Raw genomic sequence first — 57,671 nt, forward strand, 5'->3', positions numbered from 1 at the left:
CGGGCGGGGGGTCGACCACGGGTGGCGCCTCCTCGGCGGGTGGTTCGGCCACGGGTGGGGCTTCCTCCACGGGTGGTTCCACCGCGGGCGGGGGGTCGACCACGGGTGGCGCCTCCTCGGCGGGTGGTTCGGCCACGGGTGGGGCTTCCTCCACGGGTGGTTCCACCGCGGGCGGGGGGTCGACCACGGGTGGCGCCTCCTCGGCGGGTGGTTCGGCCACGGGTGGGGCTTCCTCCACGGGTGGTTCCACCGCGGGCGGGGGGTCGACCACGGGTGGCGCCTCCTCGGCGGGTGGTTCGGCCACGGGTGGGGCTTCCTCCACGGGTGGTTCCACCGCGGGCGGGGGGTCGACCACGGGTGGCGCCTCCTCGGCGGGTGGCTCGGCCACGGGCGGGGCTTCCTCTACAGGCGGCTCCACCGCAGGCCCAGTCGGCTCCTCAGGCGCCGGCCCTTCAGGCGCCGGTTCCTCGGCACGCGGTTCCTCGCCCGTCGGCACGTCATATCCCGGTTCCTCGCCCCCAGGCTCCCCGCCCCCTGCTTCCTCACCCTCCGGCGATCCAGGCGCAGCCACGTCCAGCTCGCCCCCGCCCTCACCGACGCCGGCCCCTGCGCCCCCACCACCGTCGACGTCCCCGCTCCCCAGCCCCACCTCGTCCTCGTCCTCGTCCGCCCCCCGAACCGTCCGCTCCTCCACGGCCCCGCCGTCACCCTCGACCCGAGGCGAGACCACCACGTCCGTGACCGCCCCCCGGCGCTCGACGGCATCGGGGGTCGGGGCCTCGGGCCGATGCGGTGCGGGCGCCTGAGCCACCGGTACCCGCTGCGTGGGGCCCGCCCCCGAGTCGAGGGGCCCGAGAACGATGCCGGTCACGACGGCGGCGGCAGCCACGGCCGCGCCGACCGCCGCGACGGTGGGCACCTTCACCGCACCCACGCCGCTCGTCCCGCTCGCCGCCTGCCGCACGGCGGGCAGCAACTGCCCACCACCATGCCCGCCCGCCGAACCGAACACCGCGGCCGTACCGGCGGAGCCTCCCGTGAGGGCCATCAGCAACTTGCCCCCGCCGCCACCCACGACGAACACCAGCAGGGCCGGACCGACGAGCGCGGGCAGCCGGTCGTTCGTGCGCATCAGCACGGCGAGCCGCGCCCGGCAGTCGTCGCACGCGTCCACATGGCTGAGCAGTTGCTCGGACTGCCGAGCGGTCGCGGTACCGCGCACATACGCCGGCATACGCCCCCAACGCACCTGGCACGCCGGGTCGATCGGCGCCCCGGGCTGCTCGCGCAGGAACGCCTGGCGCATCCCCTCGCGCGCCCGGTGCAGCAGTACCGCCGTCGCGCCCTGCTTCGCGCCGATGCGCTGCCCGACCGCCTCCAGCGGCTGCCCCTCCGCCTCGGCCAGCCACAGTGCCCGCACCCACCGCTCGGGCAGTTGGCCGAGCACCCGTACCAACAGGTCGACGGAGGAGACCTGTTCGGCGGGGTCGGCGGCGTCGGGCACCCGGACATCGACCTCCGCGCGCTCGGGAGCCGTCGGATCAAGCGGCGTCTCCCGCGCGGCGGTGGAGCCCACCGTCGCCGCGAGATGCCGCACCGTCGTCATCAGGTACGCGGGCACGTTGTCGATCTCGTGGCCCCCGGAGAGCCGCCGCCACACACGGAAGTGGGCCTCGGCGACGAGGTCCTCGGCGGTCCAGGAGTTCCGGGTGAGGGAGCGGGCGTACGCGACGAGGCGCGGATGCTGTTCCTCGTAGATCCGGGTGTACGCGGCGGTCGCGGACCCGGACGGGCCGTCGGTCATGGCGGGAACGCTCTCCAGTCGCCTGCTGATGGGTTGGGTTGGGGTGGGAGGTGAGGTGAGGTGAGGTGAGGATGATTTTGTATGTAGAGATGACAAAAATCTCAAGTAATCACAGAAAGTGACATGCGTCACAGCGGGTAACTGTGAAAGCGGCGTAATACATGGGGGCTTGGCGCGGTCGACAGGGTGATCCGCCCGAAGAAACATCTGACGCACGCATGAACCCGCAGCATCCGAGCATCCGAAGAGCCCGAACCTCGTGAAGAAGCTCATGCGCCTGATGCACCTGATGCACCTGATGCACCTGAAGTACCGGAAGCGCCCCAACTGGAGACCGCCCATGCCCCATGCCCGGCCTACCCGCCCCACGCCGCCCGCCCTCGAACAGAGCGCCCGCGCTCGCCTGATCACCCCCTCCTACGAAGAGATCCCGGTGCGCACCACCCTGCGCTACACCCCCGACGATCCCTTCGCCGTGTACATCGACTTCCCGTCCGGTGCCTCCGCCGACGACACGGACGTGACGTGGGCGTTCGCCCGCACCCTCCTGGCGGAGGGCCTGACCGCCCCGGCCGGGATCGGCGACGTGCACCTGTGGCCCTGCGGCCCGGCGCACACCGTCGTGGAACTCCACTCGCCGCACGGCATGGCCATGATCCGTTTCGACACGTCCTCGCTCCGTCGCTTCCTGCACCGCTCGTACGCCGTCGTCGCGCTCGGCGGCGAAGACCTGGACCCGGCGCTCGACGCCGGTCTCACGTCCCTGCTGGGTGGGGTCTGAGGCGTCAGCCCGCGGCGCCCGCTATGTTCGATCCGATCGTCCGGATGTTCGGAGTGGGCATGCAGAAGACAGAGGGACCGGCCGGCCGGGCCGGGCTGGGGGCAAGACCGTGAGCGAGGCGGTGAGCAGGACAACGCACAGCACCACGAGCGGCGCCACGCACAGCACCAGCACCACGAGCGGCGCCACGCACAGCACCACGAACGGCACCACCGGCGAAGCGGCCCTCGCCGGGGCGGAAGCCGATGACTTCGACCAGCCTGGACACGCCTGGCCCCGCCACTGGCCCCTGCTGCTCCTGGTCGCGGCCGTCCTCCCCGGCGTCGTGCTGTTCGGGGTGGGACGGTGGATGGAGGAGCCGGCGGTGCAGGCGTGGCGGACCGTCTGCCTCTCCATCACCGTGCAGGCGCTGCCCTTCCTGCTGCTCGGGACGGCCCTCTCGGGTGCCATCAACGCCTTCGTCCCGGCGCGGGTGTTCACCCGGCTGCTGCCGAGCAGGCCGGCGCTCGCGGTCCCGGTCGCCGGTGCCGCCGGGGTCGTGCTGCCGGGCTGTGAGTGCGCCTCGGTGCCGGTCGCGCAGAGCCTGATCCGCCGGGGAGTCGACCCGGCCGCGGCGTTCGCGTTCCTCCTCTCCGCTCCCGCCATCAACCCGATCGTCCTGACCGCCACGGCCATCGCCTTCCCCGGCAGCCCCGCGATGGTGGCGGCCCGGCTGCTCGCCTCCCTCGTCACCGCCGCCGCGATGGGCTGGCTCTGGCTCTGGCTGGGGCGCGCGGAGTGGCTCAAGCCGGTCGCGCGGCACACGGGACACCGGCCCGGGCAGAGCCGCTGGAACGAGTTCCGGACCGGCTTCCAGCACGACTTCCTGCACGCGGGCGGCTTCCTCGTCGTCGGCGCGATGGCGGCGGCCACGTTCAACGTGCTCGTCCCGCGCACCGTGCTCGACACCTTCGCCGACTCGCCCTGGCTGTCGGTCCTGTTCCTCGCCGCGCTCGCCATCCTCCTCTCGGTGTGCTCCGAGGCGGACGCCTTCGTGGCCGCCTCCCTCACCGGGTTCTCACCCACCGCGCGGCTGACCTTCATGGTGGTCGGCCCCATGGTCGACCTGAAGCTGATCGCCCTGCAGACGGGCACCTTCGGCCGGGCCTTCGCGGTCCGCTTCTCCGCTGCGACGGTCGTCGTCGCGATCCTGTGCAGCGCGCTGATCGGAGCCGTACTCCTGTGAAACGCCCCCTGCAGGCGCTCCTGCTCCTCCTCAGCGGCCTCGGCCTCCTGCACGCCACCGTCGTCACCGACGACTACCTGAGATACGTCAAGCAGGGCATGCACCCCCTCCTCGTGGCCTCGGGCGCGCTGCTGCTCGCACTGGGCGCGATGGAGGCATGGTCACTGTGGAGACCGAGCGGAGAAGACTCCACGACGCACATCGGCACCGAACCCGAAGCCGAAGCCGAAATCGACGACCACGGGCACGACCAAGGTCATCACAACGGCCACGACCAAGGTCATGACAACGACCACGGCCATGGTCACGACCACTCCACCCCGCCCCGAGTCGCCTGGCTCCTGCTGCTCCCCGCGCTGAGCCTGCTCTTCTACGCCCCGCCGGCCATCGGCGCGTACACCGCCTCCCGGGAGGCACCCAAGGCGGTGGCGGTCACGGACCAGGACGACTTCGACCCCCTGCCGAAGACCTCACCGCTCCCGATCACCCTCACCGACTTCACCAGCCGGGTGCAGCAGGACCGCGACCGGGCCATCGACGGCCGCACCGTCGAGATGACCGGCTTCGTCACCCCTGACAAGGGGGCATCAGCCGAGGACGGCGGTGGCGACGGGAACACGGGCTGGTACCTGACCCGCGCCATCTTCAGCTGCTGCGCCGCCGACGCCCAGTTCGTAAAGGTACGCGTCCACGGCGCGCCACCCCCGCCCGCCGACACCTGGGTCACCCTCACCGGCACCTGGCACCCCTCCGGCACCCTCGGCACGAGCTCCGCCGAGGCCGCCCTCGACGCCCGCACCGTCAGGAAGGTCCCCCGCCCGCCCAACGCGTTCGCCGACGCCCTTCCCGTCACCCGCTGAGCCTCACCACCGACCCCTCACCCGGGACTCGCAGACGTATGGAAACGATCACGTACAGGTCGAACGTGCTCCAGTCCGTGCTGCCCGTCGTGCTGGGGCTCCTGGGCGGCACGGCGCTGCTGTACGCCGCCCTCGCCCTGACCTCCGACCCCATGGGGCGCGACACGCTGCGGAGTTGCGTCTCGGCGGCGCTGACCGCCGGCATCGTCGTCGCGACCCTGCGGCGGGGCGACGAGGTGACCCTGGCCGAGGACGCCCTGGTGGTGCGGGGCCTCCGGACCCGGCGCATCCCCTGGACCGGCATCCGGCACCTGGAGGTCCGCCGCGTCCTCGGCGTACGCCTGATCACCCTCCACACCACCGACGGCCGCCGCGCCACACTGCGCACCCCGACATCCTTCCTGGACAGGGAGTTCGACCTGAAGGCCGAGATCCTCACCCGGTGGTGGCACACGCGCCGCTGAGGCCCTCGCCCTTCGCCCCTCGCCTCTCGGTGTCGCGCCCACCGAACCGCTCCCGCCCCCGCCCCGCCCCCTCCCGAACCACGCGCCGGGCACCGGCCGGCCGAAGCGCGCCGTATGCCGACCGTCAGGCCACCGCCACCGCACGCCACGCCGCCGCCACCGCGCCGTGCTCCGTGCTGCCCGCCCCGTACAGGTCCCGTGCCGCGTCCAGCGTGGCCGTGCGCGCCCCGGCGTAGTCCGTGGACGAGGTCATGTAGACGGTCAGCGCCCGGTACCAGATCGCGCCCAGCTTGTCCTTGCCGATGCCGGTCACGGTCGAACCGTCGCAGGTGGGGCTGGAGTGTGTGACGCCGCCGATGGCCTTGGTGCCGCTGCCCTCCGCGAGGAGATACGCGAAGTGGTTGGCGACGCCCGAGGAGTAGTGGACGTCCAGGTTCCCCACCGTCGGGCTCCAGCAGTCCGCCGAGGCACCGTCCCTGCTGGGCCGGTCCATGAAGCGGAGCGCCGGCTTCTCGAAGCCCGAGCGGACGATCTTCTCGCCGACGAGCCAGTCCCCGGGGTCGGAGTCGTTGCCCGCGAAGAACTCGACGAGCGTGCCGAAGATGTCCGAGGTCGCCTCGTTGAGGCCGCCCGGCTCGCCCGAATACGTCAGGTTTGCCGTCGCGGAGGTGACGCCGTGGGTCATCTCATGCCCGGCCACGTCCAGCGAGACGAGCGGGCCGAGCAGGTTCCCGTCACCGTCGCCGTACGTCATGCAGAAGCAACTGTCGTCCCAGAACGCGTTGTTGTAGTCGTTGCCGTAGTGGACGCGGTTGTACGAGCCACGGCCGTCGCCGGCGATGCCGTTCCGGCCGTGGACGTCCTTGTAGTAGTCCCAGGTGGTGTCGGTGCCGTACTGCGCGTCGACGGCCGCCGTGGCGCGGTCCGTGGTCGTGCCCGTGCCCCAGTGGTTGTCGGCGTCGGTGAAGAGCGTCGCGGGGGCGCGCCGGACGCAGATGCCGAGGAGGCACAGGTCGGTCCGGTTCGCGGCGTCACCGGTGTACGTGTCGCCGCGGGTGGGATCCTTGAGCTGGTACGTCGACCCGGCGGCGGTCGTCTCCAGGGGGACCGTGCCGCCGTAGAGCGACTCGCCGTCGCCCGCGGCGCTCTCCAGCGCGTCCCAGGCGTCGATCTGCCTGCCCGTCGCGGCATCCGTGAGGACCGTGCGGGCGACCGGGTTGCCGGCCTCGTCTTGGGCGAGCGCGTCCGTCCGCCAGGCCAGCCGGGGGGTGCCGTGCAGGGCGTCGACGACCAGCCGGGGCCTGGAGGTCAACTCGCGCAGTGTCTCGCCGACGTTGGCGGCGCGGAGCGCGGCGGCGGCGATGTCGGCGGCCCGGGGCGCCTTGACCGCGGGCGTGACACCGGGGAGGTCGAGGGCACGGGTGGTCGCCCTGTTCGCACTCCGGAATTCGCCGCCGGGGGTGAGATGGACGATGAAATCGCCGCCCAGCACCGGGAGTTCGCGGTAGGTCCGGTCATAGCGGACGTGCTGCGCGCCGTCCGCGTCCACGATCACGTCCCGTACGGTGGTGTCCTGGGCAGGGCTGAGCCCGAGGCTCGTCGCGCGGTCCCGCAGGACGTCGGCGGCACGGGCGATCGCGGTGCTCCGGGTCGGTCTGTCGGCGGCCCCGGCAGTGGGGGTGAGCGTCGCGGCCAGCAGCGCGGCGGCCGCGACTGCGGCGCCGGTGGTGGCGAGGCGCGGGCGTCGAAGGTGCCGTATCCGGCTCATCTGTCTCCCAGGGACGAGGGGTGACGGTGGTGGTGGGGTGACGGTGGTCGACGGGCCGACCACGGACCTCGTCAGATTTAAGTGGGCATGACAGGTGCCGTCCAGGGCGTCGCCGGGGGGATGTGTGAGGGGTGAGAATCGTTTCTGCAAAGAGTCCCGACACCCCCTGGAGAGGAGAGACAAGAACCGTGCTCCCCTTCTTCGTCTACGGCACCCTCCGCCCCGGCGAGCCCAACCACGACCTCTTCCTGCGCGGCCGCACCGTCGCCGAGGAACCGGCCCGGATGCGCGGCATGGCGCTCTACGACGGCCCCGGTTACCCGTACGCGGTGGAGAGCCTCGGTGTCGGTGACGGTGACGGTGACGGTGACGGTGACGGTGTCGTCGGTGCCGGGGAAGGGCGCGGGGGAGCGGGCGAGGTGAGCGGCGAGATCGTCGCGGCTCGCCCCGAGACGTACGTCGAACTCCTGCGCGCGCTCGACGAGTTGGAGGAGTACGCCCCGGGGGACCCGGCGAACCTCTACGAGCGGGTGGAACGCACGGCCACCCTCGCCGACGGCACGGTGGTACGGGCCTGGGTCTACGTCGCCGCCCCGACCGTCGCGGCCGGACTACGGGCCAGGGGGAAGCTGATCGAGAGCGGGGACTGGCGACTGCGCGGTTGAGTGCCGGTGGCCGGGTGAGGGCCTGGCCGGGGTCAGCCTCAGCAACACCACCGAGGGGGCGTCCGGCAGGCTCACCCGCAACTGGGATCCGTCCCACCGCGCCGCGGCCGCCGTCGCCCTCGGATGCAGGACCTCCACCCGTACGTCCCCCGGCCCGCATCCGGTCGGCGTGAAGGACCGCTCGGCGTCTCCGCCCCGGCGCCAGACCGTCACGTACACCGGGCCCGCGCCCGCCACCGGCTGTCTCAGGCCCAGCGCGATCCAGTCGTCCGACCAGCCCGGCAGGCCCAGGGGCCAGCAGGGCAGGGCGGTGCGCAGGTCGCCCCGGATCGACTTGTACGTGTCCAAGGCGTCGCGCACCAGCGTGAGTTGGCGCTGCGTCATACGGTTCAGATGGCCGGAGAGATGGACGCGGCCGAGGAGCGCGGAACCGAGGGTGAAGGCGATCTCCTCGTCCGTGCAGGACGGTTGCGGGTAGGCCCACACGGCCCCCTGTTCCGGTGGCACGGCGGTGGGGGCGGAGGCGGCGATCGGCGGACAGCGCAGGGGATCCTGCTGGTCGGAGGTGGACTGGAGCTGGGCCACCGCGAGGGAGGCGCCGTCCATGCGCATGCCCCCCGAGGCGCAGTTCTCGATGACCAGCCCGGGGTGCCGGTCCAGGGTCGAGGACAGCCAGGAGAGCCAGGCCCGGGAGTGGGCGAGGTGGGCCGGTGCCGAGGTGGTGATGTTGTAGTCGAGTTTGAGGTAGCCGACGCCCCACTCGCCGACCAGGCGGTCCACCGTCCCGTCCAGATGGGCGCGGGCCGCCGGGTGGGTCAGGTCCAGCTGGTGGCGGCCCTGTTCGGTCACCCGGGTGCCGTCCTCGTGCCGGAGGAAGGCCTCGACGGGCAGTTCGGCGGCGAGCGGACTGCGGACCCCGACGACCTCGGGCTCCAGCCACAGCCCCGGCACCATCCCGCGCTCCCGGATCCGGTCGAGCACGACCCGGATGCCGCCGTCACCGGGGAACCGTCGGACCGAGGGCAGCCAGGCCCCGACACTGTCCCACCAGCCCCCGGGCGAGTCACCGCCCTCCCACCCGTCACCGCGCTCCCCTTCTCCGCCTCCCCCTTCTCCGCGCGCCTCTTCTCCGCCCTCCCGTTCTCCGCCCTCCCCGTCGTCGTACCACCCGGCGTCCACGCAGAAGTACTCCGCGCCCACCTCCGCCGCCGCGTCGATCAGCGGGAGCAGTTTCTCGGTGGTGGGATCGCCCATGAGGGTGTTCATGTAGTCGTTGAAGATCACCGGAAGTCGGATGTGGTCCGGGTGCGGACGGCGTACGACACGGCGGTACGCGGTCAGCGCGGCCAGGGCGCCCTCGAAGCGGTCGCCGAGGGCGAGGGCGGCCCATTCCGTGGTGAACTCGGCTCCCGGCGGCAGTACTTGGCGCCACTGGTGCTCATCGTGGGTCGGCCCGCCGAGCGCCAGATACGTCCGGCCCGCCGACTCGCCGGCCTCCCAGACCCAGCTGGACGCCGACTCGATCTGCCACAACCAGCCGCGGTCGTCCCTACGGTGCTGGAGCGCGCCCATCGCGAGGTGCCCGTCGGTGGGCCAACTGCCCCGCCCCGCGAGCCGGGCCGCCGCGTGCCCGGTGCCGCCGTGCGCCTCGGGGTTGACGTCGGGCACGGAGTCCCGCAGCGGCTCCGTGTACCAACGGCACTCCGCGAGCCAGTCGTTGCGCGCCCGGAAGACGGACAGGTCGTCGGGGGAGGGGAGGCCGCCGAGGAGCAGGCTGCCGAGGGAGCGTACGGTGACCGACTCGGAGCCGTCGTTGCGCAGCCGTACCCGGGAGCGCAGCGCGGCAATGCCGTCCGGCGAGGCGTACTCGACGAAGGCGGTCAACCCGGTCGCCGGGTCGTGGAGTTCGAAGGTCAGCCGATGCCACCGCACATGGTCGTCGGAGTCGGCGGACGAACCGGTCGTGTCCGCAGTGGTGTTGTCAGGCGTGGTGCCGCAAGTGGAGTGGTGAGCACGGTACTTCAGGCGGGCGCCGATCGCCGTGCCGGTGAAGCGGGGTCTCGACCAGCCGGTGCCCTGACCGAGCAGGACCAGGTCGACCAGGGGCAGCGAGGGGTCGGTCTTGGTCTCCTCGGGGCCGGGCTCGGGGTCGCCGGGGCGGCGGACACCCAGCAGCCGGGGAGTGTCTGCGCTCAGGTCGAAATCGGCGGTCAGCGCGGAGTGGCCCCAACGGTAGGAGAGGCTCCACGGGAACGAGTCGGTCCACTGGTGACTGTCGTGCTGCGGCATGCGATCCCCCGGGTCTGCTGTGCTCCCAAGTGTTCACGGCTGGCTGTGCGTCCGCTGTCCCCCTCCTTTGCGAAGCGTCGGGTCGACCACACAGGATCTACGTATCCGAAAGCATGAATGTTCAAGCATGCGGGGTATTCATGCAGATCATCACACCAGCACCAGCATCCGCAGCAACACCAGCACCACCACTCACGGCAACACCAGCACCGGCGCAGCGCGCACGAGGAGCCCCCCACATGAATGCCGTCGCCCTGAACGAGACAGTCCTGGAGAACGCCCGCCCCGAAGTCGAAGCGTGGCTGGCCGAGTTCGTCGAGCGACACGGTGGCCTCGTCGGTTCCGTCCATCTGTCCGAGCCCGCCCAGGAGGGCGAGATCGTGCTCGTCGCCGCGCACAACCTGCCGTCGGCCGTGGTGAACGGCGCGGCCGTCGTCGTGGTGGGCAAGGGGACGGCGGGGTCACCGCCGAGCGCCGGGAGCCGATCGGCATCAGTGACCTGCAGACCGACACGTCCGGTGTCGCCCGCCCGCCGGCCCGCGCCTCGCACGCCAAGGGGTCGCTCACATTGCCCGTCTTCGCACCGGACGACCCCACGAGGCTCGTCGCCGTCGTCGGTCTGGGCTTCGCGGAGCCCAGGGAGTTCACGGACGAGGAGCTGGCGAAGTACGGCGAGGACGCGAGAACCGTCCCGACCACCGGCTGACCCACGCCCCGACCACCAGCAGGCCCAGGCCCCGACCGACCCACGAGCCCACCCGCGACCCCACCCACGACCCGACCACCCTCGGGAGCGGGCCCCCGCCCCGTCCTCGCCGCCCTACTTCCCCACCACCTCCACCCGTACCGCGCACGTCTTGAACTCCGGCATGCGGGAGGTGGGGTCGAGGGCGGGGTTGGTGAGGGTGTTGGCGCGGCCCTCGCCCGGCCAGTGGAACGGCATGAAGACCGTGTCGGGGCGGATGGTGGTCGTGATGCGGGCGGGGGCGACGGCCCGGCCCCGGCGGGAGACCACGGCCACCGGGTCGCCCTCCGTCGCGCCGAGCCGTTCGGCCAGCCGGGGGTGCAGTTCCACGAACGGCCCCGGCGCGGCGGCGTTGAGCTCGTCGACCCGCCGGGTCTGGGCGCCCGACTGGTACTGGGCGACCACTCGCCCGGTGGTGAGCAGCACCGGGTACTCGGCATCCGGTTCCTCGGCCGCCGCCCGGTGCGAGACGGGCACGAACCGGGCCCGGCCGTCCTCCGTGGCGAAGCGGTCGAGGAAGAGACGCGGCGTGCCGGGGTGCACCTCGACGGACGGCGCGGGCCCCGCCTCGGTCGTCGGCGCGGGGCAGGGCCAGAACACCCCGTTCTCCTCGGCCAGCCGCCGGTAGGTGATGCCCGAGTAGTCGGCGGGCCCGCCCGCGCTCGCCCGGCGCAGCTCCTCGAAGACCTCCTCGGCGTCGGTCGAGAAGCCCTTCTCGACGCCCAGCCGGTCGGCCAGCTCGTGCATGACCTCCAAGTCGCTGCGGACCCCGTCGGGCGGCGTGATCGCGCGCCGCCGCAGCAGCACCCGGCCCTCCAGGTTGGTCGTCGTGCCGGTCTCCTCCGCCCACTGCGTCACCGGCAGCACCACGTCCGCCAGCTCCGCCGTCTCCGACAGCACGACATCGCACACCGCGAGGAAGTCCAGCGACCTGATCCGGTCCTCGATGTGGGCGGCGCGCGGCGCCGAGACCACCGGGTTGGAGCCCATCAACAGCAGCGACTTGATGTCACCGCCGAGCGCGTCCAGCAGCTCGTACGCGCTGCGCCCCGGCCCGGGAAGGCTGTCGGGGTCCACCCCCCAGACCTCGGCGACGTGCCGCCTCGCCTCGGGGTCGACCAGTTTGCGGTAGCCCGGCAACTGGTCGGCCTTCTGGCCGTGCTCGCGTCCGCCCTGTCCGTTGCCCTGCCCGGTGAGGCAGCCGTACCCGGACAGCGGCCGTCCGGCGCGGCCCGTCGCCAGCGTGAGGTTGATCCACGCGCCCACGGTGTCGGTGCCCTTGGACTGCTGCTCGGGCCCGCGCGCGGTGAGCACCATGGCGTGCTCGGGCTCGCAGAACAGCCGTACCGCCTCGCGGAGTTCGGGAACGGACACCCCCGTGATCCGTTCCACGTACTCCGGCCAGTGGGCCATGGCCGCCGCCCGCGCCTCCTCCCATCCGCTGGTCCGCTCGCGGATGTACTCCTCGTCCGTCCGCCCCTCGGCCACGATCAGGTGCAGCAGACCGAGGGCGAGGGCGAGATCGGTGCCGGGGCGCGGGGACAGGTGCAGGTCGGCCTGTTCGGCCGTACGGGTGCGGCGCGGATCGATGACGATCAGCTTGCCGCCGTTCTCCTTCAGCTCGGTGAGATAGCGCAGCGCCGGCGGCATGGTCTCCGCGAGGTTGGACCCGACGAGGACGACACACCCCGTCCTCGGGATGTCCTCCAACGGGAACGGCAGCCCCCGGTCCAGCCCGAACGCCTTCATCCCGGCGGCCGCCGCCGAGGACATGCAGAAACGGCCGTTGTAGTCGATCTGCGAGGTGCCGAGGACGATCCGCGCGAACTTGCCGAGCAGATACGCCTTCTCGTTCGTCAGCCCGCCGCCGCCGAACACTCCGCACGCGTCCGGGCCATGTTCCGTACGCGTGCGGGTGAGCCCCTCGGCGATCCGGTCGAGTGCCTCGTCCCAGGAGGCGGGTTCCAGGTTGCCCGCCCTTCTGACCAAGGGACTGGTCAGCCTGACCCGGGACGAGAGCACCGCCGGAGCCGTACGGCCCTTGCCGCACAGTGCTCCCCGGTTCACCGGGAAGTCCGCGCGCTCCGTGACCACTACGACCCCTTCGGTCCCGTCCGCACCGGGCGTCAGGTTCATCCCGCACTGCAGGGCGCAGTACGGGCAGTGGGTGGGCGTCGCGGAGTTCGGCATACCGCTCAGCGTGCGTCGCACGTGTTACGTGCCGGGGCGCCCCTCGTTACACGACCGGCACGGGGACCTCCCGGCGGCGTCGGGCCCGGCGTGAGGAAGCGCGCCGCCGCATGTCGCGATTCTGTCACCGTATGCGGTCGCCCCGCCGCTTTCCGTCCACCCGTTCGGGCTCCGCGTGCTAAGAACTACGGGCGCCACAGACACGGGGGTCGTGCCGCGGGCCCCGTGTGGCGTACGACCTGTCACCCGGCCCGCGCACGGGCCGTAGGGGGAAGAGGACCACCACGTGAACCGTATGCGCACCACCGCCGCCGTCCTCGGGGCCGTCGGCGCCCTGACCGCCACTCAGCTGGGCCTCGCGGGGGCCGCCTCCGCCGCGCCCCAGGCAGCCGGCTGCCCGATCGAGCTCGTCTCGCCGGGCGGCTTCACCCTGGACTCGAAGAACCGGGTGAAGGGCGGCCTCTACTTCGCTCTCAAGAACAAGAGCAAGAGCGCGAGCTTCAAGGACGTCAGCCTGACCGTCAGCAAGCCCGTCAACCTGACCTTCACCTACGCCTCCGCCACCAAGCACAGCAAGATCACCAAGAGGACCTCGAAGGTCGCCACCGTCCACACCAAGACACTGAAGAAGAAGGGCACCACCGGTCTGCGCATCAGCGCCTACATGACCAACCGCAAGAAGCCGTACGAGGTCCGCTTCACCGTCCACGGCAAGACCGCCGCCGGCAAGAAGTGGGGCTGCGCCGTGGACCAGGGCTGGTGGGGCACCATCAAGCACTAGGGGCGCAGGGGCGCAGGGGCGCTAGCGCCCTTCCGCGGGCGCCCGCCCGGCCGACGCGAGTGCCTTCTCGACCCCCGCTTCCTCCGGTCCGAGGAAGCGGGGGTCCGGCTCGAACAGGGCGTCCAGGGAGGCCTTGCCCGCCGCGAACAGCTCCCGCGTGGCCCCGTAGTACCAGGTCGCGTCGTGCCGGTCCTGCACGCCGACCCCGTACGACTCGACGCCCGCCTCCTCGCACAGCGCGACCGCCCGGCGTATGTGGAAGCCCTGGCTGATGAGCACCGCCCGGTCCACGCCGAAGATCTTCTTGGCCCGGACGCAGGAGTCCCAGGTGTCGAACCCGGCGTAGTCGCTGACGATCCGGTCGTCGGGGACGCCGTGCTCGGTGAGGTAGCCGCGCATCGCGTCCGGCTCGTCGTACTCCACGCGGCTGTTGTCCCCGGTGACCAGGACCACCTTGATCCGCCCCGAGCGGTACAGCTCGGCCGCCGCGTCCAGCCGGCGGGCCAGATACGGGGACGGCTCGCCCTGCCACAGCCCGGCGCCGAAGACCACCGCGACCTCCGTGCGCGGCGCGTCGGCCGTGGTCCGCAGCCGGTCGCCGGCCGCCGTGAACATCCAGGTCGAGGGCAGCAGCGCCAGCACGCACAGCAGCATCACCGCCTGCACGGCCCGCCGCCGCCCCGCCCGCGTACGCGGCAGCCGAACGGCGCGCGCGACCCGCCTGATACGCCTCACGGCGCCCCCGTCCCGTCGGACCCGGTCATGTGTCCTGCTTGTTTCCGACGGGCCCGTCCGCGCCCGTCCTTCCGACCAACGAAGACGTCATCCGCGGAGATCCGGTTCACCGCCCAGCGTGACAAGCTTCACTCGAAGGAGTCGAAATGCCAGGTCACGGAGGTTCACAGGCCCGTGCCGCGCACGGTGAACCGCCGGAAAACACCCGTCACCACCGTGCAACGGGAAGGCAACGTCCCCCCGGCACCATCGGTGCATGACGGCGACGACGAGCAAGTCGAACGCGGACCTCGACAGTACGGCGCACATCATGAACCTGATCAGTGACCAGCTGGCCACGCAGCTCAGCCTCGTCTCCCGCGACGGAACCCGGCGCCCCGCCCCACCGGCGCTCGTCCTGGTCGCGCACGGCAGCCGCGACCCGCGCGCCCTGGCGACCGTACGCACCCTCATGGAGCGCGTCCGCGAGCAGCGCCCCGGCCTCGCCGTGCACCTCGGCCACATCGAACTGAACGAGCCCCTGCTCCCCGACACCCTCGCCGCCCTCGGCGACCGGGAAGCGGTGCTCGTCCCCCTCCTCCTCAGCCGCGGCTACCACGTCAAGCAGGACATCCCCGAGATGGCCGCCGCCGCCGAGGCCCGCACCCGACTGGCGGCCCCCCTCGGCCCGCACCCCCTCCTCGTCGAGACCCTGCGCTCCCGCCTCGTCGAGGCCGGCTGGCGCACCCGGCCGAGCGCGGCCCGGCGCCGCGGGAGCGCGGTCGTCCTGGCCGCCGCCGGCTCCCGCGACCCCGAGGCCGCCCTGGACACCGGCCGCACGGCCCGCCTCCTCGCCGACCGCCTGGGCGTCCCGGTCCTGCCCGCCTACGCCTCGGCTGCGGCCCCCACCGTCCCCGAAGCGGTCCGCGCCCTCACCGCCGCGGGCCACACGGACATAGCCGTCGCCTCCTACTTCACGGCCCCGGGCCGTTTCGCGAGGGAATGCGCCGAGGCGGCCCCCGGCATCGCCGCGGCCCCCCTGGGCGCCCACCCGTCGATGGCGAGCCTGATCCTGCACCGCTACGACGAGGCACTGACGACCGGGACGAAGGCTCTGCCTGCGCTGGCGTCGGCCTAGGGAACCGGACACCCCGGCCGACAGGAGCGCACCTTCAGGGGCGCGGGGAACCGCGTGACCAGCCACGAACGACCCGCACCCGCCGAAGAACGGAACCCGGCGGACGAGTGGGCACCCATTTGTCACAGCCTCCCCGTACTGTCGAATCATGGAAGGCACCGCACCCCTCACCCACGGCACCCACGCCACCTACGACGCCCCGTCAGAAGAACGCTGGGCCCCGGAGCCCGACAAACGCCCCGGCCGCACCGCCTTCCAACGCGACCGCGCCCGCGTACTGCACTCCGCGGCCCTGCGCAGACTCGCCGGCAAGACCCAGGTCGTCACACCCGGCACCCGCTCCCAGGTCTGGGACGCCAGCCCCCGCACCCGCCTCACCCATTCCCTGGAGTGCGCCCAGGTGGGCCGCGAGCTGGGCGCCGCCCTCGGCTGCGACCCCGACCTCGTGGAGGCCGCCTGCCTCTCCCACGACCTCGGCCACCCCCCGTTCGGCCACAACGGCGAACAGGCACTCAACGAATTCGCCGAGGACTGCGGTGGCTTCGAGGGCAACGCCCAGTCCCTGCGCCTGCTGACCCGCATCGAGCCCAAGCGCTTCGTCCGCTCCCCCGAGTCGGGCGACCTCGTCAGCGTCGGCCTCAACCTCACCCGTGCCGCCCTGGACGCCGCCACCAAGTACCCCTGGCCGCGCGGCGGTCACCCCACCGACCCCAAGTCGCCCAAGTTCGGCGTGTACGACGACGACCGGCCCGTCTTCGACTGGGTCCGCAAGGACGCCCCCGGCACGAGCACGACCTTCGAGGCCCAGGTCATGGACTGGTCCGACGACGTGGCGTACTCCGTGCACGACGTCGAGGACGGCCTGCACGCCGGCCACATCGACCCCAACTGTCTGCACGCGGACCCCGAACGCCGCGCGGTGTTCGAGGTGGCCCGCGGCCGGTACGTACCCGCGGACACCGACCCGGCCGAACTCGCCGCCGCCCTCGACCGTCTCCTCGACCAGGAGTGGTGGCCGCACGGGTACGACGGAACGGCCGTCGCCCAGGCCCGGTTGAAGGACGCCACCAGCCAGCTCATCGGCCGCTTCTGCCTCGCCGCCGAGGGCGCCACCCGGCAGGCGTACGGCAACGGCCCCCTCACCCGGTACGCCGCCGAACTGGTCGTCCCGCGCGAGGCGCGGCTGGAGTGCGCCGTGCTGAAGGCCGTCGCCGACCGCTATGTGATGCAGCGGGCCGAGCAGGAGAGGCTCCGCGCCGACCAGCGGATCGTCGTCGCCGAACTGGCCGAGGCGCTCACCGCCCGCGCGCCGGAGGGGCTCGAACCCCAGTTCCGTGCGCTGTTCGACTCGGCTACGGACGACCGTGCCCGCAAGCGGGTGATCGTCGACCAGATCGCTTCCCTGACCGATCCCTCCGCCCGCGCGTTGCACGCGAGACTGACGGGTCGGATGTGACGCAGACGTGACCCTGCGTGGCCTGATCGGGTCACTACCTCTTCCCGCATCACGCTCCGTGCGGGACGCTCGCATGTGGACGCACCCTTAAGAGGAGGCATCAAGTGGTCGACGCGGATCAGACATTCGTCATCGTCGGAGGCGGTCTCGCCGGCGCGAAGGCGGCCGAGACGCTCCGAGCGGAGGGCTTCACCGGCCGCGTGATACTGATCTGCGACGAACGCGACCACCCCTACGAGCGCCCGCCGCTCTCCAAGGGCTATCTGCTCGGCAAGGAGGAGCGCGACAGCGTCTTCGTCCACGAGCCGTCCTGGTACGCGCGCAACGACATCGAACTCCACCTCGGCCAGACCGTCGACGCGATCGACCGCACGGCCAGGACCGTCCGCTTCGGCGACGACGGCACCCTCGTCCACTACGACAAGCTGCTGATCGCGACCGGCGCGGAGCCGCGCCGCCTGGACATCCCGGGCACCGATCTCGCGGGCGTCCACCATCTGCGCCGCCTCGCCCACGCCGAGCGCCTCAAGGGCGTCCTCGCCGCCCTCGGCCGGGACAACGGCCACCTCGTCGTCGCCGGCGCCGGCTGGATCGGCCTGGAGGTGGCGGCGGCGGCCCGCGAGTACGGCGCGGAGGTCACCGTCGTCGAGCCGGAGTCGACCCCTCTGTACGGCGTCCTCGGCCCCGAGCTGGGCAACCTCTTCGCCGAGCTGCACCGCGAGCGCGGGGTCCGCTTCCACTTCGGCGCGAAGCTCACGGAGATCGTCGGCCAGGACGGGATGGTCCTCGCCGCCCGCACGGACACGGGGGAGGAGCATCCGGCGCACGACGTCCTCGCGGCCATCGGAGCGGCCCCGCGCATCGGTCTCGCCGAGGCCGCGGGGCTGGAGATCGCCGACCGCGCCCACGGCGGGGGCATCGTGGTGGACGCCGGGCTGCGCACGTCCGACCCGGCCGTCTACGCCGCCGGTGACGTCGTCTCCTTCCCGCACGCCCTGTTCGACACCCGGCTGCGGGTGGAGCACTGGGCCAACGCGCTGAACGGCGGACCGGCCGCGGCCCGGTCGATGCTGGGGAAGGACGTCACGTACGACCGGGTGCCCTACTTCTTCTCCGACCAGTACGACCTGGGGATGGAGTACTCCGGGTGGGCCCCGCCCGGGTCCTACGACCAGGTGCTGATCCGGGGGGACGCCGGCAAGCGGGAGTTCGTCGCGTTCTGGGTGAAGGAGGGGCGGGTGCTGGCCGGGATGAACGTGAACGTGTGGGATGTCACTGAGCCGATCCAGAAGCTGATCCGGTCCCGGGCGCGGGTCGATGTGGACGCGCTCTCGAATCCTCAGGTGCCCTTGGAGAGTCTGATCGCCTGAGGGGCCACCGGCCGGGGCGGCGGCGACCGCGGCCCGTGGACGGCCGGCCGCGCCGCGCGGCGGAGCCGCGTGTCGGCACCGCCCCGCGGCCTTCTGGGCACAGCCGTGTCAGTGGGTCACCGTAGAATCGCCGCGTGGCAGGACGGATCAACGACGAGGACGTGAAGGCGGTACGGGACGCGGTCCCGATCGACGCCGTGGTGTCCGAGTACCTCCAGCTGCGCAACGCGGGCGGCGGGAACCTCAAGGGGCTCTGCCCGTTCCACGACGAGAAGTCGCCGTCCTTCCAGGTCAGCCCGAGCAAGGGGCTCTTCCACTGCTTCGGCTGCCAGGAGGGCGGCGACACCATCACGTTCGTGATGAAGGTCGACCACCTGTCCTTCTCGGAGGCCGTCGAGCGCCTCGCCGCCCAGGCCGGCATCACCCTGCGCTACGAGGAGGGCGGGTACAACCCCTCCCACCAGCGTGGCGAGCGAATCCGCCTGGTCGAGGCCCACAAGATCGCCGCCGAGTGGTACGCGGAGCAGCTCGCCACCAGCCCCGAGGCCGACACCGGCCGGATCTTCCTCGCCGAACGCGGCTTCGACCAGGCCGCCGCCCTCCACTTCGGCGTCGGCTACAGCCCCCAGGGCTGGGACCACCTCACCCGCTTCCTGCGCGGCAAGGGCTTCAGCGACAAGGAACTGCTGCTGTCCGGCCTCTCCCAGGAGGGCCGCCGGGGCCCGATCGACCGCTTCCGGGGCCGCCTGATGTGGCCCATCCGCGACATCGGCGGGGACGTGGTCGGCTTCGGCGCCCGCAAGCTCTACGAGTCGGACAACGGCCCGAAGTACCTCAACACCCCCGACACGGCGATCTACCGCAAGTCCCAGGTCCTGTACGGCATCGACCTCGCCAAGAAGGACATCGCCAAGGCCAGCCGGGCCGTCGTCGTCGAGGGCTACACGGACGTCATGGCCTGCCACCTCGCCGGCGTCACCACGGCCATCGCCACCTGCGGCACGGCCTTCGGCGGCGAGCACATCAAGATCCTCCGCCGCCTGCTGATGGACAACGGCTCGGCCCGCGTGATCTTCACCTTCGACGGCGACGCGGCCGGCCAGAAGGCGGCCCTGCGCGCCTTCGAGGACGACCAGAAGTTCGCCGCCGAGACGTACATCGCGATCGCCCCCGACGGCATGGACCCCTGCGAGCTGCGCCTCGCGAAGGGCGACGACGCGGTGGTCGAGCTGACCGAACCCCGCACCCCGCTCTTCGAGTTCGCCCTCCGCCAGATCGTCGCCCGCTACGACCTGGAGACCCCCGCCGGGCGCGCCGCGGCCCTCGACGAGGCCGCGCCGATCGTGGCCCGCATCAAGAACAGCGGCGCCCAGCACGAGGTCGCCGTGCAACTCGCCGGCATGCTCGGCATCCTCGACACCCAGTTCGTCGTCAAGCGCGTCGCCCAGCTGGCCCGCTGGGCCCGCGACCGCGGCGGCCAGGGCCCGGCCCCGGCCGCCCAGCGCGCGGCGCAGCCGTACGACACCAGCGCCCGGCCCTCGTCCGGTCCGGCCCTCACCCTCCGCAACCCGGTCTACGCCACCGAACGCGAGCTCCTCAAACTCGCCCTCCAGCGCCCCGAGTTGGTCGCCCCCGCGTTCGACGCGTACGGCGTCGACGAGTTCACCGCCCCTCCGTACGCGGCCGTCCGCGAGGCGATCATCGAGGCGGGCGGCGTGGAGTACGGCGCCGAGGACCCGCAGGAGTACCTGATCCGGGTCCGCGAGGCGGCGCCGGACGACGCGGTGCGGGCCATGGTGACCGAGCTGGCGGTCGAGGCGATCATGCGCAAGACGGTCGACGACGTCTACGCGGGCGCACAGCTGGTCACCGTGCGCCGCCGGGCCGTCGAACGCCGGGTGCGCGACGTCCAGGGCAGCCTGGCGAGGGCGGCGGCCCAGGGCGACCCCGCCCAGCTGGCCGCCGTACAGAACGAGTTGTGGGTCCTGCAGCAGTACGACCAGGCGTTGCGGGAGCGGGGCGCGGAGGCGCTCTGACGCGGTGCCGGTGCGCGCCCCCGGGTGGGCACGTCCCCGGAGCACATGCCAATCCGCGCCGGAGCCACCCCACCCCGTACGGCCTTCAAGCTGTTTGGGGTGCGCCCAGCAGCGCACTCGTGAAGCACGGTAACCGTGCGGTCACGGCCCGGACGCAAAAAGTCACCGCACGCCCCTCGTGGCGGCTGTGTGTCGTACTCCACACTGGGTTCCGGTGCCTGAGTCCTCGGAGCGCGGCCGACCCGTCCCCTACGGGTCCGAGATCCCCGCGGTTCCGCTCGATGAGTACGGGATGGACGGCGGAGAGGCCGCCCGCGCCATCCCAGACGTACCGCTGCCGTACGCCCTGGCAGCGACATTCCTGGAGGTCGCCCCCGTGCAGACCCAGACCCTCATACAGAACGACACCAGTACGGCCATCGGTACCGACGGCTCGGAACCGGCCGCGGAGACCGATGTCATCACCGCGGTGCCCGCCCAGAGCCGTGCCGCGCACCACCCCGAGGCGGCCCCGGACGGCCCGCCCGACCTGGACGAACCGCCTGCCGCGGCGGTCGAGGCCCTGGAGACCGCCGAACCCCCCGAACCCGTGGAACTGCCGCGCCACCGCGCGGACACCAGCGGCCCCTCCTCCGACCTCTTCCGCCAGTACCTGCGTGAGATCGGCCGCATCCCCCTGCTGACGGCCGCGGAGGAAGTGGAACTGGCCCGCCGCGTCGAGGCCGGCCTCTTCGCCGAGGAGCGGCTCGGCAACGCCCCCGACCTCGACACCGAGCTCGCGCTCGACCTCGACAAGCTGGTCGTCATGGGCCGCATGGCCAAGCGCCGCCTGATCGAGGCGAACCTGCGGCTCGTCGTCTCCGTGGCGAAGCGTTACGTCGGCCGTGGCCTGACCATGCTGGACCTGGTCCAGGAGGGAAACCTGGGCCTCATCCGGGCCGTCGAGAAGTTCGACTACGCGCGCGGCTACAAGTTCTCGACCTACGCCACCTGGTGGATCCGCCAGGCCATGTCCCGCGCACTCGCCGACCAGGCCCGCACGATCCGGGTCCCGGTCCACGTGGTCGAGTTGATCAACCGGGTCGTCCGGGTCCAACGCCGCATGCTCCAGGAACGAGGCTACGAACCCACCTCCGAGGAGGTCGCCGCCCAACTCGACCTGACCCCGGAACGCGTCAGCGAGGTCCTCCGCCTCGCCCAGGAACCGGTGTCGCTCCACGCGCCCGTGGGCGAGGAGGACGACGTGGCCCTCGGCGACCTCATCGAGGACGGCGACGCGGCGAGCCCCGTGGAGTCGGCGGCGTTCCTGCTGCTGCGCGAACACCTGGAGGCGGTCCTGTCGACCCTGGGGGAGCGGGAACGCAAGGTGGTCCAACTCCGCTACGGCCTCGCCGACGGCCGCCCCCGCACGCTGGAGGAGATAGGCCGCATCTTCGGCGTGACCCGGGAGCGGATACGCCAGATCGAGTCCAAGACCCTCAACAAACTCCGCGACCACGCCTTCGCGGACCAGCTGCGGGGCTACTTGGACTGAGGGGGTACGTCGTCGGGTACGGGCCGGGTGGAGCCCGAGAAGCACGGGGCGCAGCCCCTGCTTCTCAGGGGCGCGGGGAACTGCGCGCCCAGCCCCCACGCGCCCGCACCCGACAACGCACCTCTCGGCCCCCTGAGCCCCCTGAGCCCACCCCTCAGTCCACTTCCGCAACCGCCTCCGCGAACTGCGCCCTGTACAGCCGCGCATAAGCCCCACCCGAGGCCAACAACTCCTCGTGCGCCCCCTGCTCCACGATGGAACCGTTCTCCATCACCAGAATCGTGTCCGCGTCCCGGATCGTCGACAGCCGATGCGCGATCACGAACGACGTCCGACCGTGCGCCAGCTTGGCCATCGCCTTCTGGATCAGCACCTCGGTACGCGTGTCCACGGACGACGTCGCCTCGTCCAGCACCAGGATCACCGGATCCGACAGGAACGCCCGAGCGATCGTGATGAGCTGCTTCTCACCCGCGCTCACCCCGGTGCCCTCGTCGTCGATCACGGTGTCGTACCCGTGCGGCAGCGTCCGGATGAACCGGTCCGCGTGCGCGGCCCGAGCCGCCTCCTCGACCTCCCCCCGCGTGACCTTCCGCGAGGCGGACGCCCCGTACGCGATGTTCTCCGCGATGGTCCCTCCGAACAGCCATGTGTCCTGGAGCACCATCCCTATTCCGTCGCGCAGTTCGTCCCGCGACATGGCCGCGACATCGACCCCGTCGAGCGTGATCCGCCCGCCGGTGACCTCGTAGAACCGCATCAGCAGGTTCACCAGCGTGGTCTTCCCCGCGCCCGTCGGCCCCACGATCGCCACCGTCTGCCCCGGCTCGACGACCAGCGACAGATCCTCGATCAGCGGCTTGTCGGCCTCGTACCGGAAGGACACCCCCTCCAGCGCCACCCGTCCCCGCAGTTCCTCGGGCCGCACGCCGGGCACCGCGTCGGCCCCCTGCTCCTCCGCGTCGAGCAGTTCGAAGACCCGCTCGGCGGACGCGACCCCCGACTGCACGAGGTTGGCCATGGACGCCACCTGCGTCAATGGCATCGAGAACTGCCGCGAGTACTGGATGAAGGCCTGCACGTCACCGATGGACAGGGCCCCCGTGGCCACCCGCAGCCCGCCCACGACCGCGACCAGCACATAGTTGATGTTGGACACGAAGAACATCAGCGGCTGCATGATCCCGCTGTTGAACTGGGCCTTGAACCCGGCCTCGTACAGCCGCTCGTTCTCCTCGGCGAACTGCTTCGCCGACTCCTCCTGACGCCCGAACACCTTCACGAGCGTGTGCCCGGTGTACATCTCCTCGATGTGGGCGTTGAGCTTGCCCGTCACCCGCCACTGCGCGACGAAGTGCGGCTGCGACCGCTTGCCGACCCGCGTGGCCACCAGGAACGACACCGGTACGGTCACCAGCGCGACCAGCGCCAGCAGCGGCGACACCCAGAACATCATCACCAGCACCCCGATGATGGTGAGCAGCGAGTTGACGAGCTGCCCCATCGACTGCTGCAGCGTCTGACCGATGTTGTCGATGTCGTTGGTCGCCCGGCTCAGCACCTCACCGCGCTGCCGCTTGTCGAAGTACGACAGCGGCAGCCGCGACAGCTTCGCCTGGAGCTCCTCGCGCATGTGGTAGACGGTCCGGTTGATGGCCCGGTTGGACAGCCGCGTGGCCGCCGCCATCAGCAGCCCGGCGATCAGGAAGATGCCGAGGGCAACCAGCAGCACCGTGCCGACGGCCTCGAAATCGATGCCCTCGCCCGGCGTGAAGTCGGTGCCCTGCAGCATGTCGGCGACGCCGCCGTCCCCGCGCTCCCGCATGGACTCCAGGACCTCGGCCTTGGTCGCGCCCGCCGGCATCTCCCGCCCGACGACCCCCGCGAAGACCAGGTCGGTCGCCCTGCCGAGGATCCAGGGCCCCAGCACCGAGAGCCCGACACTGAGCACCGCGCACATGATCATCGCGTACATCGTGAACCGCTCGGGCCTGAACTGCGCGAGCAGCCGCTTCCCGGACCCCTTGAAGTCCATGGAGCGCTGGTCGGGACCGCCTCCGGCCCCCGCCATCCGTGCCAACGGCCCGGCCATCAGGCTGCCTCCGCTTCCGTGAGCTGGGAGAGGACGATCTCCCGGTACGTCTCGTTGTCGGCCATCAGTTCGTGGTGCCGTCCGGTGCCGACGACCCGGCCCTCGTCGAGGACGACGATCCGGTCGGCCTCCCGGATGGTCGCCACCCGCTGGGCCACGATCACCACGGTCGCGTCGGCGGTCTCCCGCGCCAGTGCCGTCCGCAGGGCGGCGTCGGTCGCGTAGTCGAGCGCGGAGAAGGAGTCGTCGAACAGATAGATCTCCGGCCGCTGCACCAGCGCCCGCGCGATCGCGAGCCGCTGCCGCTGCCCGCCCGACACGTTCGTCCCGCCCTGCGCGATGGGGGAGTCCAGCCCGTTCTCCAGCCGCTCGACGAACCCCTTGGCCTGCGCCACCTCCAGCGCGTGCCACAACTCCTCGTCGGTGGCGTCCGGATTGCCGTACCGCAGATTCGTCGCCACGGTCCCCGAGAAGAGATACGGCTTCTGCGGCACCAGCCCCACCGTCCTCGCCAGCAGCTTCGGGTCGAGCGTCCGGACGTCGACGCCGTCCACCAGCACCTCGCCCTCGGTGGCGTCGAACAGCCGGGGGACCAGCCCGAGCAGGGTCGACTTCCCGCTGCCCGTGGACCCGATGACGGCGGTCGTCTCACCGGGCCGCGCGACGACCTCGATCGACCGGAGCACCGGCTCCTCGGCACCCGGATAGCGGAAGCCCGCACCCCGGATCTCCAGGAACCCGTGCCGCCGCAGCTCCCGGACGGGCGCGACCGGCGGCACCACACTGGTGTCGGTGTCGAGCACCTCCTGGATGCGCTCGGCACACACCTCGGCGCGCGGCATCATCATGAACATGAAGGTGGCCATCATCACAGCCATGACGATCTGCATCAGATAGGCGAGGAACGCGGTGAGCGCGCCGATCTCCATGCCACCGCTGTCGATCCGATGGGCGCCGAACCACACCACCGCGATCGACGAGAGGTTGATGACCGTCATCACGATCGGGAACATCAGCGCGAGCATCCGCCCGGTTCCCAGGGACACGTCCGTCAGCTCGGCGTTCGCCTTCCGGAACCGGTCCTTCTCGTAGTCGTCCCGTACGAAGGCGCGGATCACCCGGTTGCCGGTGATCTGCTCCCGCAGCACCCGGTTCACGGTGTCCAACCGCTCCTGCATCGAGCGGAACAGGGGGCGAAGCCGGCGCACGATCAGGGTGACGCAGACACCGAGCACGGGCACGACCGCGAGGAGCACCCCCGACAGCGGCACGTCCAGCCCGAGCGCCAGCACGATGCCGCCGACGCACATGATCGGCGCCGACACCACCAGCGTGAACGTCATGAGCACCAGCATCTGCACCTGCTGCACATCGTTCGTGGTGCGCGTGATCAGAGACGGGGCCCCGAAGTGACCGACCTCACGCGCCGAGAACGACTGCACCCGGTCGAACACGGCGGCCCGGATGTCCCGGCCGACCGCCGACGCGGTGCGGGCGCCGTAGTACACGGCCCCGATGTTGCAGACGACCTGCACCAGCGAGATACCGATCATCAGCGCGCCGAAGGACAGGATGTAACCCGTGTCCCCCTCCACCACGCCCTCGTCGATGATGTCCGCGTTCAGCGTGGGCAGGTAGAGCGTGGCGCACGTCTGCGTGAACTGCAGCAGCACCAACAGGGTGATCGGTGTCCGGTAGGGACGAAGATGACTTCTCAGCAATCGTATGAGCACGCGAGATCTCTCGTGTTCGAGGACGGGGTTCGGGACGCACCACCCCCCATCGTCGAACACTCCACCCGCGTTACCTCAACCGAATTAACCCGACGGTGAGCAATCGATGGCCGAACCGCGCAGGTGAAGCCCGAGCTCTCAGGTCCGGAACGCCCCGGGATGGGTCTGTTCCCGAACCGCCACGTACTGCTGCCGGACCGCCTGCCCCACCGCCAGCTCGTCCCCCGGCTCCAGCACCTGCGCCGCCGCCCCCGGCCACATCGGAGGCGTACGCGGATCGAGCGTCCCCTGCGAGACCCCGAGCGCCCACGCGGCCTGTCGGGCCGCGCCCACCGCCGCGTAGTCCGCCGGCTGCGGCACCACCACCTGCACCCCGAACAGCGCCGGCGCCGCCGCCTGCACGGCCGGCAGCTCCGCCGCCGCACCCAGCAGGAAGATCCGCCGTACGTCCACGCCCCGCCCGCGCAGCACGTCCAGCGCGTCCGCGAGCCCGCACAGCATGCCCTCGAACGCGGCCCGCGCGAAGTGCTCCGGCTTCATCGACTCCCGCCGCAGCCCGGCCAGCGTCCCCGCCGTGTGCGGCAGGTTCGGCGTCCGCTCGCCCTCCAGATACGGCAGCATGACGAGCCCGTGGGACCCCGGCGTCGACTTCATCGCCAGGTCGGACAGCGCCTCCAGATCGGCCACGCCCAGCAGTTCGGTGGCCCCGCGCAGCGTCCGTACGGCGTTGAGCGTGGTGACGACCGGCAGATGCATGCCCGTGGCGTCGGCCAGCGAGGTGATCATCCCGGAGGAGTCGACGAGCGCCTGGGTGTGGACCGCCATCACGGACCCGGAGGCCCCCAGCGACACCACCGCGTCACCGAGGCCGATACCGAGCCCGAACGCGGCGGCCATGGTCTCGCCGGTGCCGGCGGAGATGAGGAGCCCCTCCGGCGTCGTACCGGCGGCGTCCGAGGGGCCGAGCACCTCGGGGAGCATGACCTGGTGTCCGAGGGCCATCTCGACGAGATCCGTGCGGTACTGCCCGGTGGCCGCGTTCCAGTACCCGGTCCCGGACGCACCGCCCCGGTCCGTCGTCCTTCTGACCGGCCGCCCCAGCAACTGCCAGACCAGCCAGTCGTGCGCCTGGAGCAGTACAGCCGTCCGCATCGCGGCGTCCGGTTCCGTGCGGCTCATCCAGCGCAGCTTGGTCACCGGCTGCGCGGCCCCCGGCACACAGCCGACGGCCTCCGCCCACGCGCCGCGCCCTCCGAGCGCGTCGACGAGGTCGGCGGCCGCCACCTGGGTCCGCTTGTCGCCGCCGACCATCGCCGGACGCACGGTGTTGCCCTGTGCGTCCAGCGCGATCAGCCCGTTCTGCTGGGACGAGACCCCGATGGCCTGCACGCCCTCCAGCAGCCCGCCGCCGGCCGCCTCGCCCAGGGACAGCAGCCAGGCCTGCGGATCGACGTCCGCCGGACGCCCCCCGCTCTCCGCCGACTCCAACGGGTGCGGGGCATAACCCTGCCTGAGCACTGCCCCTGTGTCCGAGTCACAGACGACAATGCGCGTAAAATCGGGCGAACTGTCCAGCCCGGCGACTATCCCCATGGCAGAAATTCTGCCGCACGGGAAGGGGTGGGAGCGCCGCGCGGGGGTCCGGTCGGCGCAATGTGACCCCTGCGACCCGCCTAGGTGTTGCTGGTGCCCCAGTCGTCCCCGGCCGAGCCGTTGGCATTGCGTTCCCGAAGCGAGCGCACCCGCTCGGCGACCAGGTCCGGCACACGGTCGCCGACCTTCTCGCTGACCACGTGGTACGCCTTGCCCGCGTAGACCCGCCCCTGCTGGGCGGCCGACTCGGCGGTGTTGCGCACGGCGGGGTTCTGCGCGACCTGCCGCGCGGACTTCTTCAACTGCTCGTAACGTTCGCGTCCGGCCTTCGTGCCGAGCACGTAGCCCAGGGCCAGTCCGGCAAAGAACGTGAGCCGATAGCGCATGGCGACCACCCTTCCCTTACGTCTGCGTCGGTCCCTTGCGTTGCCCTGCGCGGGCGACGGGCGTGGGGGATACCGATTGGCGGAGCACCCCCCTGCTTGCGCTAATGTATGTGTCGCAGCGAGCGCACGCCCCCTGGCGAATACCCAGGGAGGTACGTTCGATGCAGCGAGGCAATCCTCCGTAGCTCAATTGGCAGAGCAGCCGGCTGTTAACCGGCAGGTTACTGGTTCGAGTCCAGTCGGGGGAGCTTCGATCTTCCGTAGCTCAATTGGCAGAGCAGCCGGCTGTTAACCGGCAGGTTACTGGTTCGAGTCCAGTCGGGAGAGCCACCGAGGAAGGACCCCCTGAGGGTCCTTTTTCATGTTCGGGGGAACCGCGTGCGCCGCGCCGAGGTCTTCAAGGTCAAGAAGCGCATGCGAAGGCCGACCATCCGAAGCAGGAGATCGTATGAGCGGCTATGCTGCGGCAGACGGCGCGCACACATGTACGCGACACGCCGTACGGGGCGGTAGCTCAGCCGGTTAGAGCAGCGGACTCATAATCCGTCGGCCGTGGGTTCGAGTCCCACCCGCCCCACTTCAGTAGGTCTCTGACCTGCGGAAACGTTCATTTTGGGCTGTTGGATCGTCAACTTTGCCTGAACGGACTGAATCCGCTGCTCGTGGGTTTGGAGTCCGGCGGTGGTCGGGGAGCTCCAACCCGTCTGACCTGCGGCGGAGTAGGTGAGCGAGGTTGTCTCTCGGTGTCCGGGCGGCTGCCCTGAGGCTCGATACCAAGATCCAGGGACCGGACAGGGGCCGGGATGACGAGGCCCGTCTCCAGGCTAAAGGTGTCTCCGGGTCGCTTTTGTCCCATCCGCTGGTTGCGCGGCATGGGCTGCCATGCACAGCGCGGCTTCCATGGCCGGAGGGGTCGGTAGCGTTCCTTCGCGCAGCTCCGCCTTGCCCGACATGCGGTGGCGGAGGCTCGACTCGCTCAGGCACAGACGCATGCCAGGCCCTGACATGCTCCCACCGTCGTGACCGCGCTCGTCGAAGACCGCGACGCCGATTGGTTCGGCGCCTGGTCCGCCGCCCGGTCCCGGTCGGGCAGCCACACGGCGGACAGCCGACCGAGGCTGTCACAGGCCGACTCGGTGCGGTTACATCGGGAACATGGCGAGGGCCGACCGCGTTCTGCGCGGTCGCCCCTCGCCTGGCCGACGCCTGCTCCGAACCCGACGTACTGTCCTGGCACGAGTACGTCTGCGACACCACCGCCGACGGCTGGAAGAACACCTGCACCAGCCATCTGGCGAACTGGCAGACCCACGTCACGAACGTCAAGGACACGGTGAAGTCGAAGCTCGGCCACAGCCTCGACCACATCCTCCCCGAGTGGAACATCGACCCACGCGACAACGGTCCCGTCTGCGCCCAGAGCACCAACGCCGGCTACCTCGCCACCTTTACCACCACCGCGCTCGACACGCTGAGTCACCTCAGCCCAGCTGCTCGCGGTAGAAGCGCAGGGCCCCGAGGTTCTGGCGCAGCACAACGAAGTTTGATCCGCCGCCGAGTATCCGAACGTGCCGGATATCTCTGTGAACCGCTCCAGTATCTCTGTGAACCGCCCCGGGATCTCCGGGAGACTCCGGCCCACCCGGAACGGTTCGGTGATGCAGTGCTGCCCGCACCGCATGCCAGTCCCGGCACCCGATCTCGGCAGCGAGCCAGGCGGGCTGCCGCAGATGCCTGCCTGGCTCCGGCACCGCTCGCGATCACGTCGCTGCAGAAACCGCTCCGTGGTGTGCGACGACGTGACGGGAGCTCACCAGGCGGTCGCGCCGCAGCCGCCGGACCCGGTGCTGTTGTTGTGGACGCAGACCCGCGAGCCGGCGTTGGCGCCGTTCCAGTGGAAGCCGGTCGAGGCGCTGGAGTTGACCACCCCGTAGCCGTCGGACACGGGCTTGTAGTCGTACGAGCCGATGACCTTGCGCTCCAGCCACATGATGCACTCCGCACCGTTCCAGGACTGCACGAGTCCCTGGACGTCGCCGTCGGTGGACCTGCGGTTCATCCAACCCTTGCAGCTTCCGACCGTGACGTCCTTGCCGGAGATGTAGTCGATGGACTGGATGCTGGCGGAGGACTTGGGCGTTGCCGCCTCGGCCTGGCTGATGACGCCCAGCGAGGCGGCCAGGGCCATGCCGGAGATGAGTGCGCCCGTCCGTACGGCCCACTTCGCGCTTGTCACTTCGTCGGCTCCTGTGCGATTACGCATGGTGTCTCCTAGGTTCGTCGGCCCAGTTGCGTGGACGAGGACCAAGGTGCGCGGCCGACCGTCGGTGAACCTTGGACAAACGTTGAATGGGCTGGTCGAAGGTGCTATGCCAGGGTGGCGAAGTGAGACTCGGGGGGCATGCTGTGACGGTTGAGTTCGATTTGCTCGGCAGTGTCGAGGCGCGTGTGGACGGCCGAATCATTGATCTGGGTCATGCCCGGCAGCGGTGTGTCCTCGCCGTGTTGCTGGTGGACGCCAACCGGGTGGTTTCGGTGGACCAACTCGTCGAGCGCGTCTGGGCCGACCGTCATCCGCAGCGGGTCCGCAACACGCTCTATGGCTACCTCTCCCGTCTGCGGCGCGCCTTGGCCATCTCTGCGGGGGCGGACATCGTCCGGCGATCCGGTGGCTATGTCCTCGACGTCGAGGCGAGCGCAGTGGATCTGCACCGATTCCGGGTCGTCGTCGCGCGGGCCCGCGCGGCCGCGCGCAACGAGCAGGACGAGCAGGCTGTGGCCATGTTCGGGCAGGCGCTCGGCCTCTGGCGGGGGGCTGCCTTCGCGGGTCTGGACACCCCTTGGATCAACGCCCTCCGTGACGCCGTGGACCAGGAACGCACTGCCGCCGAACTGGACCACACCGACGTTCGGCTCCGCTGCGGTCACCACGCCGGACTGCTGGCCGAATTGTCCACCCGGGTCGAGGCGCACCCACTGGACGAACGACTGGTCGGCCAGTACATCCTCGCCCTGTACCGCTGCGGTCGCCCAGCCGATGCCCTCAACCACTACGAGCGAACCCGGCTCCTGCTGGCCGAAGAACTCGGCTGTGACCCCAGCCTCCCGCTGCGGCAACTGCACCAGCAGATCCTCACCACCGACCCCGCACTGAACGTCCCAGCCGCCGGACTCGCCGCCGGGCGTGCTCCGGGTTCCGCACCCGCTCTCGTGCCGCGCCCGTTACCCACGCCCCCGCCGGTGCGCACTCCACGGGGCGGCGCCGACCTACCCGGCCCGTCGACACCGCAGCTCCCCCGGACGGTAAGTCATGTGGTCGGGCGAGCAGCGGAGTTGAGGGTCCTCGACGGTGCGATCGAGGATGCCCTGGCCGGTGCGCCAGGGGTGGTCGAGGTGGTTGGGGAACCGGGTATCGGAAAGACACGGCTGCTCGGCGAACTCGGCGAGCGTGCACGACAGCGCGGTTTCCTGTCCTTGGCCGGCCGCAGCGTGGAGTTCGACCGGGCTCCCTACGGTGCGTTCGTGGACGCCCTGGACGACCACCTCGGCACTGTGGACTTCCTCCCGCTCCGGCATGATGGATCACCGCCCGGCGCGTTCACCTTGCTGAGTACGGTCTTCCCCGCGCTCTGTGACCGCTTCCCGGCCGGGCCGGAGCCGGTGACGGTTGAACGGTACTGGTTCCACCGGGCGGTGCGGACGTTGCTGGAGACGCTGAGTGCCGACGGCGGACTCGTTCTCAGTCTGGACGACCTGCAGTGGACGGATGACGGTACAGCCGAGCTGATCGACCATCTGGTACGGCACCCGCCGAGGACACCGCTGCTCCTCGCCCTCGCCTACCGTCCCCGGCAGGCCCCGCAGCGACTGGCTGCTGCACTGGCCCGGGCGGGCACGGAGGGAAGGCTGGCCAGGGTCGAGCTGGGTCCGCTGTCCCCGGCCGAGGGAGCGGAGCTGTGCGGGGCCAGGCCGGATCACTGGCGCTTCCGACGACTGTACGAGGCCAGCGGCGGCAATCCGTTCTACCTGGAGGCGCTGACCGGGAGCACCGGAGACGACAGCCTGCGGGCGGTTCCGTTGGACCAGACGGTCCCGGCCGACTCGGGGCCTGTCCCCGACGGTCTGCCGCAATCGGTGCGTGCCGCACTGCTGGAGGAGTTCGGAGGTCTGTCGGCCCCTGCGCGGGTCTGTACGCAGGCGGCCGCGGTGCTCGGCGACTCTTTCGAAGCCGACATGGTGGCGGTCGTGGCCCAGACCGGTGAGGCACAGGCTCTCGCTGCCCTGGACGAAGTCGCGGAGCGGGACCTGATACGCCAGATCGGCTCCACGCGCCAATTCCAATTCCGTCATCCGCTGGTGCGGGCAGCGGTGTACCAGGGGGCTGGCGCCGGTTGGCGGATTGCGGCGCACGCCCGGGCCGCGGACGGCCTGGCGCTGCATGGCGCGCCGCTGACCACCCAGGCGTCGCACGTTCAGCGTTCGGCGCGTGTAGGAGATGAACACGCCGTCGACGTGCTAGTACGGGCCGCCCGTCAGGTGATGACGATCGCACCGGCCACTGCCGTGCATTGGACACAGGAAGCCTTGCGACTGCTCGGCGAGCAGAGCCGACTGCGCCCCGAACTGTGGCTCCAGCAAGCCAACGCGCTGGGCATGGCAGGACGACTGCTGGAAAGCCGCGACATCCTGCGCACGGCCGCATCCCTCCTGCCCGCGCGAGCACGGGGCCGACGGGCCCAGGTGATTGCCCTCCGAGCCACCATGGAGTGGGCGCTCGGGCGGTACGAAGAGGCCACGGCTCTGCTGCTGCAGGAGTTGGCGGACCACGACGGCCAAGTGAAGCCTGAAACCGCCACCCTGGAGTTGGGGGTCGCGGTGGTGGCGCTTCGTACGAACGACTTCTCCACGGCCGTCGACTGGGGCGAACGCGCGTTGCGCTCGGCGGAACATATCGGCGACCCGTTGCAGATCACCGCGGTCCACGCTCTCCTGGCACTGTCACATACCTTCGCCGGCGACGCCAGGTCGACCGACTACCTCGACCTGGTGCTGGAAGCACTCGACGACACCGACGACCAGCAACTGGCCGGGCAAATGGACACCCTTGTCATGGTCGGCTGGACGGAAATGCTCCACGAACGCTACGACGCCGCTCTGCGCCATCTCGGCCGAGGTCTGGAAGTGTCCCGCCGCACCGGCCAGAGCCTCGTGCTCGCCGATCTGTTCGCCGCCTCCGCCTACGCCTTCATGTGGCTCGGGCGCCTGGACGAGGCGGCGACGTACGCCGACGACGCCCTGGAGGCGGCATCGCTCGTCGGCAGCAGCGAGCCGCGCTCGTTGGCCGAGGTGGTGAGCGCGGCGGTCTTGATGTGGCGGGGAGACTTCGCCGGAGCACTGAAGATCTGTGAGGAGTCACTCGCCCTGGCCGGCCCCGCACCGGGCGCGCGCCGGTCGGCGATCGTCGGGATGCTCGGCCAGACGCTGCTGCTCAACGGCGATCCCCATGGTTGTGTCAGCAAGGTGCTCGAAGCGGGCGGCGGCCCGCACCTGTTCGGGTTCGAAGCCCCGGTCCGTCCGATGTGGTTCCGGCTGCTGACTGTCGCGGAACTGGCTCTGGGCGACATGACAGCTGCCGAAATGTGGGCCGACCGCGCAGCCGCTGCCTGCGCAGCCCCTGACGGGCCGCCCGGTCGGCGCGGGTTCGCGTTGCTGGCCCGAGCCGAGATACAACTCGCCCGGCAGAACCCAGCAGCGGGTTCGACCGCGTGCCGGGCCGCTGCCGAGTTTCGCGCGGCCCGAATGCCCCTCAACGAGGCCATGGCCCGGCTGACAGCCGGTATGGCACTGTCTGCCTCCGGCCGTCAGGCCGAAGGACTCGCCCAGTTGGAACAGGTGAAGGCCCTTTCCGTTACCTGCGGGGCCCTCGCCCTGTCAGAATTGGCTGATCACGAACACCACCGAATCACCGCCCGAACCTCGCCTCCGACAACCGGGACCTGAAGTTCCCGAACAGCACACGCTCCGGTAGGGCGAGTTCTCCGAGGGGTGCAGCCGGGCTTTGTCCCTCTCAGCGTCGGGAGTCCAGCCGCTGGTCGACGGCCCCACACGGAGCGGTCGCTGGCCGAACGACTGGCCGAGAAGAGCAGACCGTCTCCTTGCCAGACACTCTTCCCGACATCGGGTCATGGCCCCAGCAGGTCGGGACAGAGGCCGACTTCACCGCGCTCGTCTCGACGGCCTACAAGCTGTGGAGCAAGAACTGGGAAGTGGACATCGGCTTCTTCCTCAGTCAACCATCACGCTGATGGCCCGATGGAACGGATCTTGTTACGAGCTCTGAGGACTGAAGGTTCATGCCGAAGAACGTTCGCAGAGACCGCATGCTGGAAACGGAGCCATTGCACGTTCGAAAAGGAATCCGCTGCGCGAGGGTTCGACCGCGCTGGTTGAGCTGGAGGGACGTTCAGGATTCGGTATCGGGCGGGTCTCACAAGGAGCGGCAGGGACCACGAAGGGACCGCAAGGACAGGAACCAACCGCCAAGGACCGCGCTAGGCCGACACAGGTGCACGCGTCTGACCTGCAAGAACGGCGTGAATCGGCACTGATCGACAAGGACCGCCAAGATCCTCAATGGACTCATAATCCGTCGGCTGTGGGTTCGAGTCCCACCCGCCCCACCACTCGCTACGCGAGGAGAAACCTTCTGACCGGGCATTTTCCTGGTCGAGGCGAGAGTCTGAGGGTCTTGGCGACCCCCGTGGTGATCATGATTTCTTGATCGTCTGGACAATGTTCGGACAAGTCTCCGCTGGCTCGTCCCGCAGGGAGAAGTGGGCCCATGTGAACGCCTTGGCACCCGGCGCGCCTCCCCCGCGTGGTCTGTTTGTGATTGACGCCCACGCTCGATGTTGGTGATGTATCCTGTGTGCATACATCGTGTACATGGGAGGTGTGCGATGTCCGTCACGCAGATTGATCTCGACGACGAGGCGCTGGCCGAGGCCATGCGGCTCATGGGTGCCACGACGAAGAAGGAGACCGTCAACGCGGCCCTTCGTGACTACGTAGCGCGGATCAGGAGGCTTGAGGCCGCGGAGAAGCTGGCCGCGCGAGGTGAGCGCGGCGAGTTCGAGCAGGCCGCGGCGGCGCATGAAGCCGAGAAGCGTGCGCGGCGCGAGGCCTTCGAGTGATCACGTATCTGGTCGACACCTCGGCTCTGTGGCATCTGTTCCGTACCCCAGGTGCGTTGCGCCCCTGGGAGGGACACATCGCCGCCGGGGTGTTCCACCTCTGTGAGCCGACACGCGCCGAATTCCTCTATTCGGCGACCAGCCCGTCTCACCGAGATGAGCTGGCCGAGGAACTGGGCACGCTCTGTCTGCTCTCCCCGGTTCCCAAGAACGCCTGGCGGTGGGTCGACACCGCCCAGTACAAACTGACCCAGAGGGGCCAGCATCGGGCGGCGGGAGCGATCGACCTGTTGGTGTGTGCGACAGCTGTACACCATGGGCACACCGTCCTCCACGTGGACAATGACTTCGCGACGGTGGCCGGAGTCCTCAAGGAAGTCCAGCAGCGAGACGCGCGAGCCTGATCTCCGGAGGCAGGAACACGTCTGTGGGCTTCTGACCTTGGTGATCGATGTCTCCGGGGTGCATCACTACGACCTATCCCCGCATGGGCGGCCGATGGGTTCATCAGGTCCCGAAGTAATTCCGTCTGGGAGCTATGCCCGCATGCACAGGGCCGACATCGCCAGGACGCTGAAGCCGCTCTACGTCCAGGAGCTATCCCCACGCACGCGAGGATGTTCCTCTGCTCCCGTACACGGCTACGAGCGTGGAGACGTCGGCTCCCGCTCCCGCAGGGATGCTCCGCCGCTCATCTCCGCCGGGCCGAACTCCGGGGGTGTCGCCCCCCGCACGCGAGATAGCCCGTACGGTGATCGTTGAGGCGACCGGAGGAAATGAGGGTCCGCGTTTTTTCGGGGGGCGCTCCCCCTGCCTTTGAGTCGCTGTAGGGAAATCCGCTGCGTGCCAGTTCGAGGCCCGCCCCGGAGCGGGATCGACAAGGGCCGCCGAGATCCCCAATGGACTCATAATCCGTCGGCCGTGGGTTCGAGTCCCACCCGCCCCACCTTTGCAGGCCTGTGACCTGCGGAAAGGTTCCTTTTTGGGTGCCGGACCGTCAACTTTGCCTGAACGGAGTGCATCCGCTGCTCGTGAGTTCGGCAGCACCTGCAACGACCGCAGCTCATGGTGCTCTGACCTGTGGGTGAGTCGCCACAGCGGTCCGGACAAGGCGTCGACGGCGAAATCGAGGCCGCGTTGAGGCCAGAGGTGTCGGGACGTACTGCCTGTTGAGCCACCTCCTGTGAGTGAGGGGACGACGCTGATGTCACCTGGCTCGGGGATGGCGGAGAGGCCTCGACATGGGGCGGCTCCGAGGCCCGTTCACAGGGTGGGTAAACGGCCCAGAGCGGACCACTTGCACTCTCACCAGTCGGCCTGCGCGACTCTTGATCGCGCCTCTCCAAGCGGCCCTCCGTCTTGGCGCCTACGGTGACGATCTCCGCGATGGTCTCCGGCAGGGCGTGCACGGGGACGCCGAAGCGGGCCGCGCCCTGGCAGTGGTCGGGGTGAGCATGGCTGATGCCGCGATGATTCGTGACGGTGCATGACTGCTCCTTGCGAAGGTCGGGGAAGAGGGCTCCGGAGCAGAGGCGGAGAGGTGTTCACCGGGCGGACAGCGGGTCAGGCAGCGGTTCGAGCTGTGGAACGGTGGATGGGTCCCGTGCCGGCGGACAGGGGCAGGCCGGTGGCTCGGTTGCTGTGGGCAATGATCTCCGCGGAGATGGATACGGCTGTTTCCTCGGGGGTGTGGGCGCCGAGGTCGAGGCCGATGGGGGAGTTGAGGCGGGTGAGTTGCGCCGTGGTGACGCCGGCCTCGCGCAGCCGCTGGTTGCGGTCCTCGTGGGTGCGGCGGGAGCCCATCGCGCCGATGTATCCGACGGGGAGACTCAGTGCCAGGGCGAGCAGGGGGATGTCGAATCTGGGGTCGTGGGTGAGGACGCAGATGGCGGTGCGGGCGTCGGTCTCGGTGGCTGCGAGGTAGCGGTGGGGCCAGTCGACGACGACTTCGTCGGCGTGCGGGAAGCGGGCGGCGGTGGCGAAGACGGGGCGGGCGTCGCAGACGGTGACGCGGTAGCCGAGGAAGCGTCCGGCCTGGCTGAGGGCGGCGGCGAAGTCGACGGCCCCGAAGATCAGCATGCGGGGCGGAGCGGCGTGGGCGTGGACGAGGACCGAGAGTGTGACGGGGCAGGTGTCGGGGCCTTTGCCGACATCGATCCTGGCGGTGCGTCCCGCTCTCAGCAGGGCGTGGGCCTCTGCCAGGACGGCCCTGTCCTCGCTCTCGCCGCCCAGCGTGCCGTCGTACGCGCCGCCCTCGCCGAGAAGGGTGAGGGTGCGGCCGAGGAGTTCGGCGGGGCCGTCGACCACTTGGGCCACGGCGGCGGGCCTGCCCCGTACGGCTTCGCCCAGGGCGGCGGTCAGGTGGGGCTGGGCTGTCGGTTCGACGCGTTGGACCAGGACGTCGATCTCGCCTCCGCAGGTCAGGCCGGCGGCGAAGGCGTCGTCGTCGGAGTAGCCGAACCGGGCGCGTGCGGGGCCGCCGCCGTCCTGGAGCATCTGGCGGCAGAGGTCGTAGACGGCGCCCTCCACGCAGCCGCCGGAGATGCTGCCGACCACCGTGCCGTCGGCGTCGACGGCGAGTGAGGTGCCTGGCGGCAGGGGTGCGCTGCCGCTGACCTGGACGACAGTGGCGAGGGCGAAGGGGCGGGCTTCGCGGCACCAGGCGTGCAGCGTGTCGGCGATGTTCAGCATGGGCACGTCTCCGTGGGTAACGGTTTTGGGCGGGCCGCCGCGGTGTCGGCGCGGGAGAGGCGACACCGCGGCGGCCCTGGTGTCCGGCGGTGGGCCGCTCACCTGCCGCCGGACGGTCGGAAGGGGCGCCGAGGGGGCCCCGGTGTTCAGAGCAGGGCTTCCGCGGTGATGGGCAGTTCGCGGATACGACGCCCGGTGGCGTGGAAGACGGCGTTGGCGATGGCGGGCGCCACCCCGACCTGGACGATCTCGCCCAGGCCCTTGACGCCGATGGGGTCTGCCTCGCGGTCGTCGCCGTCGAGGTAGATGGCTTTCAGGTCGGGGACGTCGGCGTTGACGGGGACGAGGTAGTTGGCGAGGTCGGCGTTGACGATGCGGCCGTCGCGGTGGTCGGTGACCGTGTGTTCGAGGAGGGCCTGGCCGATGCCGCCGACCATGCCGCCCAGGGCCTGGCTGTCGGCGAGTTTGGGGCTGATGATGCGGCCCGCGTCGTAGACGCCGAGCATCCGTCGCACCCGGACCAGGCCCAGCCGGGCGTCGACGGCGACCTCGACGAAGACCGCGCCGTAGGCGAACAGGGAGTGCCGTTCCGGTCCCGTTGGGCGGGTGAAGGATCCCATGGCTTCGAGGTGGGTGCGTTTGTTGCGGGTCAGGAGTTGCCGATAGGTCTCACCGCGTGCGGGATTGTTCTTCACGTGCAGTCGGCCGGCGCGGACCACGACGGTGTCGGGATCGACGCCGTGGAGCGGTGATGCAGCGTCCTCGACGGCGAGTTCGACGGCCTGCGTCCGTAGCTTGTCGCAGCCGTCCTGGACGGCGGAGCCGACGCTGGCCATGGTCCAGGAGCCGCCGTGCGGCGGGGCGGGCGGCATGAGGGAGTCGCCGAGGCGGAAGGTCACCTTGCCCATGGGCAGGCCGAGGGCGTCCGCGGCGAGCTGGGTGTTGGAGGTGTAGGTGCCCGGGCCCATGTCGCTGGCCGCGGACTGGACCAGCGCGGTGCCGTCGGCGTCCAGCCGGACCGACGCCCGGGCGTCTTGGCGAGCGGTGTCGTAGACGCCGGTGGCCATGCCGGTGCCGATCAGCCGGTCGCCGTCCCGGGTGGAGCGCGGGGTGGGGTTGCGGCGGTGCCAGCCGAACTCGCGGGCGCCGACCGTGTAGCACTCGCGCAGTCTGCGGGTGGAGAACGGCAGCCCGCTGGACTCGTCCTCCTCGGGCTCGTTGCGCAGCCGCAGCTCGATCGGGTCGATGCCCAGCCTGTGGGCGAGCTCGTCCATCGCCGACTCGATGGCGTAGGAGGCGGTGGTGTACCCGGGGCCGCGCATGAACAGCGGGGTGTGTACGTCCAGGGGTACCGTCCGGTACTCCTGGCTGACGTTGGGCATGCTGTACAGCATCTGCCCCGGGATCAGTACGGACTCCGTGAACGTCTCGTACGACGACGTCTCGGCGCGTACGTCATGCGTCATGGCGGTCAAGCGTCCGCGCCGGTCGCTGCCCAGGCGCACCGCGTACTCGTACGCGGGTCTGAAGCCCGTTCCGAAGTACAACTGCTTTCGCGTCAGGGCGAGTTTGACGGGGCGCTTCGTCTCGCGGGCGGCGAGGGCCGCGATGGTGACGTGCGGCCAGGCCCGCAGTCCGCTGCCGAAGCCGCCGCCGACGAACGGAGAGATGACGCGCACCGACTCCGGAGGCAGACCGAACACTGTGGCGAGTTCTATCTGGGTGCCGAACACCCACTGCGTCTTGTCCCACACGGTGAGCTTGTCGCCGTCCCAGCGGGCGGTGGTGGCGTGCGGCTCCATCGCGTTGTGGTTGTTGCGGGCGAGGTGGTAGGTCATCTCCATGCGTACGGCGGCGGAGTCCAGCGCCCTGTCCGTATCGCCCCGTGCGTAGGTCCGGGGCTCGTCGGCCGGTGCGTCGGCCATGTCGGTCGACGGCTGCTCGGCGTCGTAGGCCACCTTCACCAGACTGGCGCCGTGCTGGGCGGCCTCCAGGGTGGTGGCCACCACGACGGCGACCGGCTGCCCGTGGAAGAGCACCTTGTCGTCCTGGAAGACGTGCAGCCGCTCGCCCGGCGGGGCGGTGGGGAGCGGGTTGCGCTGGTAGGGCAGTCGGGGAGCGTCGAGGTGGCTGATCACCCTCAGGACGCCGGCATGGCCGAGGGCGGCGCGGGTGTCGATGGCGGTGATACGGCCCCGGCCGATGCCGCTGTCGACGATGACGGCGTGCACGGCTCCGGGGATGATGGGGGTCCCCCCGCGCGAGGTTGTTCGAGCGTGGGGGAGGTCGACGGCGTACAGCGCCTGTCCGGTGACCTTGAGGCGGCCGTCCACCCGGGAGAGCGGGGCGCCGACGGCTGCCTGCGGCTGCGGGCTCACGCGGTGCCTCCTACGATGCGCAGCTGGCGCTCGACGGTGCGTTTCAGGAGCTCGATCTTGAAGTGGTTGTGGTCCAGGGGGCGGGCCCCGTCCGCCGCTCGTTCCGCGGCCTGGGACCACAGGGCTTTCGAGGGCCGTTCGCCGATGAGGTGCCGCTCGACGGCGGGCAGTTTCCACGGCACGGTACCCACGCCCCCGGCGGCGACCTTGGCTTCTCGGATCACTCCGCCGCGTACGTGCAGTGCGACGGCCGCAGAGGTGAGGGCGAACTCGTAGGACTGCCGGTCGCGGACCTTCAGGTAGCCGGACTTCAGTGGCCGCGGAAGGGCCGGGATCTCCACCGCCGTGATCAACTCACCCCTTTTCAGGTCCTGTTCACGGTTCGGGGCGCTGCCGGGCCGCAGCAGGAAGTCCGCGAAGGCGACGCTGCGCTCCCCGTTCGGGCCCACCAGCCGCACCTTCGCCTCCAGCGCGGCGAACGCCACGGCGACATCGGAGGGGTGGGTGGCCACGCACTGGTCCGAGGACCCCAGGATCGCGTGGGTGCGGTTGTAGCCGTTCAGCGCGGCGCAGCCGGAGCCGGGGCCGCGCTTGTTGCAGGCGGCCGTCACATCGCGGAAGTACGTGCAGCGGGTGCGCTGCATGATGTTGCCGCCGATGGTGGCCATGTTCCGCAACTGAGCTGACGCGCTCAGTTCCAGCGCCTGGGAGATGACCGGGTGAAGGGTGCGGACCTTGGGGTGGGCGGCGGCTTCGGCCATCCGCACCAGGGCGCCGATGCGCAGACCCCCGCGCTCGGTGACCGTGACCTCGCGCAGCGGCAGCGCGCTGATGTCGACGAGCGTCTCGGGGCGTTCGACGGTTTCGCGCATCAGGTCGACCAGGGTGGTGCCGCCGGCTATGTAGCGCCCGCCGCGCTGCCCGGCCGCGAGCGCGCTCCGGGTGTCCGCGGCCTTGGTGAAGGAGAAGGGATACATGGTGGCCGGGCCTCATTTCCCGCGCGCGGTCTGCTCGACCGCCCGCACGATCTTCACGTAGCAGCCACAGCGGCAGATGTTGCCGCTCATCCACTCCCGGATCTCGTCCGCGGAGCCGGTGTGGCCCTCCTCGATGCAGCCGACGCCGGACATGATCTGCCCCGGCGTGCAGAACCCGCACTGGAAGGCGTCCTGGTCGACGAACGCCTGCTGGAGCGGGTGCAGTCGGTCGTCGTCCGCCAGGCCCTCGACGGTGGTGACCTCGGCACCGTCCAGGCGCACGGCCAGGGTCAGGCAGGAGTTGACCCGCCGTCCGTCGACCAGGACCGTGCGCGCCCCGCAGGCACCCGCGTTGCAGCCCTTCTTCGTACCGGGCAGGCCGAACTGCTCGCGCAACAGGTCAAGCAGCGAAGTCCGGTTGTCGATCACAGCGATGCGCCGCTCGCCGTTGACGGTCAGTGCGACTCGGCCGGCGGGTGGTGCGTCGGCGGCGGACGCCTCCTCGGCGGCGGACGGCGAGGCTCCCGCGACCAGGCCGCCCGCCATCACCGCGCCACCGACGGCGGTCGTCGTGGCGATGAAGGTTCGTCGGGACGGGGCCGGCGCCGGCCCTTCAGGGGGAGGACCGTATGAATCGGGAAGTTCGGTGGACATGCCCACTCTCTTCGGTCGGCGGCGGTTCGGGTGGAGGGATCGGTCGTCTTGCTCATCGGGCGTGCCGGATGGACTGCTCGTCAGGGCAGCTGCGGGTACAGGGCGGTGACGCCTCCGGACAGCCCGGCCCGCACCTGGCGGCTGATGTCGTCGATGACGATCTCGTAGCTGCCCTCGGCGATGCCGTCGGCGGCGAGGCGGGCGACGTCGGCGGGGGCGGTCTTGGGCGCGGTGACCGTGCTGGTCATGTCGGTGTCCATGTAGCCGACGTGCAGGCCGGCCACCCGGATGCCCCGGTCGGCGAGTTGGAGGCGCAGGGTGTTGGTGAGCGACCACTGTGCGGACTTGGCGGCGCAGTAGGCGCCGACGTCCGGGAAGCTGAACCAGGACAGGGCGGACAGGATGTTCAGGACGGCACCGCCGCCGCCCGCCGCGATCTGGGGTGCGAAGGCCCGGACCACCGAGAGGGTGCCGAAGAAGTTGGTGTCCATGTCCCGGCGGATGTCGTCCAGGTCGCCGGTGAGCAGGTCGCCGCCGGTGGATATGCCGGCGTTGTTGATCAGGACGGTGACGTCACCGGTGGCCTTGGCGGCGGCCGCCACGGAGGCGGGATCGGTGATGTCGAGCGCGATCGGCGTGACGCCGGGCAGGTCGACCTGGTCGGGGTTGCGGGCACCGGCGTAGACGCCGGCGCCGCGGCCGAGCAGTTCCGCGGCGAGGGCGCGGCCGAGGCCGCGATTGGCTCCGGTGACGAGAACGGTGCTGGTGGCGAGGTCCATGGAAGTCCCTGTCGCATTGAGTGAGGGAGGGGCGCTGGTCGGATCGGAGGAGTGTTCCGTGCCTGGGCGGGGCTCAGCCGCAGGTCAGGCCGTCGGAGAGGTGTCTTGGGCTGCCTGTTCACCGGTCCGTGCGGGCTGCCGGCCGTCGGCCCGGAAGATCAGGCACGTGGTGGTGGCGTGGGCGAGCAGCGTCCGCCGCTGCGGATCGGCGAAGGTCGCGCCCAGCGCGGCCAGGCTGTTGGGCAGGATGAGCGCGCCGCCGACACCGGCGACCAGCTGCGCGGTGATCACCGTGCCGGTGGTGCCGGCGGTCGCGGCCAGCACGCCTCCCGCGATCATGATCACCACGCCGACGCAGAACATCCGCTTGCGGCCCAGGAGATTGCCCAGGGTGCCGGCCGACAGCACCAGAGCGGCCACGACCAGCGTGTACGCGCTGGGAATCCAGATCAGTGCGCCCGGGCGGACGTGCAGATCGCCCTGGATCGCCGACAGTGCCGAGATCGTGGCGGTGACGAGCAGGAACGTCATCATCACGCCCAGGCACATCGCCGTCAGCGTCAGAAGTTCCCTGCGCCGTACGGCGGTTCCCCTGACTTTTCCTGCCCGGTGGCCGCCCCTGCGGCCCGGCAGTCGGTCCGCAGCCGACGCGGAGGTGCCGGAGAAGGGGGGCGTGGTCCCCGGTCATGGAGGTCCTTCCTCGTTTCGCGAGGATGTGGGGGAAGCGGATTCGGGACGCACTCGTCACGGGTGCGCTGCGGGCGAGCACCGGTGGCGTGTTGTCATCCGCGTGGTCCGGCCCGCCGCCGCACCAAGCGCGCGGCGTCGTCGTGAACGGGCTGTGGCTATGCCTGCTGGTTGATGAGGCCGGCGTAGTAGCCGAGGTTCCGCTCGATCTCGTCGAGACCGATCTCGGCGATGGCCTTCCCGAGTCGCGGCACGCGGGCCTGGAATCCCGGCCACTCGACGGACTCCGCGAACTCCGCCCAGGACGCGCGCAGGTCGGCCACGGGCGGCAGGGTCGACCGGTTGATCTGCGCCTTGGCGCCCAGGACGGACGCCTTGTCGAAGGATGCGATGCGCGCCGCGACACCGTCGACGAAGGCGTCGAGTTCGGCGTCGGGGACGGCCCGGGTCACCCAGCCGTACTGTTCGGCGCGCTCGGCGTCGTAGTCCTCGCTGGTGAGGACCGCTTCGAGCGCGCGGTCCCGTCCCAGCAGCCGGGCCAGACGGTCGCTGCCGCCGCCGCCCGGGACGATGCCGATCGCGACCTCGGGCTGGCAGAAGAAGGCTTCCTCGCGGCTGGCGTAGCGCAGGTCGAAGGCCAGGGTGATCTCGTCGCCTCCGCCCCGCGTGCGCCCGCGGATGGAGGCGATGCTGATGAACGGGGCGCTGGTCAGGCGGGTGACGAGTTCGACCCACGTCGGGGTCCCGTCCGCGGCGTTCAGGGCCAGGAGTTCGGGCACTTGGCCGAGATCGGCGTGGTTGTAGAAGTATCCGGGCGTGCCGCTGTCGAAGACGACGACCTGAACCTGCTCGTCACGGCTCAACTCGTCGACAACGTCGACCAGTTGGACGACGGTGTCCGCCCCGACGACGTTGACCGGCGGATGGGTGAAGGTGACCCTGCGGATCTTCGGCGCCACGGTCTCGATCTTGAACATGGTGTGCTGGGTCATGCTGTGCTCCAGTGCTGAGGGGGTGTGTGCGTGCGGGAAGAGGAAGGCGTGACGGAGCGTCGCTCCGGGGTCGTGCCGGTGGCGGCGAGAACGGGCTGTTCCGTGGCTGCGGGCGCTGCCTACCGTGTGCCGGCTCCGCCGACTTCCCGTGGACCGGTACGACCGCACGGTGCACATACGCAGGCGGGAGGTTCGGCCGCACCACCCGGCCGCGCTCCAGCGTGGAGAACCGCCCGGTCAGCTCGGTCACGAACCGGCGGGCCGGGTGGGTCCACGCCGCTTGCGTGTACGCGAACGTGCTGGACCTGCCCGTTCGGACTCAGCCCTCGGAGCTGCCCCTGGACCACATCGACGACGCTGTGGGAGTACCGGTCCGTGAGCCGGCGGTCGAAGACCGGGTTGAGCTCCACCGCGATCAGCCGCGTCCCCGGTGCCGGCCGTCGCCGTATCGCGTCAGTGATCGCTCCGGTGCCGGACCCCAACTCCACCAGGTCGGCGTGGTGAAGGAGGGGGCGCGATGGCGCCGGTGAGTCGGGGGCCGCGGAGGAACTCGCGCATGATCGACATGTTCAGAAGCTAAGGATCGGTCGTGTCGTCGGAAACCATCCCGAGGGCCCGACGGGGTCATCCGCCAGGACGAACCAGTCCGCTCTCGTAGGCCACGACGACGGCCTGTATCCGGTCGCGGAGACGCAGCTTGCCGAGGATCCGGGCCACGTGGGTCTTGACCGTGGTCTCGCCGAGGAACAGCTTCCCGGCGATCTCCGTGTTGTTCAGCCCGCGGGCGACCAGACCCAACACCTCACGCTCGCGGTCGGTCAGCACGTCGAGGCGTTTGTCGGTGAGGGGAGCGACGGCGTCCGTGACGTACCGGTCGATCAGCCGTCGGGTCACCGAGGGGGCGATCACCGCGTCGCCGCGCAGCACACCGCGGATGGCGACCAGCATCTCGGCGGCCGGCGTGTCCTTGACGAGGAAGCCGCCGGCTCCGGCACGAAGTGCCGCGTAGGCGTACTCGTCGCGGTCGCAGGCGGTGATGACCAGCACCTGCGTGTGGGGCAGTGCGGCGCGTACCTGTGCGGTGGCCGAGATGCCGTCGAGGCGCGGCAGCCGCACGGCCATGAGGACGAGGTCCGGGCGCAGTGCGAGCGCCTTCGCCACGGCCGCCTCTCCGTCCCCGGCTTCGCCGACGACCGTGAGGTCCGACTGGCTGTCCACGACCATGCGCAGGCCGACCCGCATCAGCTCCTGGTCGTCACAGATCAACACACCCGCCTCTGGCACGGCGTCCCTCCTTCGTAGAGCCGGTCGGAGGTGCCGGCACCGCCCTGGACGCCGTGCCGCGGCTGAGGAACCGGGTGGTGAGGTCCCGGCCCGGGCGTCGGTCGGCACCGGTGGCGGGGATGTCGCTGGTGGAGAAGTCCATGGATGGCTCCTGCGTGAGGGACGGACATGGCGAATGCGGCAGATCGAGTCGGTGTACGCGCGTCTCACCGTCGTTCCGGGCCGGGATCGGGCCGACCGCAGTGGTGCCGTAGGTCAGGGACGTGGGCGGCCTGGGGAGATCGGCTTCGCGGTGCTGTCCCCGGATGGACGGCGCTCTTCGACCGCGGCCAGCGTGAGGACGATCGCGGCGGCGACGACGGCCGCCAGGTAGGCCGGAGCCGTCGACGTGACCGCGCATCCGATGACCAGAGCGGACAGCGCGACCAGCCGCGCCCGGGGCAGGTCGTCGAACAGGGTCCTGCCGTGCCACGTCTGCGCGCCGATGAAGAGGGCGGGTCCGCCGAACAGCAGCAGGTTCGTGGTGATGCCGGCGTGGTGGGCCGGGTGCGCGATGACACGCTCGTCGCCCGCGGCGGCGGCGATCATCCCGGCGACGGAGGCCATGAGGCTGTAGACGCCGCTGCGCCCCGCCCGGATGGGGTCCTCGGTCCGCTCATAGTGGTGCACGATGTGCTCGGAGCGGCTGAAGAACAGCCAGAACAACGCGACCGTGCCGGCGAGAGCCACGCTGCTGGTCAACAGGGTCATGGGCTCGTAGGGCGCCGTGGTGAGCGCGGTGCCGGTGGTCAGGATGGCCTCACCGAACGCGATGATCATGAACAGGCGACCGCGTTCCAGCAGGTGGCCGCCCGCGAAGTCGACCTGCCGGGAGTTCAGCCTGCGGCCGGGCAGGGGATGCGCCGTCCAGGTGCCCGCCAGCTCGATCAGGGTCGCCACGGCCCACCACACCAGCCGCGCGCCGCCGTCGGCCGCCGCGCCGGTCAGCCAGAAGGGGGCGGCCGCGGCGAACCAGACCAGGACGCGGCACCAATGCTCCTGATCACGCCGATCGAGGCCCACCCCGAGCAGCCACACCGTCCGGCCGAGATGAATCAGCAGGAAGGTGACGACGAAGACCCATCCGGCATCGCCGAAGGCGCGCGGGATCGCGGCGTTCATGAACAGACCGAGGAGCATGACCGTCAGCAGCATCCGCCTGGTCCGCGGATCCTCGGCCGGTACGAGGGTGACGGCCCAGGTGGTGTACGCCCACGCCGCGTAGACCGCGAGGTAGAGCACGAGCGTCTGGGCCGCGCCCGTCCACGTCGGGTGCGCCAGCAGCTGATGCGACAGCTGGCCGATCGCGAAGACGTAGACCAGGTCGAAGAACAACTCCAGCGGCGTCACCTCCCGGCGCGCCGGGACGCTGGTCGACTGCACGATGTATCTCCTCGGTCGGGCAGGCGCTCGGCATGCCGTGGCTCCGGCGTTCGGGGGAGCGGTCAGTCGGCAAGGAAGGCCGTCACCTGGGCGGCGAAGTCCTTGGCGTGCTGGAAGAGGAAGGCGTGACCGGCGTCGCTGTAGGCGACGAGGGTGGCGTCGGTGAGGTGCTGGACGGCGGTGTACGAGGCCAGGGCGGGGATCATCGCGTCCTTCATGCCGGTGGCGTACAGGACGGGCTGCCTGATGGACTCCAGGTCCGCCCGCACCTGGTCGAACGGGATCGCCGCGTCCTTGCCGATCGCGGTGAGCTGGCCGAGGGCTGCCGCCTCGGACACGCCGGGGATTCCGGTGGCCAGCCGGGTGGCCACCCTGGCGAGGTGCGCGTGCCCGGCGGCGCGCCCCGTCTCGGTCTCGGGGAAGAACAGGAACACCAGGTCGTCCCCGGTGACCTCGGACTTGGTCATGGTGGCCCGCACCTTCGGGTCATGGGCGGGAGCGCCGGGCACCGTGCCGCCGGGGTTGGCGGCCGCCACGACCAGCCTGCGGACCAGGCCGGGCCGGGTGCGGGCGATGTGCTGGGCGACGGTGCCGCCCAGGGTCCAGCCGAGCAGGTCCACCTGCCGCAGGCCGAGGGCCTCGACGAACTCGACCGTGCCGTCGGCGAGTCCCTCGACCGAGTCGCGCGGGGTGCCGGAGGTGTAGCCGGTGCCGACGTTGTCGAACACGATCACGTCGTGGGCGGTGGCCAGCTGGTCCAGGAGCTCGGGGTCCCACCAGTCGAGGGTGCCCCGGACCCGGTTCAGCAGGACCAGCGGGATGCCGCCCCGCGGGCCGAGGCGCCGGTAGGTGAAGGTCGCGGAGGGGCCGTCCACGGTGAGGTCGCCGGCCGCGTCTGCCAGATAGGTGCTCATGGCGGGCTTCGCTTTCCTGTCGCTGTGTCTCGTGGGGGGATGGTCGGTCAGGCGGGCAGGCGGTTGAGCTTGCGCAGCTGCTGGTCGAACACGCGGGCGGGGACCACGCGGCGCATGGTGCGGACGCGCCCGGTCATGGCACCGGCGGTGTAGCGCACCTTGGGCTTGGCGTCGGTCGCCGCCGCGACGATCTCCTTGGCGACGACGGCGGGGTCGTCACCGTCCTTGACCGCGCCGGCCATGTACTCCTCGAAGACGTGCCGCTGCTTGGCGTAGACGTCCAGGGGCCGGTCGGGCCGCACGCTGGCCGCGTCGAACGCCGTGTTCGTCCAGGCGGGTTCGACGAGCAGGGACCGCACGCCGTACTCGCGTACCTCGTGGTCGACGGATTCCGAGTAGCCCTCGACGGCGTGCTTGGAGGCGGCGTAGACCGCCATGTAGGGCTGCGGCATGAAGCCGACGATGGACGAGATGTTGATGATCCGTCCGCTGCGCTGGGCGCGCATGTGCGGCAGGACGGTGTTGGTCATGCGGATGACGCCGAAGACGTTGATGTCGAACAGGCCCTGGGCCTGCGCGGCGGAGGACTCCTCGGCGGCGCCGGCCGAGCCGATGCCGGCGTTGTTGACCAGGACGTCGATCCTCCCGAACCGGTCGATCACCTCTGCGACCGCGGCGGTCACCGAATCATCGCTGGTCACGTCGAGGTCGAGGAAGGTCACGCCCTTGAGGGGGGTGACGTGCGCGGTGTCGCGGCTGGTGCCGACCACCTCGTGGCCCGCCGCGGCCAGCGCGAGCGCGGCTGCCTTTCCGATGCCGGAGGACGCACCCGTCACGAGGGCTACCGGTCGTGTTGTCGCCATTTCGGACTCCTGACTCATGGACTGCTTCGGCATGCGGGGGATTGCGGTTGCCGGACGCGGATGACGGTCGTACGAGATCCGTCGCCGTAGCATCCCCAATCCGTGTCACGAATGTATCAGATCTAGATTGATGAGCAACATGGTCGAATCAATTAAGGGGTCATCCGTAGCGACCTCGTATCCTCTACGCGCCGACAGGTGTCGAGGCGCCCCGTCGGACGGCGATACCCCGCCGGGTCGGCTCCGGCGGGGTATCGGGCATGAGTTGCCGGTCTGCGGCCACCGTGGGTGTCGGCGCCGGCGACCGTCTCACGGCGAGGTGTGCTGTCAGCGGTCGAGGAAGGTGTTCACCTCGGTGCCGAACCGGACGGCGTACTGGTAGAGGAAGCCGTGGCCGGCGTCCGGGTAGATGTGCAGCTGGGCGTCGGGGAGGTACTTGGCCAGCAGGTGGGAGTTCTTGGCGGGCATGAGGATGTCGCTCTCGCCGCCGGCGACCAGGGTGGGCTGGAAGAGAGCCTTGAGGCGGACGAACTTGGACTTGTCGGGAATGCCCCACTCGGACCACGCGGTGAGCTGGCGGTCGCGAGTGGCCAGGCTGGAGGGCGCGTCGTGGTCCGTGGTGCGCTGCCCGAGGCGCTGCAGGAACTCGCCTCCCGCGGCCTGGCTGGTGGAGGTGTTCTTGAAGAACAGGAAGAGGTAGTCCTCGGGGCCGGGGTCGTCCTTCAAGGTCCGCCGCAGGATGGTGGGGTCGGACGCGCGCTGGTCCACTCCGCCCTGGGGGCCGGTGGCGGCCAGGACGACGCGGCGGACCTGCCAGGGGCGGCGCAGCGCGGCCTCCTGGGCGACCTCGCCGCCGCGGGAGAAGCCGAACACGTCGTAGCGGGGCAGCTTGAGGGCGTCGATGAAGTCGAAGGCGTCGAGGGCCATCTGCTGGACGGTGCTGGCGGTGGTGCCGGTGGAGCCGCCGACGCCGACGTTGTCCACGAGGATGACCTCGCGCTTGGCGGCGATGGTGTCGATGAGCTTGGGATCCCAGCTGTCGAGGGTGCCGCGGAAGTGCTGCAGGAAGACCAGTGGCACGCTGCCCGCACTGGGGTGACCGAAGCGGCGGTACTGGTAAGTGACACCGTTGGCGGCCTTGATGCGCAGGTTGGGGGCGGTGCTGGCGCTCTGCGCGTTCTGCGCCTGGGTGACCGAGTGCCGCGTGCCGCTGGAACTCTCGCTGACCGCGTCGGCCATGCTCGGTGCCGTGGCGGTGAGGGCCGCGACGACCGACACGCCGGCCAGCGCCATCGCGGTCCGCCGGGAGATGCGGGTAGGTCGATTGGTTGAGGACATGCCATTTCCTTGGGTCGGGCCGGAGGGCTCCCCGCGTCGAGCCTGATGTGCGCTCGGCGTGCGAATGTTCTGCGGAGCGCGCGGGAGTGGTGCTGTTCCGGCGACGTCGTCAGGCCGGGCCCGCCGCCGTACGCACCGGAAGGTCCTGACGGATCCGGTGGCTCCTGCTCGGAGACGGGCCGGAGGCCGTGGGCGGTGCGAGGGTGGGGGAGCTGGGAGTGGCGACGCCGGTGAGCCGGGGGGCGGCGAAGGAACTCCCGCATGATCGACATGCTCCTGAAGCTAGGGATCGACGATGTCGTCGGGAGTCGTCCCGGGCGCCCGACCGCGTCATCCGCCAGGGCGAACCGCTCACGCAGGTCGTGAGTGGCGGGTCGTGTCCCGTCGAGCGCGAAGGGGTGGGACCCGATCCTTGATGCGTATCATCGACGTATCACATGGTGACGCAATCGCGGCAGTGGAGGATCAGTTATCCAGTTACCCGTATCGTTCACGTATCCTCTCCAGGGGGCGAAGACGAACGAGACATGGAGACCGCTATGGGCCGACCGCTGCGGGCAGATGCCGAGCGCAGTGTGCGTGCGATTCTGGAGGCGGCCGAGCGGGTTCTCGCCGAGGACGCCGGTGCCTCCATGGAGCAGATCGCTGAGGCGGCGGGTCTGACCAGGATCACGGTGCACCGCCGGTTCGCGAACCGGCAGGCGCTGCTGGAGGCACTCGCTGTCTCCGCGAAGCAGCAACTCCTCGACGCCATCGGGGAAGCCCGGCCCGACTCCGCCCCCGCGCTCGTGGCCCTGTACCGAGTGACCGCGAACGTCCTGCGGGTCAAGAGCGCCTGGCGCTTCACCCTCAGTCACACGACGCCCCACAGCGAGACCGCGGCCGCCCTTTGGGCCGACATCGACAGGTACACCGTCGAACTCCTGACCCGGGCGCAGAGCGAGGGGCTCCTCGCCCGGGACGCGGACCTGGACTGGACGCGGCAGGTGTACTACGCGCTCCTGAGTGAAGCCCTCGACAGGCCCGGCTCCGAGCAGGATCCGGCCGCAAAGGACCCCGACGCGCTGGCCGCACTCGTCATTGACACGCTCCTGCACGGCGCGGGACCACACGCCTGAGGCCCGCCACGGCCAACCCCACCGTCAGACACGCACCAGGTCCGGAAGCCCGCCGGGGTTCGGCGGACGGCCGGGCCGGGCGGTCCCTCGCGGTGGGGCCGTCCCCGTAACTGACGTCCGCGCCTGAAGGCGGGTGGGTCAGCCCAGGCTCGGCCTTGCGGCTTGTCCACTCGTCACACGCGCGGTAGGGACCTCCTCCCGCGCTATCCCTCCTGATCTGGGCGAATAATGATGAAAGGGACGAACCGAACCGATCGGTTACCATAGGCGCGATGACATCAACCTGAGCAACCGCGGGAGTCATTCCGTGGCGGCGAACTTTTTCTCAAGGAGGCTTCGATGCCCAGCATGGGACGGCCCCGGTCCTTCGACACCGACGAGGCGCTGGAGGTGGCGATGCGGGTGTTCTGGGCCGAGGGGTACGAGGGTGCCTCGCTCGCCGCGCTGACCGAGGCCATGGGGATCAACCGGCGCAGCGTCTACGCCGCCTTCGGCAACAAGGAGGAGCTGTTCCGCAAGGCCGCCGACCGCTATGTGCAGGGCCCGGGAGCCTTTGTGGCCCCGGCACTTGAGCTGCCCACCGCCCGGCAGGTGGCCGAGGCGATGCTGCACGGAGCCGTCAACGCCCACACCCTCCCTGACTGTCCGCGCGGCTGCCTGCTGGTGCAGTCCGCGCTGGCCGCCGGCCCGGAAAGCGAACCGGTCCGCCGCGACCTGGCCGAACGCCGCGAGGCCGGAGTGGCCGCCCTGCGGAAACGGTTCGAACAAGCCCAGGCCGAGGGCGACCTGCCCCCCACCGCCGACCCGGAAACCCTCGCCCGCTATGTGCACACGGTCGGGCAGGGCCTCGCCGTACAGGCCGCCGGCGGCGCCAGCCGGGAAGACATGCACCGCGTCGCCGACCAGGCACTCAGCACCTGGCCGAGCGACTGAAGCCTCGCGGCACCGGCCGGCCGGAAGGTATGCGGGTGCGAGCGGATCTGGGTGAGTGGTCTGACGGGTCCGGTCGGTGACCAGGTCGAGGCGGGTGCGGGCGGAGTGAGCGGGTCGACGGCTGGCTCGCCGCCAGGCCGCAGGCGACCAAGATCTTGGACACCCCCCGGCCGGAGAGGGCGGCTTCGCCGGGCAGACCGAGCGTGCGGTGCTGTGAGCCCGTCGCCACGATGACGGCCTTCGCCCGGTGGACCGTACCCGAGCTGTCCATCACGGTCTTGACCGCACCCGTGAGGTCGACCTCGACGATGTCGTCGGGGACGAGCTCGGCGCCGAAGCGTTCGGCCTGGGCCCGCATGGCGTCCATCAGGTCCGGGCCCATGACGCCGTCACGGAAGCCGGGGAAGTTCTCCACCTCGGTCGTCTGCACCAGCGCGCCGCCGGCCGTGACCGCGCCCTCGAAGACCAGGGGCTTCAGCGAGGCGCGGCGGTGTAGAGGGCAGCGGTGTATCCGGCGGGGCCGGAGCCGATGGCGATGACGTCGCGGATCCCGGAGCCCGTGCTCATGCCCGGGGCTCCGGCGCGATCTCCTTGATCAGGCCCTCGACCAGCACCTTGATCTCGTCACGGATCGGCCGCACGGCCTCGACGCCCTGACCCGCCGGGTCCTCCAACTGCCAGTCCAGGTACCGCTTGCCCGGGAAGACGGGGCAGGTGTCGCCGCAGCCCATGGTGATGCAGACGTCGGACTCCTTGACGGCGTCGACGGTGAGCATCTTCGGGACCTCGGCGGAGATGTCGATGCCGACCTCGGCCATGGCCTCGACGGCGGCCGGGTTGACGCCCGCGCCCGGGTTGGAGCCTGCGGAGCGGACCTCGACGCGGTCCCCGGCCAGGTGGGTCAGCCATGCGGCGGCCATCTGGGAACGGCCGGCGTTGTGGACGCAGACGAACAGCACGGAGGGCTTGTCGGACATCGGAGGCTCTCTCTCGGCTCACGACGGCATCAGGCGCGAATGATGTCAGCACCTGGTGGTATCAGCCACCACTGATGTGACAGTATCAGCACATGATGACGTCAGTCGACACTGACCTGATCCGGGTTCTGGCCGACCCGCTCAGGCTTCACATCGTGACCCTGCTCGCCAAAGAGATGCTGTGCACCACCCACCTCGTGGAGGAGACCGGTGCCCGGCAGACCAACCTCTCCAACCATCTGAGAGTGCTGCGCGAGGCCGGGGTCGTGGAGACGGAGCCGTGCGGCCGGTTCACCTACTACCGGCTCAAGCCCGACGTCATCGCCTCCCTCGCGGACCGGTTCGCCGACCTGGCCGAGTCCGCCCGCACCGCCGCCGACAACAAGCGGTCCTGCCCCTGACCCCTCGCCACCCCTGGCAACCGCACCAAGGAGTCCTTGTTGACCGCCACGCACGAGTCCGCCGCGGAGCCGGCCCTCCCTTCCGCCGAGCCGCAGCCCGCTCCGGGCGCCACTCCGCCCCGTAGGCCGCTCGCGGCCCGCGCCGCAGCCGAACTGGTCGGCACCGCGGCCCTGGTGGCGGTGGTGGTCGGCTCCGGCATCCAGGCCACGGAGCTCACGAAGGACGTCGGGGTGCAGCTGCTTGCCAACTCGCTGGCGACCGTCTTCGGCCTCGGTGTCCTGATCCTTCTGCTCGGGCCGGTCTCCGGCGCGCATTTCAACCCCGTGGTCACGCTGGCCGAGTGGTGGACGGGCCGGCGCGGCGGGCCAGGGGTGACGATCCGCGAGGTGGCGGTCTACGTCCCCGCGCAGATCATCGGTGCGATCGCGGGCGCGGCCCTGGCGGACGCGATGTTCGGCGAGCCGCTGGTGGAGTGGTCCACGCACGACCGGTCCGCCGGGCACCTGCTGCTGGGCGAGGTCGTCGCCACCGCCGGCCTGATCCTGCTGATCTTCGGCCTGGCCCGCACCGACCAGCTGCGGTTCGCCCCCGTGGCCGTCGCCTCCTACATCGGCGCCGCGTACTGGTTCACCTCGTCGACGTCCTTCGCCAACCCGGCGGTGACCATCGGCCGTACCTTCAGCGACACGTTCGCGGGCATCGCGCCCGGCTCGGTCCCGGGCTTCATCGGCATGCAGCTGATCGGTGGTGTGGTCGGACTGGGGCTGGTGGCCCTCATCTTCACGCCCGGCAGGGAAGCCGGCGAGTGACACGCACCGCGCAGGTGGTGGTGATCGGCGGCGGCCAGGCAGGGCTCGCCGCCGGCTCCCACCCGCGCCGTCCGGGCCTCGACTTCGTCGTCCTCGACGAGCGGATCACAGCGGGTGGGGCCTGGCAGCAGACCTGGGACTCCCCGCACCTGTACTCCCCGGCCGCCCACTCCTCGCTGCCCGGCCGTCCCATGCTTCCGCGGACCGGCCAGGAGGACCCCGACGCGCAGCACGTCGTGCGTGAGCACGTGGTGCCGTACCTCGCCGCTGACGAGAAGCGGTACGAGCTCGCCGTCAAGCGGCCGGTACGTGTGCTCGGTGTCCACCGCGACGGCGGGCTCCTGCGGGTGGAGACCGACTCCGGCACCTGACCCGCCCGCACCGTGATCAGCGCCACCGGCACCTGGTGGCGTGCCGGCGCCCCTTCCTCCCCGCCGTCCCCGGCTGAGGGGATCCCGGCGGCCGGCAGCCGCACACCGTGGAGTACCGGCGCCCACAGGACTTCGCTGGCCGCCGGGTGATCGTGGTCGGCGGCGGGAACTCCGGCGCCCAGATCGCCGCCGACCTCGCCGCCGACACCGAGCTGACCTGGGCCACCCAGCGCCCTCCCCGTTACCGGGCCGACGACATCGACGGCCGCGCCCTCTTCGACGCGGCCACCGCCCGCCGCCGCTGAAGCCGCATACGTACACGGAGCGGCGATGGCACATACGTACATGGAATACGTACTCCTACTGATGTGCCCCTGACACCCGTGCCGTTTCATTGCGTTCATGACGACACCGGGCACGAAAGCGCAGATGCGGTCAGGACGAGGGGGCCGGGCTGCTCCGGGTTCGTGGGGGTGTTGTCGCTGCTGATCGCGGGTGCTCTGATCCTGTGCGGCGCCTTGGCGGGCAAGCGGTCCAACGGGGTACGTGTCACGGTCATCGTCATCGAGGCGCTGAGCCTGCCGAGCGGTCTGCTGGGCCTGTTCCAGGGGGGGGGCGGCGTCTCGGTTCTTCCGGGCATCGTCTTCGCCCTCGTCGTGCTGCGGAGCTTCAGTTCCGCGGAAGCCAGGAGCTGGTTCGACCGGTGAGGTACCCCGGCGTCGACGACGTCCTCCGCTCTCCCACGCACTGAGCCTCATCCACGGGGTCTTCCGCGCGGCCGGGCGTGCGCCGGCCTCTTCACCACATCAACAGGCCCTGCCACAAGGACAGTCCGGCAGGGCCGCCCGACCTCATCATGGGGGAATCACATGCGTATACGCGCTGCGGCCACCGCGCTTTCCGGCGCCCTCGTACTCTCGGCGGTCGTCCTTCCGAGTGCCGCCCAGGCGGCGGACCACCGTGGGGCGGCGACGGATCTCGGAGCCCTCGCCGCGAAGAACGTCCAGCCGCGGGACGCCGCGGGTGGCACCACCTTCAAGAACGGGGTCGTCAACAAGGGCAAGGACATCGTTCTCGGCGTGACGGGCAAGAAGGCCGTTCCCGTCACGTTCAGCGCCTTCGACGAGGAAGGCGTGGCCATCACCCAGGCCTTCCTGTGGCAGGGCACCGACAGTTCGAGCACGGACACCATCACCGGCGCCCTGGAGTCGGACGAGTACCCCACCTGCACGGAGACGCCGGTCCAGGGCGGCTACAGCTACAGCTGCAGGACGGTCTTCACCATCGACCCCGCGGTCGCCTTCAAGGACGGCAACGGTACCGCCGGGACCTGGAAACTCTTCCTGGGCGCCTACGACCTCTACGCGAACGCCAGTTACGACGACGACGTCGCCAGGACCAAGATCAAGCGTGCCGCCCGGCTGACCGCCAACGCCTCGCCGGAGCCGGTGAAGAAGGGCAGGACCATCACGGTCACCGGCAGACTGAGCCGCGCCGACTGGACCACGGGCAAGTACGCCGGATACGCGGCCCAGCCGGTGAAGTTGCAGTTCCGCAAGAAGGGCAGCAGCACCTACACCACCCTCAAGACGGTCAGGACCAGCGGCACCGGCGCCTTGAGCACCACCACCAAGGCCGACTCCGACGGCTACTACCGCTTCGTCTTCGCCGGCACCACCACGACCGGCTCCGCGACGGCGCCCGGTGACTTCGTCGACGTCAGGTAGGCGGCTTCCCGGCCGAGACCGCGGTGGCCGGTGCGCGAGGCTCACCGGTCACCGCCGAGGTCACCCCGGCCACGGTCGGTCCCGCCCCGCGCGGGCGTCCCTGAAACGGATCGCGGCGCGGCGGCGGGCCATCAGCGCGGCCAGGGCGGTACGCGAGGAGACCCCGGTCGTGCGGCAGGTGCGCGAGACATGGTTCTCGACGGTGCGCCGGCTGACGTAGAGCCGGTCCGCGATGGACTGACCGGTGAGCCCCCGCGCCACCAGTTCGGCCATCTCCAACTCCCTGGCGGTCAGGCCGGCCAGCCGTTCGGTGAGTCCGGTGCGGTCCGGGGAACCGTACGGAGGCTAGGGGGTCACCGGGCGGACGGGTGGCGCCGGCGAGGCCGACCTGCATCCCGCTGCCGCCCGCCTCGGCGAGTCGGCGCCCCCTCAGCCAGGTGCGCGCGCCGCCGGAGGCCCGCGGCCCGCCGCCGCCTACAGCGAGGCGCCGAGCAGCAGGGAGTGGGCCTCCCAGGAGTCCGCGCCGCAGCGGGCGCTCTCCACCGAGGCCTCCGCGAACAGGTCCGCCGCCGCTGCCGTGTCCCCCTCCGCCGGCGGCAGATGGGCGGTGCCGCGCAGCGCGGAGGCCCGCTGCATCGGCAGCCCCGGTCGCTCCGCCTCCTCACGCGCCCGCTCGGCCCAGCCGCGGGCCCCGTCGGGCCTGCCCGTCACCAGGGCGGACTGACCAGGATCGCCAGGTAGAGCGGCCGCGTCGAGGGATGCATGCGCTGTGGTTCGGGCCGCCCGCCCGCAGCATCGCGTCCCGGGCCCGACCGGATCACCGGCCATGAGCGCGGCCCATCCAGCCGAACATGCACCAGGCCGTGGAGGCCCATGCGACGAGACCGTAGGGCCGCTTGATCAGCGGCCGACGCGATTACCATGAATCATCCATGGAAGATGGTTCTTCGGAAGACGAGTGATGGCTGACCTGAAGCGGCTGTACCGGGAGCTGGTCTCGCTGGAGATCGAGCTGTGGAGTGGCATCGAGGAGCGGTTGCGGGCCGAGTACGACCTGCCGCTGACCTCGTTCGAGGTGCTGCACCTGCTGTTGCGCCGTCCCGGGCGGCGGATCCAGGACATCGCGGAGGAGTTCTCCATCACGGTGGGCGGCACGAGCAAGGTGGTCGACCGTCTGGAGGCGGCGGGCCTGTGTGCGCGGCGGGCCAATCCGAACGACCGGCGTTCCTCGATCGTCGAGCTGACGCCCCAGGGGCGGAAGCTGGCCGACGGAGCGCTGAAGGTCTTCGAGGACGAGCTGGAACTGCGGATCGGGTCGGTCATTCCCGAGCGGTCCGTGCGCGAGATGACGGAGGTGCTCGGCACACTGCGCGCAGCCGGGCGGGCACTGGAGGCGGAGCGGAAGGCCGCCGGGCAGAGGCCGGTGGCGGGCGTGCGGGCACCGAAGCAGCCCGGCCGGCCGGCGTCGTGAGCCGCGACGGCTCGCGGATCAGTCGGCGATGCCGTCGAAGGCGATGACCTCGTCGACGCGGCCGCGG

Annotated in this window: 48 protein-coding genes, 3 tRNA genes and 3 pseudogenes (1 of these 54 running past the window's edge); 27 read left to right on the forward strand and 27 right to left on the reverse strand. The window is 70.7% G+C overall.

Annotated elements, in window-relative coordinates:
- The coding region (locus RM704_RS36560) for a sigma-70 family RNA polymerase sigma factor (protein WP_311592195.1) at positions 1-1,804 on the reverse strand (1,804 nt) is incomplete at its 3' end.
- Between the two features lie 340 nt (positions 1,805-2,144).
- Here RM704_RS36560 and RM704_RS36565 point away from each other — a divergent pair.
- From RM704_RS36565 to RM704_RS36580, 4 genes are all read left to right on the forward strand, one after another.
- The gene (locus RM704_RS36565) at positions 2,145-2,585 is read left to right on the forward strand and encodes an SsgA family sporulation/cell division regulator (protein ID WP_052146299.1); all 441 of its coding nucleotides are present in this window, start codon (positions 2,145-2,147) and stop codon (positions 2,583-2,585) included.
- Positions 2,586-2,706: 121 nt separating this feature from the next.
- Positions 2,707-3,810 (forward strand): permease, encoded by a 1,104-nt coding sequence (locus RM704_RS36570; RefSeq protein WP_107072392.1) that lies wholly within the window; start codon positions 2,707-2,709, stop codon positions 3,808-3,810.
- The gene (locus tag RM704_RS36575; protein WP_033530140.1) at positions 3,807-4,670 is read left to right on the forward strand and encodes a TIGR03943 family putative permease subunit; all 864 of its coding nucleotides are present in this window, start codon (positions 3,807-3,809) and stop codon (positions 4,668-4,670) included. Before RM704_RS36570 ends, RM704_RS36575 begins: the two co-directional genes overlap by 4 nt.
- Before the next feature lie 38 nt (positions 4,671-4,708).
- On the forward strand, positions 4,709-5,134 hold the full coding sequence (locus RM704_RS36580) for a hypothetical protein (RefSeq protein WP_033530141.1): 426 nt from the start codon (positions 4,709-4,711) through the stop codon (positions 5,132-5,134).
- 124 nt (positions 5,135-5,258) lie between these two features.
- Here the strand turns inward: RM704_RS36580 and RM704_RS36585 are convergent, their stop codons facing one another.
- Complete coding sequence (locus RM704_RS36585) at positions 5,259-6,902, reverse strand: M4 family metallopeptidase (protein ID WP_033530142.1); 1,644 nt, start codon at positions 6,900-6,902, stop codon at positions 5,259-5,261.
- A gap of 188 nt (positions 6,903-7,090) precedes the next feature.
- On the opposite strand from RM704_RS36585, the gene RM704_RS36590 reads away from it, so the two are divergent.
- Positions 7,091-7,567, forward strand: a complete 477-nt coding sequence (locus tag RM704_RS36590) for a gamma-glutamylcyclotransferase family protein (RefSeq protein ID WP_033530143.1) — start codon at positions 7,091-7,093, stop codon at positions 7,565-7,567.
- Here RM704_RS36590 and RM704_RS36595 read toward each other — a convergent pair.
- Positions 7,514-9,856, reverse strand: a complete 2,343-nt coding sequence (locus RM704_RS36595) for a glycoside hydrolase family 36 protein (RefSeq protein WP_078937302.1) — start codon at positions 9,854-9,856, stop codon at positions 7,514-7,516. The genes RM704_RS36590 and RM704_RS36595 overlap by 54 nt on opposite strands.
- A gap of 568 nt (positions 9,857-10,424) precedes the next feature.
- On the opposite strand from RM704_RS36595, the gene RM704_RS36600 reads away from it, so the two are divergent.
- A complete protein-coding gene (locus RM704_RS36600; protein WP_157856742.1) occupies positions 10,425-10,562 on the forward strand; it encodes a hypothetical protein in 138 nt (45 codons plus the stop codon).
- A gap of 114 nt (positions 10,563-10,676) precedes the next feature.
- Here the strand turns inward: RM704_RS36600 and RM704_RS36605 are convergent, their stop codons facing one another.
- Positions 10,677-12,791, reverse strand: a complete 2,115-nt coding sequence (locus tag RM704_RS36605; protein WP_033530144.1) for a molybdopterin oxidoreductase family protein — start codon at positions 12,789-12,791, stop codon at positions 10,677-10,679.
- A 295-nt stretch (positions 12,792-13,086) separates the two neighbouring features.
- Here RM704_RS36605 and RM704_RS36610 point away from each other — a divergent pair, with 295 nt between their 5' ends.
- On the forward strand, positions 13,087-13,572 hold the full coding sequence (locus RM704_RS36610) for a hypothetical protein (RefSeq protein WP_311592273.1): 486 nt from the start codon (positions 13,087-13,089) through the stop codon (positions 13,570-13,572).
- Between the two features lie 21 nt (positions 13,573-13,593).
- On the opposite strand, the gene RM704_RS36615 is transcribed toward RM704_RS36610, so the two are convergent.
- Positions 13,594-14,226 carry a SanA/YdcF family protein gene (locus RM704_RS36615; RefSeq protein WP_052146300.1) on the reverse strand — a complete coding sequence of 211 codons (633 nt, stop codon included), beginning with the start codon at positions 14,224-14,226 and terminating at the stop codon, positions 13,594-13,596.
- Positions 14,227-14,563: 337 nt separating this feature from the next.
- On the opposite strand from RM704_RS36615, the gene RM704_RS36620 reads away from it, so the two are divergent.
- From RM704_RS36620 to RM704_RS36640, 5 genes are all read left to right on the forward strand, one after another.
- Positions 14,564-15,424 carry a sirohydrochlorin chelatase gene (locus RM704_RS36620; RefSeq protein WP_033530146.1) on the forward strand — a complete coding sequence of 287 codons (861 nt, stop codon included), beginning with the start codon at positions 14,564-14,566 and terminating at the stop codon, positions 15,422-15,424.
- A 148-nt stretch (positions 15,425-15,572) separates the two neighbouring features.
- Entirely contained in the window at positions 15,573-16,880 is a 1,308-nt protein-coding gene (locus RM704_RS36625) for a deoxyguanosinetriphosphate triphosphohydrolase (protein ID WP_033530147.1), read from the forward strand.
- 104 nt (positions 16,881-16,984) lie between these two features.
- On the forward strand, positions 16,985-18,250 hold the full coding sequence (locus tag RM704_RS36630; RefSeq protein WP_033530148.1) for an NAD(P)/FAD-dependent oxidoreductase: 1,266 nt from the start codon (positions 16,985-16,987) through the stop codon (positions 18,248-18,250).
- A 134-nt stretch (positions 18,251-18,384) separates the two neighbouring features.
- Positions 18,385-20,286, forward strand: coding sequence for a DNA primase (gene dnaG, locus RM704_RS36635; protein WP_033530149.1), 1,902 nt, complete (start codon positions 18,385-18,387; stop codon positions 20,284-20,286).
- 214 nt (positions 20,287-20,500) lie between these two features.
- A complete protein-coding gene (locus RM704_RS36640; protein ID WP_033530150.1) occupies positions 20,501-21,820 on the forward strand; it encodes an RNA polymerase sigma factor in 1,320 nt (439 codons plus the stop codon).
- 154 nt (positions 21,821-21,974) lie between these two features.
- Here the strand turns inward: RM704_RS36640 and RM704_RS36645 are convergent, their stop codons facing one another.
- The 4 genes from RM704_RS36645 to RM704_RS36660 form a co-directional block, all read right to left on the reverse strand.
- Entirely contained in the window at positions 21,975-23,912 is a 1,938-nt protein-coding gene (locus tag RM704_RS36645) for an ABC transporter ATP-binding protein (RefSeq protein ID WP_033530151.1), read from the reverse strand.
- Entirely contained in the window at positions 23,912-25,645 is a 1,734-nt protein-coding gene (locus RM704_RS36650) for an ABC transporter ATP-binding protein (protein ID WP_033530152.1), read from the reverse strand. Before RM704_RS36650 ends, RM704_RS36645 begins: the two co-directional genes overlap by 1 nt.
- Positions 25,646-25,783: 138 nt before the next feature.
- On the reverse strand, positions 25,784-27,238 hold the full coding sequence (locus tag RM704_RS36655; protein WP_078937303.1) for an FGGY family carbohydrate kinase: 1,455 nt from the start codon (positions 27,236-27,238) through the stop codon (positions 25,784-25,786).
- 80 nt (positions 27,239-27,318) lie between these two features.
- Positions 27,319-27,624, reverse strand: coding sequence for a hypothetical protein (locus RM704_RS36660; RefSeq protein WP_033530202.1), 306 nt, complete (start codon positions 27,622-27,624; stop codon positions 27,319-27,321).
- Positions 27,625-27,799: 175 nt separating this feature from the next.
- Here RM704_RS36660 and RM704_RS36665 point away from each other — a divergent pair.
- The 3 genes from RM704_RS36665 (at position 27,800) to RM704_RS36675 (ending at position 28,201) form a co-directional block, all read left to right on the forward strand.
- Positions 27,800-27,872, forward strand: a tRNA-Asn gene (locus RM704_RS36665).
- 6 nt (positions 27,873-27,878) lie between these two features.
- Positions 27,879-27,954 (forward strand) — tRNA-Asn (locus RM704_RS36670).
- Between the two features lie 173 nt (positions 27,955-28,127).
- Positions 28,128-28,201 (forward strand) — tRNA-Ile (locus RM704_RS36675).
- Positions 28,202-29,434: 1,233 nt separating this feature from the next.
- Here the strand turns inward: RM704_RS36675 and RM704_RS36680 are convergent.
- Positions 29,435-29,860: a hypothetical protein gene (locus RM704_RS36680; RefSeq protein WP_033530154.1), complete on the reverse strand. Its 426-nt coding sequence runs from the start codon at positions 29,858-29,860 to the stop codon at positions 29,435-29,437.
- Between the two features lie 170 nt (positions 29,861-30,030).
- Between RM704_RS36680 and RM704_RS36685 the strand changes: the two genes are divergently transcribed.
- From RM704_RS36685 to RM704_RS36700, 4 genes are all read left to right on the forward strand, one after another.
- Entirely contained in the window at positions 30,031-33,624 is a 3,594-nt protein-coding gene (locus RM704_RS36685; protein WP_157856743.1) for an ATP-binding protein, read from the forward strand.
- A 155-nt stretch (positions 33,625-33,779) separates the two neighbouring features.
- On the forward strand, positions 33,780-33,929 hold the full coding sequence (locus tag RM704_RS36690; RefSeq protein ID WP_157856744.1) for a hypothetical protein: 150 nt from the start codon (positions 33,780-33,782) through the stop codon (positions 33,927-33,929).
- Between the two features lie 654 nt (positions 33,930-34,583).
- Positions 34,584-34,817 (forward strand): type II toxin-antitoxin system VapB family antitoxin, encoded by a 234-nt coding sequence (locus tag RM704_RS36695; protein WP_033530157.1) that lies wholly within the window; start codon positions 34,584-34,586, stop codon positions 34,815-34,817.
- The gene (locus RM704_RS36700; RefSeq protein ID WP_033530158.1) at positions 34,814-35,221 is read left to right on the forward strand and encodes a PIN domain nuclease; all 408 of its coding nucleotides are present in this window, start codon (positions 34,814-34,816) and stop codon (positions 35,219-35,221) included. Before RM704_RS36695 ends, RM704_RS36700 begins: the two co-directional genes overlap by 4 nt.
- Before the next feature lie 1,159 nt (positions 35,222-36,380).
- Here RM704_RS36700 and RM704_RS36705 read toward each other — a convergent pair.
- From RM704_RS36705 to RM704_RS36760, 12 genes are all read right to left on the reverse strand, one after another.
- Positions 36,381-37,508, reverse strand: coding sequence for an XdhC family protein (locus RM704_RS36705; protein WP_033530159.1), 1,128 nt, complete (start codon positions 37,506-37,508; stop codon positions 36,381-36,383).
- Between the two features lie 146 nt (positions 37,509-37,654).
- The gene (locus tag RM704_RS36710; protein ID WP_033530160.1) at positions 37,655-39,886 is read right to left on the reverse strand and encodes a xanthine dehydrogenase family protein molybdopterin-binding subunit; all 2,232 of its coding nucleotides are present in this window, start codon (positions 39,884-39,886) and stop codon (positions 37,655-37,657) included.
- Positions 39,883-40,863: an FAD binding domain-containing protein gene (locus RM704_RS36715; RefSeq protein WP_033530161.1), complete on the reverse strand. Its 981-nt coding sequence runs from the start codon at positions 40,861-40,863 to the stop codon at positions 39,883-39,885. Before RM704_RS36715 ends, RM704_RS36710 begins: the two co-directional genes overlap by 4 nt.
- A 12-nt stretch (positions 40,864-40,875) precedes the next feature.
- Entirely contained in the window at positions 40,876-41,517 is a 642-nt protein-coding gene (locus RM704_RS36720; RefSeq protein ID WP_033530162.1) for a (2Fe-2S)-binding protein, read from the reverse strand.
- Between the two features lie 80 nt (positions 41,518-41,597).
- Complete coding sequence (locus RM704_RS36725; protein ID WP_033530163.1) at positions 41,598-42,296, reverse strand: SDR family oxidoreductase; 699 nt, start codon at positions 42,294-42,296, stop codon at positions 41,598-41,600.
- Between the two features lie 84 nt (positions 42,297-42,380).
- Positions 42,381-42,845, reverse strand: coding sequence for an MFS transporter (locus tag RM704_RS36730; RefSeq protein WP_033530164.1), 465 nt, complete (start codon positions 42,843-42,845; stop codon positions 42,381-42,383).
- Positions 42,846-43,141: 296 nt separating this feature from the next.
- Complete coding sequence (locus tag RM704_RS36735; protein WP_033530165.1) at positions 43,142-43,975, reverse strand: enoyl-CoA hydratase/isomerase family protein; 834 nt, start codon at positions 43,973-43,975, stop codon at positions 43,142-43,144.
- Between the two features lie 624 nt (positions 43,976-44,599).
- Positions 44,600-45,259, reverse strand: coding sequence for a response regulator (locus RM704_RS36740; RefSeq protein WP_033530166.1), 660 nt, complete (start codon positions 45,257-45,259; stop codon positions 44,600-44,602).
- Positions 45,260-45,514: 255 nt separating this feature from the next.
- On the reverse strand, positions 45,515-46,681 hold the full coding sequence (locus tag RM704_RS36745; protein ID WP_033530167.1) for a low temperature requirement protein A: 1,167 nt from the start codon (positions 46,679-46,681) through the stop codon (positions 45,515-45,517).
- Positions 46,682-46,743: 62 nt separating this feature from the next.
- The gene (locus RM704_RS36750; RefSeq protein WP_033530168.1) at positions 46,744-47,595 is read right to left on the reverse strand and encodes an alpha/beta fold hydrolase; all 852 of its coding nucleotides are present in this window, start codon (positions 47,593-47,595) and stop codon (positions 46,744-46,746) included.
- Between the two features lie 47 nt (positions 47,596-47,642).
- Complete coding sequence (locus RM704_RS36755) at positions 47,643-48,458, reverse strand: oxidoreductase (protein WP_033530169.1); 816 nt, start codon at positions 48,456-48,458, stop codon at positions 47,643-47,645.
- A 327-nt stretch (positions 48,459-48,785) separates the two neighbouring features.
- Positions 48,786-49,796: an alpha/beta fold hydrolase gene (locus tag RM704_RS36760; protein WP_311592224.1), complete on the reverse strand. Its 1,011-nt coding sequence runs from the start codon at positions 49,794-49,796 to the stop codon at positions 48,786-48,788.
- 539 nt (positions 49,797-50,335) lie between these two features.
- Between RM704_RS36760 and RM704_RS36765 the strand changes: the two genes are divergently transcribed.
- Both RM704_RS36765 and RM704_RS36770 read left to right on the forward strand, forming a co-directional pair.
- The gene (locus RM704_RS36765; RefSeq protein ID WP_033530170.1) at positions 50,336-50,914 is read left to right on the forward strand and encodes a TetR/AcrR family transcriptional regulator; all 579 of its coding nucleotides are present in this window, start codon (positions 50,336-50,338) and stop codon (positions 50,912-50,914) included.
- 339 nt (positions 50,915-51,253) lie between these two features.
- Positions 51,254-51,847 (forward strand): TetR/AcrR family transcriptional regulator, encoded by a 594-nt coding sequence (locus tag RM704_RS36770; RefSeq protein WP_033530171.1) that lies wholly within the window; start codon positions 51,254-51,256, stop codon positions 51,845-51,847.
- Between the two features lie 157 nt (positions 51,848-52,004).
- Here the strand turns inward: RM704_RS36770 and RM704_RS36775 are convergent.
- Positions 52,005-52,414, reverse strand: a pseudogene (locus RM704_RS36775) (NAD(P)/FAD-dependent oxidoreductase); the annotation flags it as partial.
- On the reverse strand, positions 52,411-52,824 hold the full coding sequence (locus RM704_RS36780; protein WP_033530172.1) for an arsenate reductase ArsC: 414 nt from the start codon (positions 52,822-52,824) through the stop codon (positions 52,411-52,413). The gene RM704_RS36780 and the pseudogene RM704_RS36775, both read right to left, overlap by 4 nt.
- 92 nt (positions 52,825-52,916) lie before the next feature.
- On the opposite strand from RM704_RS36780, the gene RM704_RS36785 reads away from it, so the two are divergent.
- The 5 genes and pseudogenes from RM704_RS36785 (at position 52,917) to RM704_RS36805 (ending at position 56,133) form a co-directional block, all read left to right on the forward strand.
- Positions 52,917-53,225, forward strand: coding sequence for an ArsR/SmtB family transcription factor (locus RM704_RS36785; protein ID WP_033530173.1), 309 nt, complete (start codon positions 52,917-52,919; stop codon positions 53,223-53,225).
- 39 nt (positions 53,226-53,264) lie between these two features.
- Positions 53,265-54,035 carry an aquaporin gene (locus RM704_RS36790; RefSeq protein ID WP_033530174.1) on the forward strand — a complete coding sequence of 257 codons (771 nt, stop codon included), beginning with the start codon at positions 53,265-53,267 and terminating at the stop codon, positions 54,033-54,035.
- A pseudogene (locus tag RM704_RS36795) lies at positions 54,032-54,708 on the forward strand (NAD(P)-binding domain-containing protein); the annotation flags it as partial. The gene RM704_RS36790 and the pseudogene RM704_RS36795, both read left to right, overlap by 4 nt.
- Positions 54,709-54,873: 165 nt before the next feature.
- Complete coding sequence (locus tag RM704_RS36800) at positions 54,874-55,113, forward strand: hypothetical protein (protein ID WP_192829780.1); 240 nt, start codon at positions 54,874-54,876, stop codon at positions 55,111-55,113.
- A gap of 162 nt (positions 55,114-55,275) precedes the next feature.
- The gene (locus tag RM704_RS36805) at positions 55,276-56,133 is read left to right on the forward strand and encodes a hypothetical protein (RefSeq protein WP_033530175.1); all 858 of its coding nucleotides are present in this window, start codon (positions 55,276-55,278) and stop codon (positions 56,131-56,133) included.
- 60 nt (positions 56,134-56,193) lie between these two features.
- Here RM704_RS36805 and RM704_RS36810 read toward each other — a convergent pair whose 3' ends face one another.
- The gene (locus RM704_RS36810) at positions 56,194-56,406 is read right to left on the reverse strand and encodes a helix-turn-helix domain-containing protein (RefSeq protein WP_033530176.1); all 213 of its coding nucleotides are present in this window, start codon (positions 56,404-56,406) and stop codon (positions 56,194-56,196) included.
- 201 nt (positions 56,407-56,607) lie between these two features.
- On the reverse strand, positions 56,608-56,844 hold the full coding sequence (locus tag RM704_RS36815) for a hypothetical protein (RefSeq protein WP_311592231.1): 237 nt from the start codon (positions 56,842-56,844) through the stop codon (positions 56,608-56,610).
- Positions 56,845-57,094: 250 nt separating this feature from the next.
- Here RM704_RS36815 and RM704_RS36820 point away from each other — a divergent pair, with 250 nt between their 5' ends.
- Positions 57,095-57,604 (forward strand): MarR family winged helix-turn-helix transcriptional regulator, encoded by a 510-nt coding sequence (locus RM704_RS36820; RefSeq protein ID WP_033530178.1) that lies wholly within the window; start codon positions 57,095-57,097, stop codon positions 57,602-57,604.
- A gap of 18 nt (positions 57,605-57,622) precedes the next feature.
- Here the strand turns inward: RM704_RS36820 and RM704_RS36825 are convergent.
- Positions 57,623-57,671: pseudogene (locus RM704_RS36825) on the reverse strand (PPOX class F420-dependent oxidoreductase) (it continues 376 nt past the right edge of the window).

Origin of the sequence: Streptomyces gottesmaniae (assembly GCF_031845845.1) — a bacterium.
GTDB lineage: Bacteria > Actinomycetota > Actinomycetes > Streptomycetales > Streptomycetaceae > Streptomyces > Streptomyces akebiae.

Bases quoted from the DNA above. Each gene is read 5' to 3' on its own strand.
- RM704_RS36565 (WP_052146299.1), top strand. From the start codon at position 2,145: ATGCCCCATGCCCGGCCTACCCGCCCCACGCCGCCCGCCCTCGAACAG.
- RM704_RS36580 (WP_033530141.1), top strand. From the start codon at position 4,709: ATGGAAACGATCACGTACAGGTCGAACGTGCTCCAGTCCGTGCTGCCC.
- RM704_RS36585 (WP_033530142.1), bottom strand. From the start codon at position 6,902: ATGAGCCGGATACGGCACCTTCGACGCCCGCGCCTCGCCACCACCGGC.
- RM704_RS36595 (WP_078937302.1), bottom strand. From the start codon at position 9,856: ATGCCGCAGCACGACAGTCACCAGTGGACCGACTCGTTCCCGTGGAGC.
- RM704_RS36605 (WP_033530144.1), bottom strand. From the start codon at position 12,791: ATGCCGAACTCCGCGACGCCCACCCACTGCCCGTACTGCGCCCTGCAG.
- RM704_RS36610 (WP_311592273.1), top strand. From the start codon at position 13,087: ATGCGCACCACCGCCGCCGTCCTCGGGGCCGTCGGCGCCCTGACCGCC.
- RM704_RS36615 (WP_052146300.1), bottom strand. From the start codon at position 14,226: ATGCTGCTGTGCGTGCTGGCGCTGCTGCCCTCGACCTGGATGTTCACG.
- RM704_RS36620 (WP_033530146.1), top strand. From the start codon at position 14,564: ATGACGGCGACGACGAGCAAGTCGAACGCGGACCTCGACAGTACGGCG.
- RM704_RS36625 (WP_033530147.1), top strand. From the start codon at position 15,573: ATGGAAGGCACCGCACCCCTCACCCACGGCACCCACGCCACCTACGAC.
- RM704_RS36645 (WP_033530151.1), bottom strand. From the start codon at position 23,912: ATGGCCGGGCCGTTGGCACGGATGGCGGGGGCCGGAGGCGGTCCCGAC.
- RM704_RS36655 (WP_078937303.1), bottom strand. From the start codon at position 27,238: ATGGGGATAGTCGCCGGGCTGGACAGTTCGCCCGATTTTACGCGCATT.
- RM704_RS36660 (WP_033530202.1), bottom strand. From the start codon at position 27,624: ATGCGCTATCGGCTCACGTTCTTTGCCGGACTGGCCCTGGGCTACGTG.
- RM704_RS36695 (WP_033530157.1), top strand. From the start codon at position 34,584: ATGTCCGTCACGCAGATTGATCTCGACGACGAGGCGCTGGCCGAGGCC.
- RM704_RS36705 (WP_033530159.1), bottom strand. From the start codon at position 37,508: ATGCTGAACATCGCCGACACGCTGCACGCCTGGTGCCGCGAAGCCCGC.
- RM704_RS36715 (WP_033530161.1), bottom strand. From the start codon at position 40,863: ATGTATCCCTTCTCCTTCACCAAGGCCGCGGACACCCGGAGCGCGCTC.
- RM704_RS36720 (WP_033530162.1), bottom strand. From the start codon at position 41,517: ATGTCCACCGAACTTCCCGATTCATACGGTCCTCCCCCTGAAGGGCCG.
- RM704_RS36725 (WP_033530163.1), bottom strand. From the start codon at position 42,296: ATGGACCTCGCCACCAGCACCGTTCTCGTCACCGGAGCCAATCGCGGC.
- RM704_RS36730 (WP_033530164.1), bottom strand. From the start codon at position 42,845: ATGTGCCTGGGCGTGATGATGACGTTCCTGCTCGTCACCGCCACGATC.
- RM704_RS36735 (WP_033530165.1), bottom strand. From the start codon at position 43,975: ATGACCCAGCACACCATGTTCAAGATCGAGACCGTGGCGCCGAAGATC.
- RM704_RS36750 (WP_033530168.1), bottom strand. From the start codon at position 47,595: ATGAGCACCTATCTGGCAGACGCGGCCGGCGACCTCACCGTGGACGGC.
- RM704_RS36755 (WP_033530169.1), bottom strand. From the start codon at position 48,458: ATGGCGACAACACGACCGGTAGCCCTCGTGACGGGTGCGTCCTCCGGC.
- RM704_RS36760 (WP_311592224.1), bottom strand. From the start codon at position 49,796: ATGTCCTCAACCAATCGACCTACCCGCATCTCCCGGCGGACCGCGATG.
- RM704_RS36765 (WP_033530170.1), top strand. From the start codon at position 50,336: ATGGGCCGACCGCTGCGGGCAGATGCCGAGCGCAGTGTGCGTGCGATT.
- RM704_RS36770 (WP_033530171.1), top strand. From the start codon at position 51,254: ATGCCCAGCATGGGACGGCCCCGGTCCTTCGACACCGACGAGGCGCTG.
- RM704_RS36780 (WP_033530172.1), bottom strand. From the start codon at position 52,824: ATGTCCGACAAGCCCTCCGTGCTGTTCGTCTGCGTCCACAACGCCGGC.
- RM704_RS36785 (WP_033530173.1), top strand. From the start codon at position 52,917: ATGATGACGTCAGTCGACACTGACCTGATCCGGGTTCTGGCCGACCCG.
- RM704_RS36805 (WP_033530175.1), top strand. From the start codon at position 55,276: ATGCGTATACGCGCTGCGGCCACCGCGCTTTCCGGCGCCCTCGTACTC.
- RM704_RS36810 (WP_033530176.1), bottom strand. From the start codon at position 56,406: ATGGCCGAACTGGTGGCGCGGGGGCTCACCGGTCAGTCCATCGCGGAC.
- RM704_RS36820 (WP_033530178.1), top strand. From the start codon at position 57,095: ATGGCTGACCTGAAGCGGCTGTACCGGGAGCTGGTCTCGCTGGAGATC.